This window comes from Kitasatospora sp. NPDC057518 (assembly GCF_042802075.1).
GTDB lineage: Bacteria > Actinomycetota > Actinomycetes > Streptomycetales > Streptomycetaceae > Kitasatospora.
In genome coordinates this window covers 1-49,820 of the sequence record NZ_JBHVEU010000009.1, presented here as the reverse complement: position 1 = coordinate 49,820, position 49,820 = coordinate 1, and the positions used below count along the sequence as shown (strand labels likewise).

Genomic DNA, 49,820 nt, shown 5'->3' with positions numbered 1-49,820 from the left:
GGAACGGACGCCGTTGTCCGTTCCCGCCCGGCCGTGTCACGTACGCCGGTTCTCCTGCGCCGAGCTCCGGTGTACGCCCTCCCGACGGGAGGGGAAGCGGTCAGTCGTGCCCGCGCGTGAGGTGGGGATGCCTACCCTCCTCAGCGCGAGTCGCTGCCCGCCGTCTCGATGGCGGCGCGGCCTGCCTCCAGGCGCGCCACCGGGATCCGGAAGGGGGAGCAGGAGACGTAGTCCAGCCCCACCTCGTGGAAGAAGTGGACCGAGTCCGGGTCGCCGCCGTGCTCGCCGCAGACGCCGAGCTTGAGGTCGGGGCGGGTGGCCCGGCCGGCCTCGACGGCGTGCTTGACCAGCGAGCCGACGCCGTCGCGGTCGATGGTCTCGAACGGGGAGACCCCGAAGATGCCCTTCTCCAGGTAGGCGGTGAAGAACGAGGCTTCCACGTCGTCCCGGGAGAAGCCCCAGACCGTCTGGGTCAGGTCATTGGTGCCGAAGGAGAAGAACTCGGCGGCCTCGGCGATCTGCCCGGCGGTCACCGCGGCGCGCGGCAGCTCGATCATGGTGCCGAGCTTGATGTCCAGCTTGACGCCGGTGGTCCGGGCGACCTCGGCGAGCACCCGCTCGCACTCGTCGCGGACCAGCTCCAGCTCCTGGACGGTGCCGACCAGCGGGATCATCACCTCGGGGCGCGGGTCCCCGCCGGCCAGCCGGCGCTCGGCGGCGGCCTCGGCGATGGCCCGGACCTGCATGCCGAACAGGCCAGGGATGACCAGGCCGAGGCGGACGCCGCGCAGGCCGAGCATCGGGTTCTGCTCGTGCAGCTTGTGCACCGCCTGGAGCAGGCGCAGGTCGTTCTCGTTCGGGTCCTTGCGGGCCTCGGCGAGGGCGACGCGCACCGACAGCTCGGTGATGTCCGGCAGGAACTCGTGCAGCGGCGGGTCGAGCAGCCGGACGGTGACCGGCAGGCCGTCCATCGCCTGGAAGAGCTCCAGGAAGTCGCCCTTCTGCAGCGGCAGCAGGGTGGAGAGGGCGAGCTCGCGGTCCTTGTCGTTGTCCGCCAGGATCAGGTGCTCGACCTCCTTGCGGCGCTCCTCGCCGAGGAACATGTGCTCGGTGCGGCACAGGCCGATGCCCTGGGCGCCGTAGCGGCGGGCGCGCCCGCCGTCCTCGGCGTTGTCGGCGTTGGCGCGCACCGCGAGGCGGCGGCGGCCGTCGGCGTGCGACATCAGCCGGTGCACGGCCTGGACGAGGCCGCCCTGGACGTCGGCGCCGGCGTGCAGGGTGCCCTCGAAGTACTCCACCACCGCGGAGGGGAGCACGGGCACCTCGCCGAGGTAGACCTTGCCGGTCGCGCCGTCGATCGAGACGACGTCGCCCTCCTCCAGCACCAGGCCGTCGGCGGTGGTCATCCGGCGGCGCTTGGTGTCGACCTCCAGCTCCTCGGCGCCGCAGACGCAGGTCTTGCCCATGCCGCGGGCGACGACGGCGGCGTGCGAGGTCTTGCCGCCGCGCGAGGTGAGGATGCCCTCGGCGGCGATCATGCCGTCCAGGTCGTCCGGGTTGGTCTCGCGGCGGACCAGGATGACCTTCTCGCCGGAGCGCGACCACTTCACCGCGGTGTAGGAGTCGAAGACGATCTTGCCGATCGCGGCGCCGGGCGAGGCCGCGAGGCCCCTGGCGATCTGCTTCGACTCGGAGTCGGGGGCGAAGCGCGGGAACATCAGCTGCGAGAGCTGGCCGCCGGTGACCCGCATCAGGGCCTCGTCCAGGTCGATCAGGCCCTGGTCGACCAGCTGGACGGCGATCCGGAAGGCGGCCGCGGCGGTGCGCTTGCCGACCCGGGTCTGGAGCATCCAGAGCTTGCCGCGCTCGATGGTGAACTCGATGTCGCAGAGGTCGCGGTAGTGGTTCTCGAGCGTCTGCATGATCGCCATCAGCTCGTCGTACGACTTCTTGTCGAGCTTCTCCAGCTCGGACAGCTGCAGCGTGTTGCGGATGCCGGCGACGACGTCCTCGCCCTGGGCGTTGGACAGGTAGTCGCCGTAGACGCCCTGGGTGCCGGTGGAGGGGTCGCGGGTGAAGGCGACGCCGGTGCCGGAGTCCTCGCCGAGGTTGCCGAAGACCATGCTGCAGACGTTGACCGCGGTGCCCAGGTCGTTCGGGATGCGCTCCTGGCGGCGGTACAGCCGGGCGCGGTCGCCGTTCCAGGAGTGGAAGACGGCGTGGATCGCGAGGTCCATCTGCTCGCGCGGGTCCTGCGGGAAGGCCCGGCCGGTCTCGCGCTCGACGATGCCCTTGAACACCTCGACCAGCGTCTTGAGGTCGGCGGCGTCCAGGTCCAGGTCGTTGACGGTGCCCTTGGCGTGCTTGGCCTCGTCCAGGGCCTCCTCGAACAGCTCGCCGTCGACGCCCAGCACGGTCTTGCCGAACATCTGGACCAGGCGGCGGTAGGAGTCCCAGGCGAAGCGCTCGTTGCCGGACTGGGCGACGAGGCCGGCCACCGAGGCGTCGGAGAGACCGATGTTGAGGACGGTGTCCATCATGCCGGGCATGGAGAACTTCGCGCCGGAGCGGACCGAGACCAGGAGGGGGTTGTCGGCCTGGCCGAGCTTCTTGCCCATCTCCTGCTCGAGGGCGTCCAGGTGGGCGCTGATCTCCTCGTGCAGGGAGGACGGCTCGCTGCCGGTCTCCAGGAAGACCTTGCAGGCCTCGGTGGTGATGGTGAACCCCGGAGGGACGGGGAGGCCCAGGTTGGTCATCTCGGCCAGGTTCGCGCCCTTGCCGCCAAGAAGATCCTTGAGGTCCTTGTTTCCTTCGGTGAAGGAGTAAACAAACTTCTGCTGGGACGGCACGGGTCGGTCTCCTCGTACGCGGTTGCCCTGACGCCGGAGAACATACCCATTTCGAAGGCACTTCTCTGCCCTGAATAGGCCACCCGAGGCTGGTACCCAGCGGTAACCCGCTAGATCGAAAGCACATAAAGGCGTTCACCTCTGTTGGTGAAATCGTCCGCCTGACGCGAGCAAGCATTCAACTCTTGAAGGCATGCACACGCGAAGATCGTGCGATCCGGACGCACCGTAGCGACCGCGGGTCCATGGCGTTGCCCCGGCTTGATTTCCTGCACCCGGATCGCCCGATCACCGGTCGACCGACTTCGGGAAGCGATTCACAGCCGACCTGTCCATTTCGTCCACTGACCGGCCGTCAGCCCCCGCCACGTGTGGCAAGCGTCACCAGAGCGTCTCACCGGTCGAACGTAGAGCGCCTGCGCCGATCGTCGCACTGCGTCCAGAAACGTGCCCGCTCCGTGATGATCGGACGCCGAAAAGGAGCCCTCTTGTCCAGGATGGACAAGAGGGCTGGGACCAGGTGGCCATCGACCCGAACGGGTCATTTTCGCCAGGTCGTACAGATCATCCGCCGGAGGTGTCCGATTCGGCGTCAGCACCCGGGCGGGCGCAGTCGTACGGATCGTCCAACCAGCCCTCCGGCAGGACCACCCGGTTGTTGCCGCTGGTCCGACCGCGCGGGCCGTCCGCACCGTCCGGCCAGCCCTGGGACTGCTCCACCTGGGCGAGGGTTTCGGCCAGTTCGGCCAGCGAGGAGGAGCCGGCCAGCCGCACCCGCAGCTCGGAGCCGACCGAGAAGCCCTTGGTGTACCAGGCGACGTGCTTGCGGAAGTCGATCACGCCGCGCGCCTCGTCGCCCAGCCACTCGCCGAGCAGCTGCGCGTGCCGCACCATCGCCGCGGCCACGTAGCCGAAGTCGGGGCGGGCGTAGTCCACGTCGCCCTCGAAGATCGCGACCAGGTCCTTGAACAGCCACGGCCGGCCCAGGCAGCCGCGGCCCACCACCACGCCGTCGCAGCCGGTCTCGCGCATCATCCGCAGCGCGTCGTCGGCCGACCAGATGTCCCCGTTGCCCAGCACCGGGATGTGCGCCGGGACGGACTCGCGCAGCCGGGCGATCGCCGACCAGTCGGCCGTGCCGCCGTAGTGCTGGGCGGCGGTGCGCCCGTGCAGGGCGATCGCGGCCACCCCCTCCTCGGCGCCGATCCGGCCGGCGTCCAGGTAGGTGAGGTGGTCGTCGTCGATGCCCTTGCGCATCTTCATGGTCACCGGCAGGTCGCCCGCGTTGGCGACGGCCTCGCGCAGGATCTCGCGCAGCAGGTTGCGCTTGTACGGCAGCGCCGAGCCGCCGCCCTTGCGGGTGACCTTGGGGACGGGGCAGCCGAAGTTGAGGTCGATGTGGTCGGCCAGGCCCTCCTCGGAGATCATCCGGGCGGCCTTGCCGACGGTCACCGGGTCCACCCCGTACAGCTGGATGGAGCGCGGCTTCTCGCTCGGGTCGAACTTGATCAGCTGCATGGTCTTGGCGTTGCGCTCGACCAGCGCCCGGGTGGTGATCATCTCCGAGACGTACAGCCCCTTGCCGCCGCTCTGCTCGCGGCACAGGGTGCGGAACGGCGCGTTGGTGATGCCGGCCATCGGCGCCAGCACGACGGGCGGCCACACCTGGATCGGGCCGATGTCGAGCGGCGCGAACTCGGTGCCGGACGCGGTGCCGGACGCGGTGGGTGCGGGCGTGACTGTCATGCGCGGCTGACCTCGGGTGGTGGGGACGGGACTCTCCATTGTCCCCCACCCGGGTGAGCGGCCTCCGCCCGCGCCGGGGCTCCCCCGCTACGGGGCGCCTCGGCCACCGGCCGCCTCCCCTTACCGGCTACCTCCGCTACCGGCCACCTCCTCTGCCGGCCACCTCCGCTACCGGACGCCTCCGGAACGGGCCGCCTCCGCTACGGGGCCGGCGAGGCCGACGGAGCCGCCGGGGCGGTGGGCGCCGACGAGGCCGGCGCCGGAGCGATGGAGATCGACCCGGAGGTGACCGCGGCGTGCACCCGGTTCGGGCTCGCCGAGTCCGCCAGCCCCGGGTCGATCCGGCCGTTGCCGCTGCCGACCTCGCTGGAGACGGCGTACCGGCTGTCCTTCGGCAGGCTCATCTCCACCGAGCCGGAGGTGGCCGTGGCGTCCACCTCGCGCGGAGCCCTCGCGAAGCTCAGCTGCACCGAGCCAGAGGTGAGCTGCGCCGTCAACCGCGGGGCGCTCAGGTTGGTGCCCTGCACCAGACCGGAGGTGGCGTGCACCGTCACGTTCCCGGAGGTGTCGGACAGCAGCAGCTGGCCGGAGGTCAGGTCCAGCCTCACGTCCCCGCTCAGGCCCTCCACCTGGACGGAGCCGGAGGTCACCGAGCCGGACACCTCGGTCGCGGCCGGCACCTCCAGCTCGATCTCGGCACCGCAGCCGAGGTCCACGAACGGCAGGATCAGCCGGCAGTGCATCCCGACCGTGAGCACGCCCTTGTCGAAGACGGCGGACACCACCGGCTTGCGCACCAGCCAGTCCAGGCTCTGCCGGACCACCACGTGGCCCTCCCGTCCGGCCCGCACCCGGACCGACGCGGGGCCGGTCTCCAGCTGGACCCGGTGGATCTCCTCGTCGTACGGCCGACTGCTGCTGGTGCGCTGCTGCACCGCCATCGACCAGGTCTGCAGTCCGGCACCGATCATGACCAGGACGATCACGAGCGTCCCGGTGGCCCGCCAGCCCTTCACCCCCTTCACCGCTACCCGACCTCCAGGAAGCGCAGCACCGCCATCACCCGGCGGTGGCTGTCCTCGGCCTGCGGCAGTTCGAGCTTGGTGAAGATCGAGTTGATGTGCTTGGCCACCGCGCTGTCGCTGACCACCAGCGAGCCGGCGATCGCCGCGTTGGAGCGGCCCTCCGCCATCAGGGCGAGCACGTCGCGCTCGCGCGGGGTCAGCTTCTCCACCGGGTCCCGGTGCCGGCGGCGCACCAGCAGCTGGGCGACCACCTCCGGGTCCAGCGCGGTGCCGCCCTCGGCGACCCGCTGGAGCGCGTCCACGAAGTCGTCGACGTTGGCGACCCGCTGCTTGAGCAGGTAGCCGACGCCGCTGGTGTTGGTCGCCAGCAGGTCCGCGGCGTAGCGCTCCTCCACGTACTGGGAGAGCAGCAGGACGGCGGTGTCCGGCCACTGCCGGCGGATCACCATCGCCGCCTTCACCCCCTCGTCGCTGAAGCCCGGGGGCATCCGGACGTCGGCCACCACCACCTTCGGGCGGTGCTCCTCGACGGCGGCCAGCAGTTCGGTGGCGTCCCCGACGGCGGCCACGACCTCGAAGCCCACCGCCTCCAGGACCTTGACCAGGCCGACCCTCAGCAGGACCGAGTCCTCGGCGATCACAGCGCGCACGGCAACTCCACGGTGATGGTGGTGGGGCCCCCGAGGGGGCTGAGAACGGACATCGTGCCGTCGACCGAGGCGGCGCGCTTGCGCAGACCGGTGAGCCCGGTGCCGCGCGAGGCGTCCGCGCCGCCCACGCCGTCGTCGCTGATGACCAGGCGCAGCCGGCCGCCGGTCGTCCGCACCGAGAGGTCGACCCGGCGGGCCCTGGCGTGCTTGGCCACGTTGGTGAGCGCCTCGGAGACGGTGAAGTAGGCGACCGCCTCGACGGTCGGGGCGATCTGCTCGGAGAGGTCGACGTCCAGGTGCACCGGCAACGGGGCCCGGGCGGCGATGCCGGACAGCGCCGCGTCCAGGCCGCGGTCCTCCAGGACGGCGGGGTGCAGGCCGCGGACCAGGTCGCGCAGCTCGTCGATGGCCGCCTGGGCCTCCTCGTGCGCGTCGATGATCACCTGCATCACCTCGGGCGGCACGTCCTTGAGGGTGCGCCGGGCCAGGCCCAGGTTCATCGCGAGGGAGGTGAGCCGCTGCTGGGCGCCGTCGTGCAGGTCGCGCTCGATCCGGCGGCGCTCGGCGTCCACCGCGTCGACCAGGCCGGCCCGGCTCTCGGCGATCTCCTCGACCCGCCGCTCCAGCGCCTCCGCCCGGTCCGGGCCGAGCAGCCGCCGGGCCACCCACACCTCCAGCCGGGCCAGCTGGGTGCCCGACAGCGGGAGCACCGCCAGCAGCAGCACCCCGCCGAGGGTGAGCAGGACGTCCTCCCCGGCCAGGCCGGTGCGCAGCGCGGTGCCCGCGGGCAGCAGCCAGATCCAGCCGTACACGGTGGCCAGCACCACGGCGGCCGCCCAGGCGTACAGCACCACCAGGGCGCCCGCCGCCAGCAGCGGGCCGGCCACCAGGTGGTGGAGGACCTGGCGCCAGGTCACCCCGAGCAGCCAGACCCGGCGCCCCGTCGGCGGGCGCAGCGGCGGCACCTCCACCCCGTACAGGGCGCGCAGCCGGCCGCGTTGGACGGCGGTCAGCGGGTGGGTGCAGAGCAGGACGGCGGCGAGCACCGGGAAGAGCAGCTTCGACTCGGTGACGGCCAGCCAGACCGGCAGCGCCACGGGTATCCCGGCGGCGGTGAAGCGGACGTCCCGCCAGACCTCGGGCGACCACGGGGGGCGCCGGAGGCTCCTGACGAACGCTCGGCGCAACGTGGTGGAGGGCATGGCCGACAGCGTAGGGCCCGGTGATCACGAGCCGCCATGAAGGGGGGTTCCCGATGGGGGTGTAGCTAGCTACACCCCCGATTCGGTGTGGAGCACCACCGACAGGAGGGGGGTCCGGGCGGAAGGCTTGAGGGCATGACGAGCACTGCATCGCACTCCGCCACTCCGCCGCACGGGCGGCCCGGCCCCGGGAGTGCCGCCGGAGCGGCGGCGGCCCAGGAGGCGCTGCCGGAGCGGGCGCTGCCGGCAGGAGCCCTGCCGGAGGAGACGCTGCAGGAAGGGGAGCTGCCGGAGGGCGCGCTGCCCGCCGGGGCCGGCCCCTGGTCGGTCCGCTGCGTCGCGTCCGGCCGCGGCCGCGCCGCACTGGAGCTGTACCAGTACGGGGAGTTGGCCGACGTCCTGGTCGCCGCCCGGCTCACCCCGCACCTGCTGCGCGGGGCCCGGCACTGCCCCTCCGCCGGGCGGAGCCGGCACGTGCTGGCCTGGGGCCGGCTGGCGGCCGACGGCACGGCGCCCGCGGTGGTGTTCACCGGGCGGCGGCCGTTCCGCCGGGTGTGCTCGACGGCCGAGGCGGTCACGGTGGCCGACCGGTTCTGGGTCGCCTGGGCCGAGGGGCCGTTCGACGCGGTGCGGGTCGAGCACACGGCGGGCGGGGCCGCCGAGCGGCTGCCGCTGGAGCGGGTCCGGGAGCGCGGCCGGGGTGCGGCGTGAGCGGCACCTTCGCCCTTGCCCTCGGCCCCGCCCGTTCGTCCGTCCTGCCCGCGCGCTTCGCCCAGGTCCCGGTCCTGGCCGCGGTCGCGCTGCTGCCCTGGCTGGCGGTCCTCGCCGTCTGCCACGAGACCCCGTGGGTCGTGCTCGACCTCACCGAGTTCGCCGCCCTGCTCTCGCTGGACGCGCTGCTGCGCCGCCGCAGCCCCGCCGCGCTGTGGGCGGGCGCGGCGGTGGCCCTGCTGCTCACCGGGGACGCGCTGGCCGACATCGCCTGCGCCGGGCCGGGCCACGCGGTGCTCGCCGCGCTGGTCATGGCCTCCTGCATAGAACTGCCGCTCGCCGTGGTGTGCCTGCGGCTCGGGCGGGACGCGGCGGTGCGGGGCTGAGGCACGTCGACGCCGCCCGTCCGACGCGAGCCCGAGGAACTCCCTAGGCCCCGGTGGGCAGGCGGTCCATCAACGCGCGGGTCTCGTCGTCCAGCGGGGTGTACGTGATCATCCGTGTCCCCAGCTGCGGGCTGAGCCAGAAGTTGGTGTACTCGCAGCGCAGCAGCCCGACGTCCGGCACCTGGAAGCGCTTGATCCCGTTGCCCGGCCGCATCACGTCGTGCCGCTGCCAGACCTCCGCGAAGTCCGGCGAGGCCTTGAGCAGCCGGGCCAGCAGCGCCTTCCAGGCCGGCTCCGAGCTGTGGTCGGCCATCGCCGAACGGAACCGGGCCACCATGCCGAGGCGCTCGGTGCGGTAGTCGATCAGCACCTCGCGGAACTGCGAGGGCGTGAACGCCATCCACATCAGGTTCCGGTCCTCGGGAGCCATCCGGTCGAGGTCGCCGACGACCGCGGTGTACTGGGCGTTGTACGCCAGCACCTGGTAGCGGGAGTTGAGCACCACGGCGGGGTACGGCGCCAGCCGCTCCAGCAGCAGCCGCACGCTCGGGGTCACCGAGGGGCACTCCTTCACCGGCGCCGGGTCGTCCGTGCCGGCCAGGGTGAACAGGTGGGCGCGCTCGCTCGGGTCCAGCAGCAGCGCCCGGGCCACCGCGTCCAGCACCTGGGCGGACACCTGGATGTCCCGCGCCTGCTCCAGCCACGTGTACCAGGTCACCCCGACCGCGGCGAGCTGGGCGACCTCCTCCCGGCGCAGCCCCGGTGTCCGGCGGCGGCCGGTCATCGGCAGGCCCACCTGCTCGGGCCCGAGGCGCTCGCGGCGGCTGCGCAGGAACGCGGCCAGCTCGTGCCGACGGGCTTCGCCGGGGGCGCTCCGGCGCTGTGCGGCGCTGTGCGCGGCGTCTTGCGCGGCGGGGGTCATCAGGCTCATGCTCCCCAGCATGCGCCAGCCGTAAGCCTGTTGCCAGGTACTTCTTATACCTGGATAACCACACTCTGGTACCAGGGTACGGCGCGGCGGATCGTAGGACCCGTGACCCAACCACTCACCGTCGCCCCCGCATCGAGCCGCGCCGCCACCACCCCGGGCAGCGCGGCCGCCCGTACCTCCGGCACCGGGCCGGCCGGCTCCACCGGTCCTACCGGTCCCGCCGGTCCCGCCACCGGCTCCACCGGTCCCGCCGCCACCCTCGGCACCGCCGGACTGGTCACCGTCCTGCTCGGCGCCTTCCTGCCGATGCTCGACTTCTTCATCGTCAACGTCGCCCTGCCCACCATCGACCACGACCTGGCCGCCGGACCCGCCGTCCTGGAACTGGTCGCCGCCGGCTACGGCATCGCCTTCGCCGTCCTGCTCGTCCTCGGCGGACGCCTCGGCGACAGCTACGGCCGCCGCCGGCTCTTCGTCATCGGCGCCGTCGCCTTCGCCCTCACCTCGCTGGCCTGCGGCCTCGCCCCCGGCGCGTGGTCCCTGGTCGCCGCCCGGGCCGCCCAGGGCGCCTCGGCCGCACTGCTGATCCCGCAGGTGCTCGGCACCATCACCGCCGCCACCGAGGGCGCCCGGCGCGGCCGCGCGCTCAGCGTCTACGGCGCCGTCGGCGGGATCTCGGTGGTGATCGGGCAGGTGCTCGGCGGGATGCTGGTCGCCGCCGACCTGTTCGGCACCGGCTGGCGCTCGGTGTTCCTGCTGAACGTGCCGTTCGCGCTGCTCGCCGTGGTGCTCGCGGTCCGCTACGTCCCGGAGAGCCGGTCCACCACGGCCGCCCGGGTCGACGTCCCCGGCACCGTCCTGCTCACCGCCACGCTGCTCTCCCTGCTCGTCCCGCTGATGGAGGGCCGGGCCGCCGGCTGGCCGCTCTGGTCCTGGGTGCTGCTGGCGCTGTTCCCCGTCTTCGCCGTCGCCTTCGGTGTCGTCGAGCGGCGCGCCGAGCGGCGCGGGGACACCCCGCTGGTGCCGCCGTCCCTGCTGCGCATCCCGGAGATGCGGCGCGGCCTCGGCATCGCGCTCCCCTACTTCGCGGGCTTCGGCGGCTTCATGTTCGTCATCGCGGTCGCCCTCCAGCAGGGCCTCAGGCTCGGCCCGGTCGCGGCCGGCTGGGCGCTCGTCCCGATGGCCGTCGGCTACTTCTCCGCCTCGCTCGCCGGCCCGCGGCTGATCGGCCGCTGGGGCAGCCGGGTGCTCAGCGCGGGCGCCGTCGTCCAGGCCGCCGGCCTCGCCACCCTCGCCCTGACCGTCCTGGCCGACTGGTCGCACTTCTCCCCGCTGCGGATGGCCCCGGGCGTCGCCCTCGCCGGCATCGGGCAGGGCCTGATCGGCACCCCGCTGTTCCGGGTCGTCCTCGCCAAGGTGCCCGCCGCCCGGGCCGGCGTCGGCAGCGGCGTCCTCGCCACCGGCCAGCAGTCCAGCCTCGCGCTCGGCGTCGCCACCCTCGGCACCCTCTACCTCTCCCTCTCCCCCGTCCTCGGCATGGACCGCGCGCTCGCCCTCTGCCTGGGCATCCAGCTCCTCGGGTCCTTCACCATCCTGTACCTGACCACCCGCCTGCCCCGCTCCATCGGCTGAGCCGTGGCTCCGGGGGCTCCGGGGGCCGGTTCACGGGTTCCGAGCTCCGGACTCCTGCGGCGGTGGACGGCCTCGCGACCGGTACGACCGGTCGCGGGGCCGTCGGTGTTCCCGGGGCCGGCCCTCAGCGCGGGAGCGCGTCGAGCCAGCGGCCGACCAGGGCGCGGACGGTGTCGGCGGCCTCGACCTGGGGGTTGTGGCCGACCCCGTCGAGGACGGCGGCGGCCATCCGGGGGTAGTGGTCGAGCAGGGCGAGCTGGTCGCGCCAGCCGACCAGGGCGTCCTGCCGGGTGGTGACCAGCAGGTGGCGGCCACGGTGCCGCGCGGCCCGGTGCTCGGGCCAGTGCGGCAGCAGGAAGTCGGCTTCGAGCTCGGCGGCGGCCGCCCGGTCGTGCGCCTCCCAGCCGGGCCGGACGTACCGCTGGAACAGCTCCCAACTCGGGCCGGTGTGGCGGGCCATGACGTACCGGAACAGGTCGCGGTCGGCCGCCGGGAGCCGGGCGAGGAGGTCCTCGTCGCGTTCGACCACAGACTCCTCCGGCAGGTCGCGGTCGGCACCCCAGCGCACCACCGGCACCAGCAGCGCCGAGCCCAGCACCTGCTCGCCGAAGCGCGCGGTCACCGCCCGGGCCAGCTGGCCGCCGAAGGACTGCCCGACCACGGCGAAGGGCCGCCCGCCGACCTGGGCCTCGATCCACTCGGAGAGCACCTCGGCCAGGGCGGCCGCCGAGGTCGGACCCGGCAGCCGGGGGCTGGCGCCGTGGCCGGGGAGGTCGACGTAGAGGCGCCGCCAGCCGGGGCGGTCGGCGAAGGCGGGTTCGAGCGGGAGCAGGACGCGGTGGTCGACGGTGTAGCCGTGGATCAGGACGATCGGGGTGCCGTCGCCGAAGGCGGTGTGGTGGATCGCGGGGGCGGTCGTGTCGGTCATGACGGCAGCGTCCAACCCTGACACCCGTGGCAAGGTCAAGCCGTCGAGTTCGGGTGGTGGATCAGGAGAGGCCCTTGACCACGTCCAGGTACTCCCGGATGGCGTCCCGGTTGCGCGTCAGGCACAGGATCCGGCGGGTCATCCGGTCCGTCTCGGACTCCAGGGTGGCGAGCATCTCCGGTGTGGCGTCGGCGAAGTGGATCGTCCGCGGGGCGTCCAGGGTGTCCAGGCAGGGCAGGATCTGCTTGATGATCCGGGTCGGCAGCCCCGCGTCCAGCAGCCCGCGGATCTGCAGCACCCGGTCCACGAGGTACTCGTCGTACGCGCGGTAGCCGTTCGCCTCACGGCGCGGTGTGATCAGCCCCTGCTGCTCGTAGTAGCGCAGCAGGCGCGGAGTGGTCTCCGCCCGCCGGGCGAGCTCGCCGATGCGCATGTGTGACCACCCTCACCCCGGGCCGGCGCCATCCCGGCTGGACCTTGACACGAATGTCAACGATAGACGATCGGGCCCATGCCCACTCCCGAACTCCGCGCCCCCGCACAGCCGGTGGCCCCCGCACCGAGGCCGCCCTGGCCCGCACTGCTGGCCATGAGCACCGCCGGATTCGTCACGATCATGACCGAGGCCCTGCCCGCCGGAGTACTGCCCGCGATGAGCGCCGACCTCGGCGTCGGCCAGTCCGCCGCCGGGCAGTCCGTCACCCTCTACGCCGTCGGCTCGATCGCGGCCGCCATCCCGCTGACCGCCGTCACCGGCCGCCTGCCGCGCAAGCGCCTGCTGCTGGTCGCCGTCGGCGGCTTCGCCGCGGCCAACGCCGTCACCGCCGTCTCACCCGACTACCCGCTCACCATGGCCGCCCGGTTCGCGGCCGGCCTGGTCGCGGGACTGCTCTGGGCACTACTGGCCGGGTACGCCCGGGGCATCGTCACGCCGGAACAGCGCGGACGGGCGATGGCCGTCGCCATGGCCGGCTCGACCGTCGCCCTGTCGGTGGGCGTACCCGCCGGCACCCTGCTCGCCGGCCTGGTGGGCTGGCGGGTCACCTTCGGGCTGATGTGCGTGATCGCCGTGGCACTGACCGGCTGGATGCTGCTCGCGCTCCCGCCACTGCCCGGCCGCGCCGACCAGGCCCGCGTCCCCATCCGACGGGTGCTGCGGACACCGGGCGTGGCCACCGTCCTGGCCGTCACCGCGACCTTCGTGCTCGCCCACAACGTCCTCTACACGTACGTCGCCGCCCTGCTCGCGCCGCTGGGGCTCGACGGCCGGACGGACACCGTCCTGCTCGTCATCGGACTGTCCTCGCTGGTGAGCATCCTCGGCACCGGCGCCCTGATCGACCGGTACCTGCGCCCCCTGACCATCGCCGCCTCCGTCCTCCTCGCGGCCGCGGCCCTGCTCCTCGCCGCCGCCCTGCTCGGCTCGACCGGCCGGCCCGCCTACGCCGCCGCCGCGCTCTGGGGCCTCGGCTTCGGCGGCGCCGCCACCCTCCTCCAGACCGCCGTCGCCGACGCGGCCGGCCCGGCCGGGGACATCGCCCAGTCGCTGCTCGTCACCTGCTGGAACCTCGGCATCGCCGTCGGCGGCCTGGCCGGCGGCCTCCTCCTCGACCACGCCGGGCCGGCCGCCCTGCCCTGGTCCGCCCTCGTCCTGCTGGCCGCCGCCCTCGCCACCACCATCGGCGGGCGCCGGCACGGGTTCCCGGGGCATGGCGGCACTCGTTCGTGTGAAATCGACGCACATTCCTCGTGATCGCCGCACGCTTGGCTCTACCGTGAGTCGTATGGCAGCCAGAGTCCCCATCCGACAGCTCCAGCAGCACGCCAGCGAGTTGATCGACCGGGTCGCGGCCGGCGAACGCGTGGAGATCACCCGCAACGGGCGGCTGATCGCCGTCCTCGCGCCGCCCGACCCGGAACAGCGGGTGCTGGAGGACCTCGTTCGAGACGGCACGATCACCCCCGAGAACGCCGCCACCGCGCGTGGCCTGGCCGAGTGGACGTTGCCCGAATCCGGCGCCGGGCTCGCGTCGGCCGCCGACGCCCTGCACGCCATGCGGGAGGAGGAAGGCCATTGATCTACCTCGACTCATGCGCGATCCTCAAACTTCTGGTACCTGACGACGAATCCACCGCACTGCGCACGTTCCTCTCCTCGCACGGCTCCGAGGGCCACGCGACCAGCGCGCTGGCCCAGGTCGAGGTGCCGCGCGCGCTGATCCGGGTCGGCGCACCACAGGAGTTGCTGGACGCGTCGGTGGACCTGCTCGACCGGCTTCTCCGCGTCCGGCTCTCCGAACCCGTCCTCAGGGCCGCCTGCCAGTTCCCCACCCGACACCTCCGCACCCTCGACGCCATCCACCTCGCCACCGCCGAGCACCTCGAGCACGCGCTCACCGCCTTCGTCACCTACGACAAGCGCCTGGCCGACGCAGCCGAGGAGCGAGACCTGCCAGTGGTCGCGCCCGGACGGCCGACCGACTCCCGGCAAGCGGGCATCCGGGCGCCCTTGGCCACGTCGGCGCCGGACGGTGGCACCGGCGGGCGATGACCGGCTCGCTGCCGGGCTTCCACGAAACCAGGCAGTGATACCTGTCGACGTCGTAGCCGCGGTCGGGGAACAATCGCCGCGGATGCGCGGAATCGCGTGCGGCAGCGGCAGCAGCAGCCGGGTGACGTCGTGGCGGTGGCCGACGGTGTGCCCCGGCCGGCAGTGACCACGTGATGCTTCAAGCGGCCGGGCACGGCCACTCCCTGGCCTGGTGCCGGTCCCCGCGGTCGGCGCCGGCAGGTCATGCCCGAGCCGAAGCCGGGCTCCCGCGGCAGCCGATCCCCTTGGATCCCGGTATGCGACACGAACAGGCTCCCCTGCGGACAGCCCCGGTCGCCCGGCGGCCGACAGCCGAACCCGCGGAGCCGGTGCGTCCACACCGGCGGAAGCGGCTCGGCCCGGCTCCGGAGGTCGTCCGGCACCGGCCACGGCGGTCTCCTCCCCGCAGGGCTTCCGTCCCTACGCCCCCGTCGCCAGGGAGGCGACGAAGCGGTCCAGGCGGGAGGTGACCTGCCGCAGGAGGTCGATCGAGCCCAGGGGGTCGTCCGGCAGCTCCAAGCCGTGGTCGGCGGCGGGTACTTCCAGGACCTCGTGTCCGGTCGATTCGGCGGTCCGGCGGTCCCACAGCTTGTCGGCGCCGCCGCCGACGAGGAGGGTCGGGGCTTCGGCGCGGGCGAGGGCGCGGGCGACCGGCTCGGAGGTCAGGACGGGGGTCAGCCAGGCTGCGGCGAGGCCGCGGTCGGCGGCGACGCCGCAGGCGAAGGAGGCCAGGGACTTTCCGACGAGCAGGCGGCAGGCGCCGCGCTCGGCGTCGACGGCCTCGGCGACCTGCCGCTCGACCCAGGCGGTCCGGTCCTCCGGCTCGAACGCCCGGAACTCGTCCGGGAGTTGCCACCACAGCTCCTGGACCGTCCAGCCGTACCGGAGGAGCACCGAGCGGGCGAAGTGGAGGAGGGGCCTGGCGGGCGTGTACCCGACGCCCGGGACGACGAGCGCGACACGGTCGGGGGCTCCGTCGAAGCGGGTGGGGACGGCGAGCGGGGAGGGATCCGGCATGGGCGCAGGGTACGTGGCCGGTTGCTGTGACGTGATGTCAACCCTGACCATCGTCAGGGGCATTGCTTGACTTTCGGGTCGGGTGCCAAGGGGGTCTCGGCCTCTACCGTCCGGACCATGACGTACACGGACAGGAATTCGAGGCAGACCGGCGCCGCCAGGGCCACCGCCAGGCCCAGGGCCAAACCCGGGGTGAGGCCCAGGCCCGTCCTCGCTACGGCCCTGCTCTGCGCGGGGGCCGGGGTGGTGGCGTGGCTGGCGCCGGAGCGGGGTGGCGGGGCGGGGCCGGTGCGGGTGTCGGCCGGGTGGTCGGCCGGCGGCTACCGGCGGGTGGCGGAGGCCGTCGGCGAGGCCCCGCACGCGGTGGCCTCGCTGCTGGAGCCGGCTACCGAGGTCGGGCTGCTGGTGCTGGGTCTCCTGCTGGCGTTCTGCTGGTGGACGGCCCGGGCCCGGCGGGCCGCCGGGGTGGTCGCGGGGGTGGCGCTGGTCGGGCTGGGCACGGTGCTGGCCTACGGGGCGAGCGAGGTGCTGAAGGTGGTCCTCGACGAGGAGCGGCCCTGCCGGGCGCTCACCGGGCTGCCGGGCACGGCGGTCACCGCGTGTCCGCCGCCGGGCGACTGGTCCTTCCCCAGCAACCACGCCACCCTGGCGGTCGCGCTGGCCACGGGGCTGGTGCTGCTGCGCCCGCGCTGGGCGCTGCTGGTCATACCCGTCGGCGGCGCCACGGCCGCGCTGCGGGTGGCGGCCGGGGTGCACTACCCGCACGACGTGATCGCCGGTGCCGCGCTCGGCGGCACGGTCACGGCGGCGGCGGTCCTCGCCCTGCGGCCGGCGGCCACCACTGCCGTGACGGCGCTGGCCGGGGTGCCGGTCCTCGGGCGGCTGCTGTCGGCACCGCCGATACCGTCGGCCCCGGGCGCGGGCTCGGGCTCCAGCTCAGGCGCGGGTTCCGGCTCCGACTCCGGCACCGCCCCGGGCGCGGCGGCCTCAGTCCCGTGGACCGCCCGCGCAGGTCGCGCCGAGGGTCAGTCCGGCCTCGTGCGCGAGGACGGCGGCGGCCGCCCGGTTGGCCACACCCAACCGGGCCAGGATGGAGCTCACATGGGCCTTCACGGTGCCTTCCACCACCCCCAGCCGACGGGCGATCTGACCGTTGGACAGCCCGGCGGCGATCAGCGTCAGCACGTCCCGTTCCCGGGTGGTCAGGGCGGCCACCTGCTCCCGGGCGCCGGCACGCCGGTCGGCGGGGCTGCCGGCCCCGGTGGCGGCCAGGTGGGCGACCACCCGGGCGGCCACTTTGGGTGACAGGTAGGCAGCCCCTCCGGCCACCGCGTGCACCCCGGCGAGCAGTTCCTCGGGCTCACCGGACTTGATCAGGAAGCCGTTCGCGCCGCCGCTGAGCGCGCGCAGGATGTAGTCGTCCTCACCGAAGGTGGTCAGCATGAGTACTCCGGTGGCCAGGCCGTTCCGGCGGATCTCGGCGGCGGCCGTGATGCCGTCCGTCCCGGGCATCCGGATGTCCAGTACGGCGACGTCCGGCCGGTGGCGCCGGACCAGTTCGACGGCCTCCCGGCCGTCCCCGGTCTCGGCGACGATCTCGATGCCCGGGTCGGTGGCGAGCACCGCGCGCAGTCCCGCGCGGATCATGGGCTCGTCGTCGGCGAGCAGCACCCGGATCGGTGCGGTGGTCATCGGCGGCTCCTGTCGGTCGCTCGGTACGGAGGTAGTGGGGAAAGGGAGTTGCGGCGGGAACGCGGGACGTGGAAGGCCGGAAGACAGGGCTTCAGGAGACGAGCACGTCCCGCGAGACCAGCCGGGAGTCCTGGAAGCAGAGCCGGTAGGCATCGCCGGCCCGGTCCACGAACAGCTGGGCGGTGATGGCGTAGTACGCGCACGAGACCCCTTCCCCCGGCGGCGGCGCGGGCGTCGCCGGCCCGCTCGGCGGGCGGTACGGCAGCCGGTGGCCCGGCAGCAGACGCTCGACGGAGGCCTGGTCCTGCCCCATCTGGAGGGCGGCGTAGACCTCCGGGTCCAGCACCGACAGGCTGACCACGTAGAGCGTCCATACTCGCAGCGCCACGGTCAGCAGTACGGCCGTCCCCAGCGGGACGAGCACCACGGCGGCCAGCGTACGGCCCACCCTGCGCCGCGCCCGTCGCAGCTCGCGCACCGGCGACGACGGGGCGGCGGGCGGCAGCGGGACGGGCCCGACAGCGCGGCGCGGCAGAGTGGCCGCGACCTCGAACCCGCCGTCCGGGCGGGCCCCGTGGGCGAAGGTGCCGCCCGCGAGCCGGACCCGCTCGGCCAGCCCGACCAGGCCGCGGCCACCGGTGGGCGGCACGGCAGGCGTCGAGGCGGACCTTCCCGCGGGTGCGGCGGACGTGCCGACGAACGCTCCGGTGAACGTTCCGGTGGGCGTTGCGCCGCGCGGGGTTGACGCAGGTGCCGAGCCCGTCGCCCGGGCGACGGTGAGCGCGGGCGCAGATGCAGGCATGGGCGCGGGCACAGGCCCGGGGCCGTTGGCCACCCGGAGGCAGGCGCCGTCGGCCGAGTACGCCACCTCCACGGTGACGGCCGCTCGCGGTGCGTGCTTGGCGGCGTTGGTCAGCGCCTCCTGCACCACCCGGTACGCGGCGTGCTCGGTGGCGCGCGGGAGCCCGTCCGGCTCACCGGTGATCTCCGAGCGGACGTCCAGGCCGGCGGCGGCCGCCTCGGCGACCAGGTGCGGGATGTCCGAGTCGGCCGGTCCGTGGGCCGCGCGGGCGGCGGCGCCGCTCTCGTCCCCGTCGCGCAGGATGCCGATCACCTCGCCGAGCCGGTCGACGGCGGCGGCCGCGCCCGCCCGGATCTCCTGGACGGCCTCCCGGTGGGGCGGGGCCAGGTCGGGGGCGAGCTTGAGGGCCCCCGCGCGCAGGGCGATCAGGCTGAGGTCGTGGCCGAGGGCGTCGTGCATATCCTGGGCGATCCGGGCCCGTTCGCGCAGTCGGGCCTGCTCGGCGACGAGTTGCTGCTCGCGCTCCAGCCGCTCGGCCCGCTCCCACCCGGCGCGCACGAGTTCCTGCGACTGCCGCCAGAACCGGCCCAGCAGCCAGGGGCCCATCCCGGTGCTCACGGCGAGCGCGACGAACCGCAGCCCCAGGACGATCCAGGAGGGCACCGCCCCGACCACCAGTACCCCGGCCGCGACCAGCACGGCGAACACCACCGCCGCCGGCCGCACCCGTTCCATCCGCAGCCCGGCCAGGAAGGAGAACCCGATCGCCGGCAGCGCCCACCAGAGGCTCGTGACACCGAGCCCGATACACACCGACGCCACCACGGGCAGCGCCGCCCCACTCATCCGCATGCCCACGACCCTACGAGGGCCGCCGCCGCACCGGATCTGTCGAAAGTCATGCCCGAGGCGCTCCGCCCGGCGCCCCGAGCCCCATTCCCCGGCCCCGAAAAATAGTAGCCATGGACATAGTAGCTATGTACTGTATTCGCCGTGAGTTCAACAGCTGAGGGCGCCACCGCAGGATTCCTGGTCTGGCGCCTGTCGATGAAGTGGCGGGTGGCGGTCGACCGGGCGGTCGCGCCGCTGGGTCTGACGCACGCCCAGTACGCGGTGCTGGCCTCCCTGTACGGCATGTCGCGCTCCGGGCTGCGCCCCAGCCAGCGCCGCCTCGCCGACCACACGGGTCTCGAAGCGCTCTACGTCTCCAAGCTCGCCCGCGCCCTGGAGGCCGCCGGGCTGGTGGCCCGCACCCGGGACCCGGACGACCCGCGCGCCATGCAGCTGTCGCTCACCGAGCAGGGCGGCGACGTCACCCGCCGCGCGATCACGGTGGTCCAGGGCCTCCTGGACCAGCTGCTGGCGCCACTCGGCGGCCAGGACAGCCCCCGCGCCCGGGAGTTCACCCGCGAACTGGCCGCCCTGCTCGACGCACCTCTGGATCCGCCGCACGCCGAGACCGTCGAGAACGCCGAGGAGCCGTCATGACCACCGCCACCGCGCCCGACACCGCCACCAACACCGCCACCACGGCCAACGCCGCACCGGCCACGGCCCCCACGGCCCCCACGGCCCCCACAGCCCCCACCGCCGTCAACGGCCGGGTCATCGCCCTGGCCCACTACGCGGCGCGCGCCCTCCTGGAGGGCGTGCTGGACCGCCACGGAGCCACCTTCCACCAGAGCGTGACGCTCCGGGTCGTCGCGGTCGCGGGCGGCTCCATCGCCCGGGACGCGCTCGTCCGCGACGTCACCGGGTCGCTGAAGGCCGAGGAGTCGGTCGTCCACGGCGTGATCGGGGAACTGACCTCCGCCGGGCTGCTCTCGCAGGACCCGGCGGAGGCGTCCCGGCTGCACCTCACGGCGGCCGGCCGCGAACTGTACGAGCGCACCACCACCGAGGCCGCCGGGATCACCGCCCGCCTGTACGCCGGCATCCCGGCCGAGGACCTCGCCGTCGCGGGCCGCGTCCTGGCGCTGGTCACGGAGCGCGCGAACGCCGAACAGGCCCGCCCCTGACGCCCCGTACGGTCGCCGGAACAGTCGGCCGTCGCGACGGTCCGCCGTCCCGACCGCCCGACTGCTCCGGCTGTTCCGACGACTCGGGTGAGACCGCCCTACGCCCGTGAGATAAAGGTTGGACGCATTCGAACGGGGGGAAGGTGACGGCATGGTCTTCGTCACGGTGTTCCTGGTCGCGCTCGTCGGCGCCATCGTCGGTGCCACGGCCTTCCTGGTACTCCGGGAACGCGCGCGGCGGCACCAGTCCGACAACGCCGAGGGAATGCTGATCGAACAGCACCGGACGGCTCACGCCACGCGTATGCGGGCGACGTACTCCAGCGTGTCCGTCCACCACGGGAACGGTGTGATCGGCGACGAGGGGAACCACCACCGCTCCTGACCGCTCACGGCCCGGCTACCAGCTCAGCGGCACAGGGCGACTATCACCTCAGCGGCACAGGGCGGCGTCGACGACGCCTTCGAGGTGCCGGGTGACGGCGTAGTCGGCCGGGATGGTGGTCATCGCGATGTTCACGGCACGGCCGTCGTCGGTGGCGCCGCCCCGGGTCTCGTAGCCCGGGATGTCGCCGCCGTGCCCCCAGTAGACCCCGCCGCAGGTGAGCGTCCGGCTGAAGATGCCCAGTCCGGCGGCCATGCCGTCGCCGACCGGGACGGTGGTGCGCATCTGGGCGAGTTGGGCCGCGGGCAGCAGGCGGTCCGGGACCAGCAGTTCGGTGAAGAAGCGGTTGAGGTCCGAGTTGGTGGAGATCATCTGCCCGGCTGCCCAGGCCGCCGACGGGTCCAGCTCCGTGAAGTCGGCCAGCGGCGCGTCGGCGGAATCCCTGCGGTAGCCCTTGGGGTGGGCCTCCCGGATCGTCCGGTCGCCCACGGCCGGGAAGTAGGTGTGCCGCAGCCCGATGCGCCGGATGATCCGCCGGTCGATCTCCTCGGCGATCGGCCGGCCGGTCACCCGCTGGACGATCAGGCCGGCCAGCACGTAGTTGGTGCTGCTGTAGCCGAACTTCTCCCCGGGCGCGAAGGCGGGCTTCTGGCCAAGGGCCATGTCCAGCAGCTCCCGGGGCTCGAAGTACCGGGTCCGCAGGGCGGTTTCCTCCAGCAGCCCCTCGTAGTCGGGCAGTCCGCTGGTGTGCTGGAGCAGCTGCCGGACGGTGATGCCGTGCCCGTCGATGCCCTCGCCGCGAACCAGGCCGGGGAGGTAGGTGTCGACGGAGGCGTCGAGGTCGACCTTCCCCTCCCCGACCAGCTGGAGCACGACGACGGCGGTGAAGGTCTTGGTGTTGCTGCCGATCCGCACCTGCCCGTCGACGGGGACCTTGGCGCCGGTGGCCAGGTCCCCCACCCCCGCGGTGTAGTCGCGGGTCCGGCCGCGCCCGTCCCGGACGGTCGCGAGCGCGGCGGGTATCCCGTCCGTCCGCACCAGCGCGTTCAGTCCCTGCTGCACGGCGTCCGAGGAGGCCGCGGCCGACGTGGCCGTCGGGGCCGCCGGTGCCGCCATGGCGGACGGTGCCGACGCCCCGACGGCCGCGACGGCCCCGACGGTCGAGAGCGTGAGGGCGAGTGCCATGTGGCGGATGCGCGAACGACGCACGGGTCAGCTCCTGTGGAATCGTGGGGGGTAGGAAACCCCCGGTCACGATCGCCAGTCTGTCCGCGCGACGGCCGACCGACCTCCCCCGATCGAGGGAGCACCTTTCCCTCCCGACTCCCCTCCGACGACTCCCCTCCGACGCCCCTCCGACATCAGGGCCGAGCGGGCCCGCGCAGCGGCAGCGTCCGGCTGTAGACGACGCTCGTGGTGGTGCTGCCGAAGCCGGCCAGCTCGTCCACCAGGGTCTCCAGGTGCTCCATGGAGGTCGCCGCCACCTTGAGGGCGTAGCAGTCGTCGCCGGTGGTCCGCAGGCACTCCAGGACCTCCCGCCGCTCGGCGAGCAGTCGCCGCAGCGGCTCGTGCCGGTTGCCCGGGTACTTCAGCCGGACGACGGCGAGCACCGGGTAGCCGACCTTCGCCAGGTCCACCGTCGCGTGGTAGCCGGTGATGACGCCCAGCGACTCCAGGTTCCGCACCCGTTCCGTGGTCGCCGACGGGCTGAGGGACACCCGCCGCCCCAGCTCGCTGAGCGAGACGCGGGCCTCCTGTTGCAGCTGTTCGATGATCGCCCAGTCGGTGTCGTCAAGATTCGCGGCCATGGCGCGAATCTACCGGGAAATCCCCGGCGATCCGCAGGTGACAGAGGGAGGATGCCGTTCCGTCCGCCATGATCACGGGGATAGCCTCGATCCATGCAACTTGGCCTCAACGTACCGAACTTCGGCCCCGGGACCGACCCCGGCGTGCTGCGCGAGTGGGCCCGGACCGCGGAGGGCCTCGGCTTCGACCTCCTCATGGTGTCGGACCACGTCGCGGTGACCCCGGACGTGGCCGAGCGGTACCCGGAGCCGTTCTACGAGCCGTTCACCACGCTGTCCTGGCTCGCCGGGACCGCCCCCGGCCTGCGGCTGGGCACGACCGTCCTCGTCCTGCCCTACCGGCACCCGCTGCTGGTGGCGCGGACGGCGAGCACGCTCGACCAGCTCAGCGGCGGCCGGTTCGTCCTGGGCGTGGGGATCGGCTGGGCGCGCCGGGAGTTCGAGGCCCTCGGCGTGCCGTTCGGCGCCCGCGGCAGACTGACCGACGAGTGCCTGGCCACGCTGCGGGACACCTGGGCGGGCGATTCGGGCCACCGGCCGGTACCGGTGTGGGTCGGCGGCCACAGCGAGGCGGCGCTGCGCCGGGCGGTCCGGTTCGGCGACGCCTGGCACCCGCTGCGGCTCCCCGTCGCCCGGATGCGGTCGGTCCTGGCCGAGCACCCGCTGCCGGGGTTCGCCCCCCGCATCGCCCTGCGGCTGACCACCGCGCCGGTCGACGACCCCGAACGGCCCGCCGGCGTCGGCACCCTCGACCAGGTCCTCGACGACCTGCGCCAGTTGCGCGACCTCGGGGCCGAGACCGTCGTGTTCGACCCCTACCACGGCGATCCGGAGGACACCCGTCGTCCGCGGCAGGCCTGGCGGACCCTCACCACCGTCGCCACCCACTGGAGGACCGCGTGATCACCGAAGCCGACGAGGCCCTGCTGCGCCGCGCCATCGCCCTCGCCGCCCACGCGGTCGCCCTGGGCGACGCCCCGTACGGCTCGCTGCTGGCCGGCCCGGACGGCGAGGTCCTCGCCGAGGCCCACAACACCGTCCGGCGCGACGACGACATCACGGCCCACCCCGAACTGAAGCTCGCCCGCTGGGCCGCCCGCGAACTCACCCCGGACACCGCCGCGCGCACCACGATGTACACCAGCTGCCAGCCCTGCGGCATGTGCGAAGGGGGCATCCTCCGCTCCGGCATCGGCCGGGTCGTGTACGCGCTCGCCACCGAGCAACTCGTCGAGCTCAACCCCGACTCGGGCGCCTGGCCGACGGTGCCGACGGACGGCCCCGCCCTGCCCGAGGAGGCCCGGGCCCCGGTGGCGGCCTACTACCGGCGCACCTGACCACCGGCCCCGCACCGAATCCGCTCCCGGCCGCCCGCACTCCGGCGAGGAATGTCAGTGGCACCGGGGACACTCGGTGGCCCGCGCCGTCGAGCAGGAGAGCCCGCACATGCCGATCCACATCGCCGGCCGTCGCCGTACGGCGGCCGCACTGACCGCCGCGTTCCCCGGCGCGGAGATCATCGACGTCACCTCCAGGGCGCCGGACCCGTGGGTGCGGCTGAGCCCGTTCTACCCGCACGGCGGCATCCCGGTCCCCTACGGCGACGGCGCGACCAGCCAGTCCGTGGAGGGGATCTGGCAGGCCCTCAAGGTCTTCCGGGACGCCGATGTCGACCCCGCCAAGCTGCGCGTCACCTCGATGAAGGGCCTCAAGCGGACGGTGCGCCGCTTCGGCCCCGTCCAGGGCCACCGGACCGGCCTGCACGGCGACCGGCTCCTGGACTACGAGACGGCCCGCCGCCGGATCTACCTGCCGGCCTACCGGTGGGTCCTCGAACACCGCGCCGCCGACCTGGTCGAGCGGCTCCGGGAGAAGGGCGAGGTCGTGCTCCTGGACTACACCACCAACGGCGACGTCGCCGACCCCAGCAGCCCGCTCTCCCACGCCGCGCTCGTCCGGCTGTACGCGGAGGGCCGCTGGCCCGCCGAGGACGGCACGGACCCGCACCCCGGGTAACCCCGGGGTGGGCGGTGGAGCACCGAAGCCGTGCCGCCGGAGGGTGGGCTGATGATCATTCACTGAGTAGGGTGAATCACCGGACCGTGGGCAGCCGTTCGCACGCCGCCCTCGCGCGTCCGCAGGTGACCGCCGGCGCCTGCCACGCACGAAGCAGTCCCCGCGGCCGGCCAGTGCGGCGCAGGGGACCGGAAAGTGAGCAGTAGACAGATGCAACCCACCTTCGTCCTGGTCCACGGGGCTTTCGCGAACTCCTTCTCCTTCGCGCCGCTCCAGGCCGAACTCGGCCTCCTCGGACACCGTTCCGTCGCCGTCGACCTCCCGGGGCACGGCTTCGCCGCGACGTACCCCCGGGCCTACCAGGCGCCGCAGGACCTCGAAGGGCTCGCCACCGCGCCCGGCGCCATCAAGGGCGTCACGCTCGCCGACAACGTCGCGCACCTCATCGGGATACTGGAGCGGGCCAAGCGGAACGGGCCCGTCGTCCTCGTCTCCCACAGCCGCGGCGGCCTGACGGCCACCGCCGCGGCCAACCAGCGGCCCGACCTGGTCGACCGCATCGTCTACGTCTCCGCCTGGTGCCTCGTCGACCTCGACATCAACGCCTACTACGCCGAGCCCGAGATGGCCACGGCCGACGCCGCGGGGCTGATGGCGGCGCTGGTCGGGAACCCGGCCGAACTCGGTCTGCTGCGCATCAACTTCCGCACCGCCGACCCCGGCGTCCTCGCCTCCTTCAAGGCGTCCTTCCTCGCCGACGGCACGGACGACGAGTTCATGCTCTTCCTCAACACCTTCCAGCCCGACGAGAACCTCGACACCGGCACCCCCGACGACCGGGCCCGGCCCGACACCTGGGGGCGGATCCCCAGGTCGTACGTCCGGCTGGCCGAGGACGCCGGCATTCCGCTCGCCATGCAGGACCGCATGATCCGCGAGGGCGACGCGCTGACCCCGGAGAACCCCTTCGACGTCCACACGCTCCCCGGCAGCCACCTGAAGTGGCTGGTCGACCCGGCGCCGGCGGCCCGGCTCCTGGGGGACATCGCCGCGCTGCTGCCCGCCGCGTCCTGACCGGAGCCGGAGGCCGTCCGCCGCGTCGATCCCGGCGTGGGCGGACGGCCTCGCGGCCCCGACCCGCTCCGGCCCCACCCCGAGGAGGACGATGAACCCCGACGGCCCGCGGAACATCCTGGAGGTCGGCTCCCCCACCTCCGCCGCCCACCCGCCGTACGACGGGGTCCGCGCCACCGACCCGGTCCGCCTGATCCCCTACGGCTGGGTACGGCAGACCAGGCCCGGCGGCACCGTCTCTGCCGTCCTCGGCACCTGGCAGGAGGGCGCCGGCCGGGTCGAGCTCACCGTGCTCCCCGACGGCACCGCCGAGGGCCGGATCACCGGCCGGGCCGCCGTCCCGCGCCCGTCCCGCCCGCCGTTCCTGCCCGGCTGGTCCGGCGCCGACGACACCGGGCGTCCGACCGACACCTCCCCCACCCTCCTCAACGACCCGACACCCGCCTTCCTCGTCCAACTCGCCTTCCCCGAGGCGTGGTTCTGGGTCACCACGGGCGAGGACCTGGAGTCGGTCTACTGCCTCTCCGTCCCCGGCGCCTCCGCCCAGATCCAGGACGACACCTACGGCTGGACGGTCCACCAGGGCGGCCGGCCCGCCCTCTGGGACGAGATCGAGCGGCTCCTCGCCGCCTGGCAGGAGGCCGGGCGCCCCGACCTCACCGCCGTCCGGCTCCGCGTCACGGCGGACACCCAGACGGCGTGGGTACCCGGACACCCCGCCCTGCGGTGGGAAAAGCGGTTGGTCTGACCGCGCCACCGGGCTGACAATCGCCGGATGACCGACGACCAGAGTGAGTTCCGCCGGCGCCGCGCGGCCCGCATGACCTGCGAGCGCTTCCTCTCCACCGACCGCGTCCTCAGCATCCGCGAACGCCTCGCCCAACTCGCCGCCCTGGACGATCTGGACGTCCTGCCCGACTTCTACGGCATCGACGGGCCCGTGCGGCAGCTGGAGGAACGGACCGCCGCACTGCTCGGAAAAGAGGACGCGGTCTTCTTCCCCACCGGGACGATGGCCCAGCAGGTCGCCCTCCGCCACCACGCCGAACGCACCGGCAACCCGGCCGTGGCGCTGCACCCGCTCAGCCACATCGAGCGGCACGAGCGGCACGCCTACACCCAGCTCACCGGCCTGCGCGGCCTCTGGCCCACCACCGAACAGCGCCAGCCGACCCCCGGGGAACTCCACGCGGTCGGCGAGCCCTTCGGCACCCTGGTCGTCGAACTCCCGCTGCGCGACCCCGGCTACCTCCTCCCCACCTGGGACGAGCTGACCGCCCTCGTCGCCGCGGCCCGCGAGACCGGCGCCCGGGTGCACTTCGACGGCGCCCGGCTCTGGAACACCACGGTCCACTTCGACAAGCGGCTCGACGAGATCGCCGCCCTCGCCGACAGCGTCTACGTGTCCTACTACAAGGACCTCGGCGGCATCAGCGGCGCCGCCCTCGCCGGCGACAAGGCCCTCACCGCCTACGCCCGCACCTGGCGCCACCGCTACGGCGGCCAGCTCTCCCAGCAGTGGCCGGCCGCCCTCGCCGCCCTCCACGGCCTGGACACCGCCCTCCCCCGCATCCCCGCCCACATCCACCACGCCGCCACCGCCCTGACCCCGGCTCTGGCCGCCCTCCCCGGCGCCCGCCTCTACCCCGAGGTGCCACCCACCCACGAGTACCAACTCTGGCTCCCCCACCCGGCCGAGGCCCTCAACGCCGCCCACCTGGCACTGGCGGAGGAGGAGGGCATCTGGTTCGTCTCCCACTGGGAGGACGCCGCCCCCGGCCTCGCCATGGCCGAAGTCAGCCTCGGCGAACCGGCCCTGGGATGGACGGCGGACGAGGTGACGGAGGTCGGCCTGCGCTTCCTGGACATGGCCGCCAAGGCCTGACCGGGGAAGACTCGCCGGGTCACCACCCCGAGGGTGATTCACCGCGAAACGGTTCGCGGCACCCACCCCTTCATGTCAGACTGACGATATGAGCGAGATGCACGTGGGGGACCTGTCCACCGTCCGCAGCCGCGAGGAGTTGGCCGTGGCGATGGCCGACGGGGTGCGGCCGAAGTGGGTGATGTTCTGGGGGCACACCGAGCGCAAGGGCGGCGGGACCCGGCAGGAGTGCCTGAGCCAGTGGTGGCCCGGCGAGTTCACCGTCGACGGGGTCGCGTACGCCTCCGCCGAGCACTGGATGATGGCCGGCAAGGCCCGGATGTTCGGTGACGAGGAGATCGTGCGGCAGGTGCTGGCGGCCCGCACGCCCGCCGAGGCGAAGAAGCTGGGGCGGCTGGTCAAGGACTTCGACGAGAAGGCCTGGGTGGACGGCCGGTTCGAGCTGGTGGTGGCGGGCAACGTCGCGAAGTTCGGGCAGGACGAGGCGCTGCGCAGCTACCTGCTGGGCACGGGTGACCGGGTGCTGGTCGAGGCCAGCCCGGTGGACCGGATCTGGGGCATCGGGCTCGCCGCCGACGACATCCGGGCCCAACAGCCCGCCGAGTGGCGCGGGTTGAACCTGCTCGGCTTCGCCCTGATGGAGGCGCGGGCGCGACTGACCGCATGAGCGGGATCGCTCCACTGCTGGACGGGACGGTCGTGGCCTCGGCCGCCGCCGCCCTGTTCCTGGCGCCGAGGGTGCTGCGGCGGGAGGCCGGGCCCGCGCTGCGCGGGCGCTCGTACGGGCCGGAGCCGGTGCTGGCGGCCGTCGTCGCGCTGATCTACCTCAACCAGGTGCTCGTCGCGGTCTACGTGAACCGCGTCCACCACGGCGACGTCTCCTTCATCACCCGCTACCTCCAGCCCGGCTGGTTCGACGTGCCCCGCCTCGACGCCCTCGCCGCCCGCTTCCCCGCCCCGGAACTCCTCGCCCCGTCCGTCCTGCGGGTCCAGGCGTTCCTCGAACTGCCGCTGGTACTGCTGGCGTTCGTCGCCGTCGTCCGACGGCTGGACCGCGCGCTGTACGTCCGGCTGGCCCGCTCGCCGCTGGTCCCGCTGGCCGCCGCCTCGTACACGGTGGCGTTCTGCGCGGTGGAGTGGGACCTGCGGAACCCGTACACCGTGGACGACCTCGTCCTGCGTACGCTCGCGGCCTGCCTCACCCCTCCCCTGATCGCCTGGCTGGCCCGACGCGAAACCGGAGCCGAACCCGGAGCCGGAGCCGAGCCCGGCGCCGAGGCCAAGCCCGTACCCGAACCCGAACCCGCCCGCGGCCTGTTCCGCTTCGCCCTCGACCTGTGGGCGTACGGCCAGCTGATGCTGGTGCTGTACGACACCGCGCTGCTCTACAACCTCGCCCGGATCGGCGACCATCTCCCGTCCGCCGCGGCCGCGTTGGCGGTGCTCGTCGCCACCCGCACCGTCCCGCCCCGAGGCCCGCACCAGCAACCCGGCCCGTACACCGCCACCCTCGCGGGGGCGATCGGTCGGGCGCTCGCACTGTTCCTCGTCCCCGCCCTGTCGATCCGCTACGCGGAGTCCTTCGGCACTCCCGAACTCGCCGCCCTGGCAGGGCTCCTGATGATCGGCGCGGCGGCCCGCCGGGACGCGCCGCGGCTCCTGCTGCCCGCCCTGGCGGGCGCGGTGGTCGGATACGCCGTCGCAACCCTCGCGCCCGGCCCGTACTACGAGGCGACCCTCCTGCGGAGCGCGACCGGCGCACTTCTCGCAACGACCGCCCTCTGCGCGCTCCTTGACACCACTCGGGCACGACTGGTCGTGCGCTCGTAACTCCCCAGCCACATACTGTCGCCAAGATGTCACGCAGTCAGGGTCCGGATGGACAGGTTGGGGCGATCATGCGCATGCGGCCGACGGAACAACCCGCGGGCGGGCAGCCGGAGGGCGAGCTGCAGGCCGCCGAACTCCGCGCGGAGCTGGACGAATTACTCCGCGCGAGCCGCTACGCGAGCCAACGCGAACGGCGCCTGAACGAGGCGATCCGGGCCACCCCGGGCCGTCAGCGGCCGGACGGGGAGCTGCTGCGCCAGCTCGCCCAGGCCCGGACCCTGCGCGAGGGCCTGGGCGCCCGCTGCCTCCAACTCAGCGACCAGCTGGAGGCGTTGGAGAGCCGGATCCGCCACCAGCACCAGCCACCACCGCCACAGCAGCAGCACCAGCACCCCCAGCAGCAACAGCAACAACAGCCGGCCCCGCAGGCCCCGCAACCGCCGCGACAGCACCACCAGCCACCCCGGCACCAGGCCCCGCCGCCGCCCGTCCGCCCCGACCTCGGCGCCCTCACCGAGCGGATCACCGCCCTCCACCGGGCCGGCTCCCTCGCCGAGGCCACCGAGGTGATCGACACGGCCGCCGCCCGCCTCACCTCCGCCGACGCGGCGCTGCTGGTCGGCATGCTGGCCCGGTACGGCCCGACCGGCGGCTCGCTCCACCTCGCCCGCAGCATCGCCCGGACCGCGCCCGACCACTCCGTCGCCGTGCTCGCCGAGCTGCGCGAACTGGGCCTGGCCGAGGAGGCGGCCGAGGTGTTCCACGCCTTCTGGGGCTACCCGGCCGCCTCCGTGCCCGGCCTGCTCTCCGCGCTGGACCAGGCCGGACTGGCCGCCGACAGCGCGACCCTGCTCTGGGAGTGGGGGTCGGCGCCGATGCCCGAGCTGACCTCCCTGGCCGCCTGCCTCCAGCAGCACGGCCGCGCCGACGACGTCCGGACGCTGCTGCGCCAGGCCGCCGGCCGCTCCACCGCCGACCTCGCCGCCCTCGCGACCGGACTGCCGCCCGCACTCGCCACCCTCCTGCTGGGCGAACTGGCCGTCCTGCGCCCGCCCGCCGAGGTGGTCGGGCTGGCCACCGCCCTGGACGGCGCGGGCAACTCCGAGCTGTACGCGCAGCTGCTGGCCGCGCTGCTCGCCGACGAGGCCCGCCACCGCACCACCCTCGCCGCCCTGCGCACCGCCGGCCTGCCGACCCGCCCGCCCGCGGCCCCGCGCTCCCGCTGGGGACGCCGGTAGCGGCAGCACCGGCAGGCGGCCCGAGGACAGGACCGAGGGCGGGGCCGAGGACAGGGCCGAGGGCAGGACTGCGGGCAAGCGCAGGAGGCGCGCCAAGGGACCCGCGAAGCCCCCGGAACAGCAAGGAGCCCCCGCCCGCCCCACCAGGGCGGACGAGGGCTCCCCGAGCGAAGCTCGGCCACCCGCTGCTAGCAGCCGATCAGCCGCGCGCCCAGGTACGCCTTGACCTGGTCCAGCGACACGCGCTCCTGCGACATGGTGTCGCGGTCGCGGACGGTCACCGCGTTGTCCTCGAGGGTGTCGAAGTCGACCGTGACGCAGAACGGCGTGCCGATCTCGTCCTGGCGGCGGTAGCGCTTGCCGATGGCGCCGGCGTCGTCGAACTCGACGTTCCACGCGGTGCGCAGGTCGGCGGCGAGGCCGCGGGCCTTCGGGGACAGGTCGGCGTTGCGCGACAGCGGCAGGACGGCGACCTTGACCGGGGCCAGACGCGGGTCGAGCCGCATGCCGACGCGCTTCTCCATGACGCCCTTGGCGTTCGGCGCCTCGTCCTCGAAGTAGGCGTCGATCAGGAAGGCCAGCATGGCGCGGTTGAGGCCCGCCGCCGGCTCGATGACGTACGGGAAGTACCGCTCGCCGGACTCCTGGTCGAAGTACTTCAGGTCCTGGCCGGAGGCCTCGCTGTGCACCCGGAGGTCGTAGTCGGTGCGGTTGGCGACGCCCTCCAGCTCGGAGAACTCGCTACCGCCGAAGTTGAAGCGGTACTCGATGTCCACCGTGCGCTTGGCGTAGTGGGAGAGCTTCTCCTTCGGGTGCTCGAAGAAGCGCATGTTCTCGGTGCGCAGGCCGAGGCCGACGTACCAGTCCCAGCGCTGCTGGAGCCAGTACTCGTGCCACTGCTCGTCCTCGCCCGGCTTGACGAAGAACTCCATCTCCATCTGCTCGAACTCGCGGGTCCGGAAGATGAAGTTGCCGGGGGTGATCTCGTTGCGGAAGCTCTTGCCGGTCTGGGCGATGCCGAACGGCGGCTTCTTGCGCGAAGTGGTCTGGACGGCCTTGAAGTTGGTGAAGATGCCCTGGGCGGTCTCGGGGCGCAGGAACGCCAGGCCGCTCGCCTCCTCGGTGACGCCGAGGTGGGTCTTCAGCATGCCCGAGAAGTCCTTGGGCTCGGTGAACTGGCCCTTGGTGCCGCAGTCGGGGCAGTTGACGTCCTTGAGGCCGTTCGGCGGCGGGAAGCCGTGCTTGGCCTCGTACTTCTCCTCCAGGTGGTCGGCCCGGTGGCGCTTGTGGCAGGAGAGGCACTCGGTCAGCGGGTCGTTGAAGGTGGCGACGTGGCCGGAGGCCTCCCAGACCTCGCGGGCGAGGATCACCGACGAGTCGAGTCCGACGACGTCCTCGCGGGCCTGCACCATCGCGCGCCACCACTGGCGCTTGATGTTCTCCTTGAGCTCGACGCCCAGCGGCCCGTAGTCCCAGGCGGCACGCGTGCCGCCGTAGATCTCGCTGCAGGGGTAGACGAAGCCACGGCGCTTGCTCAGGCTGACGATCGTGTCGATCTTGTCGGCGGCCACAGTGCTCTCTTCAGTACGTACGGCACGGTCAGGGCACGGCTGGTTGCGCGTACCCGAATACCTCAGGTTACCGGCCATACGGGTACGTGATTCAAATCGGTATCGTCCGGCCGCTCCCACCCTCCGTCACCTCTCGTTCACCCGTCCGAGTGATTTGACAATCATTTCCATGTGAGATGAGAATGATTGTCATGATGATCGGACTGCCTCGACTCGGACTCTCCCGCCGCACCCGCCGCTCCATAGCCCTCGGCACCACCGCGCTCGCCGCCTCCCTCGCCCTCACCGCCTGCGGAGGCAGCAGCAGCGCCGACAGCGGCGGCGGCCGGCTGAAGGTCGTCGCGTCCTTCTACCCGATGGAGTTCCTGGCCCAGCAGATCGGCAAGGAGCACGTCGCGGTCACCGACCTGACGGCCGCCGGCGTCGAGCCGCACGACCTGGAGCTCACCGCCAAGCAGGTCGGCACGGTCCAGAAGGCCGACGCGATCATCTACCTCAAGGGCCTCCAGCCCACCGTCGACCAGGCCGTCGCGCAGTCGTCCAGCAAGCACAAGATCGACGCCACCGCCGCCAGCCCGCTGGTCGACCACCACCTCGACGAGGACACCGAGGCCGGGGGCGCGGCCGACGGGGCCCACGGGGCCGACGGCCACAAGCACGAGGACGCGGCCGGCGACCCGCACATCTGGCTCGACCCGACCCGCTACGCGGCGATCGCCAAGAGCGTCGGCGACGAGTTCGCCAAGGCCGACCCGGCGCACGCCGAGGACTACCGGAAGAACACCGACGAGCTGGTCGGCAAGCTCACCGCGCTCGACCAGGAGTTCCGGGACGGGCTGAAGGACGCCGGGACCCGGACCTTCGTCACCAGCCACGCCGCCTTCGGCTACCTCGCCGAGCACTACGGCCTCACCCAGGTCGCCATCAACGGCGTCGACCCGGAGTCCGAGCCCACCCCGGCCCGCCTCGCCGCGGTGCAGAAGGCCGCCAGGGACAACGGCGTCACCACCGTCTTCTTCGAGACCCTGGTCAGCCCCAAGCTCGCCGACACCGTCGCCAAGGACCTCGGCCTCAAGACCGCCGTCCTGGACCCGCTGGAGGGCGTCAAGGACCCCGCCAAGGACGACTACCTGACCGTCATGAAGCAGAACCTGGCCAACCTCCAGGCCGCCCTCGGCGCCCCGGCCGGAACCGCCGGAGCTGCTGGCACCGCCGGCACCACCGGCACCGCCCCGACCGCGCCCGCCACGGCCGACGCCACCACCCCCGCCCCCGCGAACTGACGGGACCGAGCACCATGACCGACCCGATACCCCCGGCCGTCCGCCTCCGTGACGCCGTCGCCTCGCGCGGCGGCCGGCCGGTGCTGCGCGGCGTCGACCTCACCGTCCGCCCCGGCGAGGTCGTCGCCCTGCTGGGCGCCAACGGCTCCGGCAAGTCGACCACCGTCAAGGCCGTGATCGGCTCCGTCCCGCTGGAGCGGGGCACCCTGGAGCTGTTCGGCACCCCGTACGGCTCCTTCCGCGCCTGGCACCGGATCGGGTACGTCCCGCAGCGCACCACCGCCGCCTCCGGCGTCCCCGCCACCGTCCGCGAGGTGGTCTCCACCGGACGGCTGCCGCAGCACCGGCTGCTGCCCTTCCGCCGCCGGGACCGCGAGGCGGTGGACCGCGCGCTGGCCGCCGTCGGCATGCTGGAGCGCGCCGGGGACGGCGTGGCCGACCTGTCCGGCGGCCAGCAGCAGCGGGTGCTGATCGCCCGCGCCCTGGTCGGCACCCCCGACCTGCTGATCATGGACGAGCCGATGGCCGGCGTGGACGCCACCAGCCAGCAGGTGCTCGCGGACACCCTGCGCGCCGAGGTCGGCCGCGGCGCCTCCGTCCTCCTCGTGCTGCACGAACTCGGGCCGCTGGAGCCGCTGATCGACCGCGCCGTGGTGCTGCGGGACGGCTGCGTCGCCCACGACGGCCCGCCCGTGCCCAACACCGGGCTGCACGCGCTGCCCGGCCACGACCACGTCCACCCGCACGCCGACCTGACCCCGCCGAGGCTGCTGGCATGACCGAGATGCTCTCCTACGACTTCATGCAGCGGGCCCTGCTCGCCGCCGTCCTGGTCGGGATCACCGCCCCGGCCGTCGGCATCTACCTGGTGCAGCGCCGCCAAGCGCTGATGGGCGACGGCATGGGCCACGTCGCGATGACCGGCGTCGGCCTCGGCTTCATCTTCCAGACCAGCCCGGTCTGGATGGCCGTGCTGGTCTGCGTGCTCGGTGCCGTCACCATGGAGCTGGTCCGCTCGCGCGGCAACCAGCGCGGCGACATCGCCCTCGCGATGCTCTTCTACGGCGGCATGGCCTGCGGCAAGCTGCTGGTCTCGATGTCCGCCCAGGCCGGGGCCGGCTCGCTGGAGAGCTACCTGTGGGGCTCGATCCTCACCGTCGCCCCCGCCGACCTGGCCACCATCGCGGTGCTCGGCGCGGTGGTCGTCGCGGTCACCGTGGGCCTGCGCCGCCAGCTCTTCGCGATCTGCCAGGACGAGGACTTCGCCCGGGTCACCGGTGTGCCGGTGCGCACCCTCAACCTGCTGCTCGCGGTGATGGCCGCGGTCACCGTCACGGTCGCCATGCGCGTCGTCGGGCTGCTGCTGGTCAGCGCGCTGATGGTGGTCCCGGTGGTCGCCGCCCAGCAGCTCACCCGGTCCTTCGCCGCCACCCAGGCCGCCTCGATCGCGCTCGGCGTGGTCGTCTCGCTGGCCGGCGTCACCGGCTCCTACCACCTGGACGTGCCCTCCGGCCCGGCCATCGTGCTGCTCGCCATCGCGGTCTTCGCGGTGTTCAGCCTGCTCGCCGCGCCGCTCGCCCGGCGGCGCCACCGCGGCACCGGCGAACACGGGCCGAAGGTGTGCGACGTCGAACTGCCGGAACAGGCCTCCGGCGAACCGTCCGGCACGACCACACCTGAGGGGCGGGCGGGGCTGGCACAATGATGTGCGAGACGCCCACGACCCCAGGAGGACCCACGGTGACCACCGCAGGCCCGTCGCCGCGCGCCCGCTCGACCCGGCAGCGAGCCGCCGTCTCGGCGGCCCTGGACGAGATCGCGGACTTCCGCAGCGCGCAGGAGCTCCACGACCTGCTCAAGCACCGCGGGGACTCCGTCGGTCTGACCACGGTCTACCGCACGCTCCAGTCGCTCGCGGACGCCGGCGAGGTGGACGTGCTGCGCACCGCCGACGGCGAGGCGGTCTACCGCCGCTGCAGCAGCGGGCACCACCACCACCTGGTCTGCCGGCACTGCGGCGCGACCGTCGAGGTGGAGGGTCCCGCGGTGGAGCGCTGGGCCAACTCGGTCGCCGCCGAGCACGGCTTCAGCGACATCGCGCACACCCTGGAGATCTTCGGGACCTGCGCGGAGTGCGCCAAGAAGGTCTGAGGCTCGTCCGCGCGCGCGTACGGCGAAGGGGACCCACCGGGCAGATCCCGGTAGGTCCCCTCCGTCGTACGCACCCGTCAGCGCGGGGACGGCACCGGCGCGCCGACCTCGTTCGGGATCGCCCCGCCGAAGCGCCGGTCGCGCATCGCGTACTGCTCGCAGGCGCGCCACAGGTCGCGGCGGTCGAAGTCCGGCCAGAGCACGTCCTGGAACACGAACTCGGCGTAAGCCGACTGCCAGAGCAGGAAGTTGGAGGTGCGCTGCTCCCCGCTGGGGCGCAGGAACAGGTCCACGTCCGGCATGTCCGGGTGGTACATGTACTTGGCGAGGGTCTTCTCGCTGACCTTCTTCGGGTCGAGCTTCCCGGCCGCGACGTCCAGGGCGAGCGCCTGCGCCGCGTCGGCGAGTTCGGCCCGGCCGCCGTAGTTGACGCACATGTAGAGCGTGACGGCGTCGTTGTCCTTGGTCTGCTCCTCGGCGACCTGGAGCTCCTGGACGACGCTCTTCCACAGCTTGGGCATCCGGCCGGCCCAGCGGATCCGCACGCCCATCGCGTCCATCTCGTCGCGGCGGCGGCGGATGACGTCCCGGTTGAAGTTCATCAGGAACTTCACCTCGTCGGGCGAGCGCTTCCAGTTCTCGGTGGAGAACGCGTACAGCGAGATGTTCCTGACCCCGAGCTCGATCGCGCCCTTGAGGACGTCCAGCACCACGGACTCGCCGACCTTGTGGCCCTCGGTGCGGGGCAGTCCGCGCTCCTTGGCCCAACGGCCGTTGCCGTCCATCACGATGGCGACGTGGTCGGGGACCAGCTCGCCGGGGATCTTCGGGGGCTGTGCGCCGCTGGGGTGGGGGGTCGGGGGGACGTACGTCCTCTGCTTGCCGCCGCCGAAGAGCCGTCGCGCTGCCATGTGCTCACTTCTCCACGTATCTCATCGAGCGGATGCCCCGCTCCAGGTGCCACTGCAGATAGGCCGCGACCAGGCCGCTGCCCTCCCGCCAGTACCGCGGCTCGCAGGCGTCGGCCGTCTGCCAGTCCCCTGACAGCAGCGCCCCGAGCAGTACCAGTGTCTCAGGGGAGGGTACGGCACATCCGGGCACTCGGCAGTCGCCGCAGAGCACCCCGCCCGCGGGGAGGGAGAAGAAACGGTTCGGCCCCTCCAGGCCGCATTTGGCGCAGTCGGTGAAGCTCGCGCCGTACCCGTTCACCGCGAGCGAGCGCAGCAGGAAGGCGTCCAGCACCAGGTGCGACTCGTGCACCCCGGCCGCCAGCGTGCGCAGCCCGCCGACCAGCAGCAGGTACTGCTGGACGGCCGGTTCGCCCTCGTTCTCGGCGAACCGCTCGGCCGTCTCCAGCATCGCGGTGCCGGCCGTGTAGCGGCCGTAGTCGGTGACGATCGAGCCGCCGTACGGGGCGATCGTCTCCACCTGGGTGCAGAGCGGCAATCCGCGGCCGAACAGCTCACTCCCCCGGCTGAAGAACTGCACGTCCACGTGCGAGAACGGCTCCAGCCGGGCGCCGAACTTGGACTTGGTCTTCCGCACCCCGCGCGCGACCGCCCGCACCTTGCCGTGCTGGCGGGTCAGCAGGGTGATGATCCGATCGGCCTCGCCGAGCTTCTGCGCCCGCAGCACGACGCCGTCGTCCCGGAAAAGACTCATGGGGACCATTCTCCCCCACCCGCCCCCGGCTCCGGACGGCCCCGCCCGCCCGCACCGGGCTCCGGACAGCCGTGTTGCCCGCACCGGCGGTCGTGGGGGAGACCACGGCGGTGCGGGTCACGGCGGGCCCGGGGTGGGGAGGCCAGGCCCGTTGTGGGGGATTCCGAGGTGGTCTGAGGTGGTCCGCGGATCTTCGGAGGTGGACGGTACGGAGAGGCGGTCGCTACTGGTACGGCGTCCTGGTCGCCGCCTCCAGCAGCGCCCCGACCCGGGACCGCGGCAGGTCCAGGCAGCGCCCGACCGCGGCCAGCGCCTCGCGCTCCTGCGGCAGGTAGCGGCCGTCCGCCAGCGCGATCGCCGCGCCCTGCAGCAGCAGCCGCTCGCGGCCGGAGTGGGCCAGGTGCGGGGTGAGCGGTTCGACCACGGCGTGCAGTTCGACGGCCAGGCCGCCGGCCTCCGCCAGCCCCCGGCCGGGCGGCGCCTCCAGGTCGTGGGCGTGGTAGAGCTCGCCGCCGAGCCCGGAGAGCGCGGCGAGCGCGGCCAGCACCTGGGCCTCGCCGCAGTCCTCGAACCCGGCCTCGCGGACCGCCGCGCAGGCCGCCTCGCGGGCCGCCCGGTGGGCGGTGCCGCCGGCCGCGAGCATGGCCAGCGCGATGGTGTACTGGGCGTCCCGCAGCATCGCGCCGAGGCGCACGCAGGTGGGCTGCTCCAGGCTCTCGACGCCGTACCGGCCGTGGCAGCTGGTGCACTGCACGCTGCCGAGCACCGGCCCGAGCGGGACCACCGGGGTCCCCAGCAACCGCAGCCACCGCCGGCCGTGCTGCCGGCGGTAGTTGCGGTCCCCGCCGCAGCCCGGGCAGAAGAAGTCACCGAGAACGTCAGTCCGCCACCGCGGGCGAACACCCCACAACCTGGTCACGGCGCCACTCCCCAGACATGGCAGGCGGCCTGCTCGACTATGGGCAGGTCACGCGACCGGACACCGAGGCCGTCCCACCGACCCGGCTTTCCGGTGGATCGATGTTGCCACGGTTACCGGCACGTGTCAGTACCTCGAACGGCTTCCGATTCGAAAAAATGTGGCGCAGGCCACAATCCGGGGCGGGGACGACGAAGGGCCGCCCCATGGGACGGCCCTTCGCATACCACCCGTTCGAATTAGCCGCGCTGCGAGCGGTTGACGGCGCTGATCATGGCCTTCAGCGAGGCCAGCACGGTGTTGCCGTCGATGCCCACACCCCACAGCACCTTGCCGTCCACCGCGCACTCCACGTACGCGGCGGCCTGGGCGTCGCCGCCCTCGCTCAGCGCGTGCTCGGCGTAGTCCAGGACGCGTACGTCCACGCCGATCCGGGCCAGCGCGTCGGCGAAGGCCGAGACCGGGCCGTTGCCGGTACCGGTCAGGGTCACCGGGACGCCGTCCACCCGGGCCTCGGCGGTCAGCGCGTCCCGGCCGTCCTCGGTGGTCAGGGTGCGCGAACCGCTCAGCGAGATCCGGCCCCACGGGTTGCCGGTGGTCGGCAGGTACTCGTCCTCGAAGACCCGCCAGATCTCGGCCGGGCTGACCTCGCCGCCCTCGGCGTCGGTCTTGGCCTGGATGATCCGGGAGAACTCGATCTGCATCCGGCGCGGCAGGTCCAGCTTGTGGTCGTTCTTCAGCACGTACGCCACGCCGCCCTTGCCGGACTGGCTGTTGACCCGGATGACCGCCTCGTAGGTGCGGCCGACGTCCTTCGGGTCGATCGGCAGGTACGGCACGCCCCAGGTGTGCTCCTCCAGCGGCACCCCGGCCGCCTTCGCGTCCGCCTCCAGGGCGTCGAAGCCCTTCTTGATGGCGTCCTGGTGGGAGCCCGAGAAGGAGGTGTACACCAGGTCGCCGGCGTACGGGTGGCGCGGGTGCACCTCCATCTGGTTGCAGTACTCGGCGGTGCGGCGCACCTCGTCGATGTCGGAGAAGTCGATCTGCGGGTCGATGCCCTGCGAGAACAGGTTCATCCCCAGCGTCACCAGGTCGACGTTGCCGGTCCGCTCGCCCTGCCCGAACAGGCAGCCCTCGATCCGGTCCGCGCCCGCCATGTAGGCCAGCTCGGCGGAGGCGACGGCGGTGCCGCGGTCGTTGTGCGGGTGCACCGACAGGCAGACGAACTCGCGGCGGGACAGGTGGCGCGACATCCACTCGAACTGGTCGGCCTGGACGTTCGGGGTGGCCCGCTCGACGGTGGCGGGCAGGTTCAGGATGATCTCGCGGCCCTCGCCCGGCTGCCAGACGTCCATGACGCCCTCGCAGACCTCCAGCGCGAAGTCCAGCTCGGTGTCGACGAAGATCTCCGGCGAGTACTGGTAGCCGAAGACGGTGTCGTCGCCCAGCAGCTTCTCCGCGTACTCCATCACCAGCCGGGTGCCCTCGGTGGCGATCGCCTTGGTGGCCGCCCGGTCGTTGCGGAACACCACCCGGCGGAACAGCGGCGCGGTCGCGGCGTACAGGTGGACGGTCGCCCGCGGGGCGCCGACCAGCGCCTCCACCGTCTTCTCGATCAGGTCCTCGCGGGCCTGGGTCAGCACCGAGACGGTGACGTCCTCGGGGATCGCCCCCTCCTCGATCAGCGACCGTACGAAGGCGTGGTCGGTGGCCCCGGAGGCGGGGAAGCCGACCTCGATCTCCTTGTAGCCCATGGCCACCAGCAGGTCGAACATCTTGCGCTTGCGGGCCGGCGACATCGGGTCGATCAGCGCCTGGTTGCCGTCCCGCAGGTCGGTGGACAGCCAGCGCGGCGCCTTGGTGATCACCTTCTCCGGCCAGGTGCGGTCCGGCAGGTCGACGGTGCCGAACGGCAGGTAGCGCCCGTGCCGCATGCCCGAGGGCTGCTGGCGCACCGAGGCGGCGGTGATCGGGGTGGGGCGGTCGACGAAGGGGCGGCCGGCGGGGACGGACGCGGCGGAGTTCTGCTCGGTCATGGAGGTGACTCGGCTTCCTGTGATGCGTGGTGCGGGCGGGTCGGGGGTGGTCAACACCTGGTCAACACCGACTGGCCGGCCTCTGCTGCCGCTCGCGATACACCCTTGGATCGCCGATTGCGCGCACAGCACGTTCCCCGCGGCGAGGGTGCCGGCCCCAGTGGACTACAGGCCCTCGACGCGGCAGCTAAGAAGAAGCAGCCCGTTGCGCATGATGGGCCCAGCGTAACCCAGCACCGCGCGCCCCCGAAGTGATCCGGGCCACCGTTCCACTCCTTGAGACGCCGACCGGTCGTGCCGGGGGTGGTGACAACCGGTCATCGAAGCCTCACCCTGGGCAACATGACCGCAGCAGCACCGTTCTGCACGATCGTCCCGCCGTTCGTCCTGGACCGCCTCGCCGAGGCCGGCCACGAACCCGCCGTCCACTCCCTGGCCCTCGACGCGGCGCACCGCGCGGCCCGCCTCTCCCCGGCCCCGCCCGTCGCCGCCCCCGGTCTCAACCGGGTCGTCTACGACGCCGGCCACGGCCAGCGGCTGCCCGGCCGCTCCGTGCGCACCGAGGGCCGCGCGGCCTCCTCCGACAGCTCCGTCAACCACGCCTACGACGGCCTCGGCGCCACCTTCGCGCTCTACGCCGACGTCTTCGGCCGGCACTCGATCGACGACCGCGACCTGCGGCTGGACGCCAGCGTCCACTACGGCCGCGACTACGACAACGCCTTCTGGAACGGCCACCAGATGGTGTTCGGCGACGGCGACAACGTGGTGTTCGGCGATTTCACCGCCTGCGTCGACGTCATCGGCCACGAACTCACCCACGGCGTCACCCAGTTCACCGCCGGACTGGACTACCAGGACCAGCCCGGCGCGCTCAACGAGTCGGTCTCCGACGTCTTCGGCTCGCTGGTCAAGCAGTACGCGCTGCGCCAAGCCGCCGCCGACGCCGACTGGCTGATCGGCGCCGGACTGCTCGCCCCGGGCGTCCAGGGCGTGGCGCTGCGCTCGATGAAGGCGCCCGGAACCGCCTACGACGACCCGCGGCTCGGCAAGGACCCGCAGCCCGCGCACATGCGGGACTACGTGGACACCGCCCAGGACAACGGCGGGGTGCACATCAACTCCGGCATCCCCAACCACGCGTTCTACCTGCTGGCCACCGCGCTCGGCGGCTCGGCCTGGGAGCGCGCGGGCCGGATCTGGTACGACGCCCTGACCGGGCGCACGCTGCCCGCCGACGCCGACTTCACCGCCTTCGCCCGGGCCACCGTGGCCGCCGCCAGGGCCCGCTACCCCGACGACCGGTCGGTCGTGGACACCGTCACGGCCTCCTGGGCGCAGGTCGGGGTCAGCCCGGGGTGAGCGGGGCCGCGGACGGCCCCGGGAGTACGCCTGAAGGGTGGTTGAGACCGGGTTGAGGCGGGCTTAAGGTCACGGTCCGGGAAAAGCCCGGCAAACCCCCTCCCCGGGTAGCACCATGGACACCATGCGTATCCAGGTGACCCGGACCGGCGGCTTCGCGGGGATCGTCCGCCAGGCGGAGATCGACACCGCCGACCGCACGGACGCCCCGCACGTGCACGCACTCGCCCGCGAGGCCGTCGCGGGCGGGCTGCGCGCGCCCTCGTACGGGGTGCCGGACGGCTTCCACTACGAGATCACCGTCGACGGCCGGTCGGTGTACTGCGCCGACCCGAAGCTCACCGACTCGCAGCGCGAGCTGGTCTCCCTGGTGCTGCGCGAGGGCGCGTAGCACCAGGGAGCCCACGGTCAGAGCCAGCCGTCGAGCGCCGCCAGGAAGCCGGCCGGGTCGTCCCGGTGGACGGTGTGGCCCGTGCCGGGGACGGTGCGCACCTCGAAGCCGCGGGCAGTGAGCTCCTCGGCGCTCGCCGCGTCCACCAGCATGCTGCCGTCGGCCAGGACCACCAGCGAGGGCACCGCCGGCCCGGCCGGCAGGTCCGAGCGCTGGTCGGCCAGGGCCAGCGCCGAGTCCTCGTCCCAGGCGGCCGCGGCGGCGATCTCGTCGTCCACGTCGGCCGGTTCCCAGGTCGGGCTGAGCGCCACGACCTGCTCCCGGGTGAGGTGCCGAAGCTGCGCCATCACCCGCGGGTCCATCCCGGTCTGGACGAACCGCCAGGCCGGGTCGACGTACACCGCGCGGGCCGGCTTCAGCCGCTCGACCGCGTCCGCCAGGACGATCCCGCCCAGCGAGTGGCCGATCGCGAGCTCGACGCCGGCCGGCAGGCTCTCCAGCAGGTCCTCGGCGTACGCCGCCAGGGGGTAGCGCTCCAGCGCGGTGGCGCCGGTGCCGCGCGGGCTGGCGCCGTGCCCGCGCAGGTCCACGGCGAGCACCCGGTAGCCCCTCCCCGCCAGGGCCGGGCCGACCAGCCGCCAGGTGCGGTGGTCGGACATGATGCCGTGCACCAGCACGGCCAGCCGGTCCCCGCTGCCCCACTCCCGGGTGTGCAACTCCATCGCGGTGTAACCCTTCTGACGTCGCGTACGGCCGGACCACGGCGAAGGCCCGCCCGGACGCACAACGTCCGAACGGGCCCCAGGCCTCCCGGCGGCCCGAACTCCCTCGTCGGGAGCCCGGGTTCAGAAGCCGAGCTTGCGCAGCTGCTTGGGGTCGCGCTGCCAGTCCTTGGCGACCTTGACGTGCAGGTCCAGGTAGACCGGCGTGCCGAGCAGCGCCTCGATGTGCTTGCGGGCGGTGGTGCCGACGTGCTTGAGCCGCGCGCCCTTGGCGCCGATCACGATCGCCTTCTGGCTCTGCCGCTCGATGTAGACGTTGGCGTGGATGTCCAGCAGCGGGCGGTCCGCCGGGCGGCCCTCGCGCGGGAGCATCTCCTCGACCACCACGGCCAGCGAGTGCGGCAGTTCGTCGCGCACGCCCTCCAGCGCGGCCTCGCGGATCAGCTCGGCGACCATGATCTGCTCGGGCTCGTCGGTGAGGTCGCCCGCCGGGTAGAGCTGGTCGCCCTCCGGCAGCAGCTTGGTGAGCAGGTCGGCGACCAGCTCGACCTGCTTGTCGCCGACGGCGGAGACCGGGATGATCTCGGCCCACTCGAAGCCCAGCTCGATGCCGAGCTGGTGGATGGCGATGAGCTGCTCGGCCAGGCGCTTGGAGTCGACCAGGTCGGTCTTGGTGACGATGGCGACCTTCGGGGTCTTCTTGATCCCGGCGATCTCCTTGGCGATGAACTTGTCGCCGGGGCCGATCTTCTGGTCGGCGGGCAGGCAGAAGCCGATCACGTCGACCTCGGCCCAGGTGGTGCGGACCAGGTCGTTGAGGCGCTCGCCGAGCAGGGTGCGCGGCTTGTGCAGACCGGGGGTGTCGACCAGCACGAGCTGGGCGTCCGGGCGGTGCACGATGCCGCGCACGGTGTGCCGGGTGGTCTGCGGGCGATCGGAGGTGATCGCGACCTTCGTCCCCACCAGGGCGTTGGTCAGGGTCGACTTGCCCGCGTTGGGCCGGCCGACGAAGCACGCGAACCCGGAGCGGTACGAGGAGGAAGGGGCATTCATGGGCTCCATTCTCCCTGATCACCGGAGCCCCGCCGTCCGGGCCCACCCCGCGGGGGTGTCCGGGGCGCGCTCAGCCCTTCTTCCCGGCCTTCCCGCCCTTGCCGGAGGTGGGGATCAGCGAGACCACCACCAGCACCAGCAGGAAGCCGAGCGAGCCGTACAGCCAGAGCTCGGACCCGGTCTCCTGCCACTTGCCCAGCCCCATCACGAACAGCACCAGCCCGGCGAAGAACGCCACCGCCCCCATGCCCCAGTCCCCTCACCGAGTCCACTCCCCCGGTGAGATTATCTGCAAGGCCTGGGCTTCAAGACCATGCCGTCCGACAGCGCCGTACGGGGCACGCGGCGGGGCCGCCGAAGGCCCGCCAACGGCCCCCGGCGGCCCCGTACGGGCCCCTCGACGGGCCTCAGCGCGCCTCGGCGGACACCCGCAGCGTCCCGTCCGGCCCGGCCAGCAGCACGGGCGTCCCGGCCCCGCCCAGGTCCCGTACGGCCGCCAGGTCCGTCTCGGCCGGCTGCTCCGCCTCGCTCACCACGGCCGCCGCCTCCAGCGACCGGGCGCCGCTGGCCACCGCCATCGCCACCGCCGTCTGCAGGGCGCTCAGCCGCAGCGACTCCAGGGCGACCGTCCCGGCCACGTAGGTGCGCCCGGTCTCGTCACGCACCGCGGCCCCCTCGGCCACGCCGTTGCGGGCGCGGACCGAGCGGGCCAGGGTGATGATCTTCTTGTCTTCGGGGTCGAGCTCGACGATGTCACTCATGCCGCCGAGCATAGGCACCCGGCGCCGTTCAGTGGCCGACCGGGTGGGTGGGCCCCGGGTTCGGCTTGAGGACCTTGACGAAGGTCTTCGCGGCCCCGCTCGGCCGAGCCTCCTCGCGCTCGATCCGCTGCCGCCAGTACGGGTTGTCGTGCGGCAGGTGGCCGCTCACCCGGCCGTACATGCCGAAGGTCGTCAGGACGATGCCGAAGATGAACGCGAACAGCACGTTCGACATCCGGAAGTTGAGGATGTTGGCGTCCGGCCGCCCGAGCACCGTCAGGCCGTAGAAGCCCGACAGGACGAACAGCACGCCCACCGCCATGTTGAGGTTGGACGCGAAGTTCCCGCCGACCACCGCCCCCAGCACCAGGACCGCGCCCGCCACGATGGACAGGATGCTCAGCGCCCCGTTGGTCGACAGCCCGGCGATCCGGTCGCCGTGGGTGGCCAGGAAGCCCGGCTCGCCGGCCAGCCCCAGACACCCGAACACGATCAGGAAGACCCCCCCGAGCCCCGCCCCGACCCGCCACACCATGGCGAGCCGGCGGTCGACGGTGGGCAGTTCGTCTTGCAGCTTCATGGCGACCTCCAGAGCTCGGCCATGGTCCAGCCGGGTGCCTAGCTGTAGGGGTGGCTCCCCTGCATGTGCGGCACCTCGTGCATGTAGAGCGAGCCGCACTGCTGGCAGCAGCGCAACCCGGTGCCCCACTCCTCCTCGGGCCGCGTCTCGGCGTCGTCGGACATGGTCCGGCCGCAGAGCGCCACCGACAGGTCCTCGTCCCGCACCACGTGCCAGGACTTGACTCCGCCGGCCGCCCCCTGCGGGCCGTACTCCGCGCGAAGTTTGTGCGTCATGCCCTCCATGGTCGCTCGGCGACCGCCCACCCGCTACTCGCCCGCCGGCTCCTCGGCGTCCTCGGTGCGGCGGACGGGGGCGGCGACCATCGAGCCGATCCGGTTGCGGCGGCCCGCCGAGGACTCGGCGGTCAGCAGGATGCCGGACAGGCCGCCCTCCACCGGGTCGGGCAGCGGGATCTCGCAGGAGGAGCCGGGGATCGGCACCCGGCCCAGGTGCTTGGCCAGCAGGCCGCCGACGGTCTCGACGTCCTCGTCCTCCAGCTCGATGCCGAACAGCTCGCCCAGGTCCTCCACCAGCAGCCGGGCGGTGATCCGGTACGAGCCGTCCCCGAGGTCCTCCACCGGGGCGATCTCCCGGTCGTACTCGTCGGTGATCTCGCCGACGATCTCCTCCAGGACGTCCTCGATGGTGACCAGGCCGGCCGTGCCGCCGTACTCGTCGATCACGATCGCCACGTGCGAACGGCGCTGCTGCATCTCGCGCAGCAGGTCGCCGGCCGGCTTGGAGTCCGGGACGAAGACGGCCGGCCGTATCACCGCGCCGACCTCCTCGGACTCCGCCTCCCGGTTGATGTGGGTGCGCCGCACCAGGTCCTTGAGGTAGACGATGCCGACCACGTCGTCCTCGTTGTCGCCGACCACCGGGATCCGCGAGAAGCCCGAGCGCAGCGCCAGGGTCAGCGCCTGCCGGACGGTCTTGTGCCGCTCGATCATCACCAGGTCGGTGCGCGGCACCATCACCTCGCGCACGATGGTGTCGCCCAGCTCGAAGACCGAGTGCACCATCCGGCGCTCCTCGTCCTCGATCAGGTCGTCCTTCTCGGCGAGGTCCACCAGGGCCCGCAGCTCCGCCTCCGAGGCGAACGGACCCTCCCGGTAGCCCTTGCCCGGGGTCAGCGCGTTGCCGAGCAGGATCAGCAGCCGCGGGATCGGGCCCAGCACCGCGGCCAGCGGCAGCAGCACGAAGGAGGCCGCCGTCGCGGTGGTGAGCGGGTGCTGGCGCCCGATCGTGCGCGGCGAGACCCCCACCGCGACGAAGGACACCAGCACCATCACGCCGAACGCCAGCAGGACGGCCTGCCAGGTGGGCGTCACGTTGCGCACGCACACCACGGTGACCAGGACGGCCGCCGCCATCTCGCTGGCCACCCGGATCAGGGTGGCCAGGTTGAGGTAGCGGATCGGGTCGGAGGCGACGGTCAGCAGCCGCGCGGAGCCGCGCCGACCGCTGCGCACCGCCTCCTCCGCCCGGAACCGGGAGACCCGGGAGATGCCCGCCTCGGCGCACGCGGCCAGCCAGCCGAGCACGACCAGCAGCACGGCACCGAGGATGAAGCTCGTACTCTCACCACTCACAGGGGTTCGGGCTCCGCGCTCAGTGGGTGGTGGGGGCCGGGGAGATGCCGCCGAGGCCCCGGCCCGTCCGCCAGTCGTCCAGGATGCGCTTCTGGAGGGCGAACATCTCCTCCTCTTCCTCCGGCTCCTCGTGGTCGTAGCCGAGGACGTGCAGCACGCCGTGCACGGTGAGCAGTTGCAGCTCCTCGTCCATCGAGTGCTTGGAGGGGGCCGCCAGGCCCTGCTGCTCGGCGACCTCGGGGCAGAGCACGATGTCGCCGAGCAGGCCCTGCGGCAGCTCGTCGCCCTCCTTGCCGGGACGCAGCTCGTCCATCGGGAACGACATCACGTCGGTCGGGCCGGGCAGGTCCATCCACTGGATGTGCAGCTCCTCCATCGCCGCACTGTCCACCAGGATCACGGACAGTTCGGACTGCGGGTGGATCCGCATCTTGTCCAGTGCGAAGCGGGCGACGTCGAGGATGGCTTCCTCGTCGGCCTCCCAACCGGACTCGTTGGCGATGTCGATCGACATGACGGGCTGTGTGCTCAGCTTTCGGTGCGATGGGACTGGCGGGGTGCGCGGGGCGCCGTGGCCTTGCCGGGGCGCCGCTGGGCGGGCTTGCGGTCCGCCGGGGCGGCCTCCTCCGCCTCCTGGCGGGCGTCCCAGCGCTCGTAGGCGTCCACGATCCGGCCGACCAGCTTGTGGCGGACCACGTCGGTGCTGGTGAGGACGGAGAAGTGGATGTCGGGCACGTCGGCCAGGATGTCCTGGACGACCTTGAGACCGCTGCGGGTGCCGCCCGGGAGGTCGATCTGGCTGGTGTCGCCGGTGACCACCACCCGGGAGTTGAACCCGAGGCGGGTGAGGAACATCTTCATCTGCTCGGGCGAGGTGTTCTGGGCCTCGTCGAGGATGATGAAGGCGTCGTTGAGGGTGCGGCCGCGCATGTACGCGAGCGGGGCGACCTCGATGGTGCCGGCCGCCATCAGGCGCGGGATGGAGTCCGGGTCCATCATGTCGTGCAGCGCGTCGTACAGCGGGCGCAGGTACGGGTCGATCTTCTCGTAGAGGGTGCCGGGCAGGAAGCCCAGCCGCTCCCCCGCCTCGACCGCCGGGCGGGTCAGGATGATCCGGTTGACCTCCTTGGCCTGGAGGGCCTGGACGGCCTTGGCCATCGCCAGGTAGGTCTTGCCGGTGCCCGCCGGGCCGAGGCCGAAGACGATCGTGTGCTTGTCGATCGCGTCGACGTAGCGCTGCTGGTTGAGGGTCTTCGGGCGGATCGTCCGGCCCCGGTTGGACAGGATGTTCGCGGTGAACACCTGCGACGGCGCCGGGCTGTCCGGGTCCTGGCTGCGGATCATGGCGATGGAGCGCTCCACGGAGTCCTCCGTCAGCGGCTGGCCGGTGCGCAGCACCAGCATCATCTCGGTGAAGAGCCGTTGCACGAGGGCGACCTCGGCCCGGTCCCCGGTGGCGGTCACCTCGTTGCCGCGGACGTGGATGTCCGCGGCGGGGAAGCCCTGCTCGATCACGCGCAGCAGCGAGTCCGCGGTGCCGAGCAGGGTGACCATCGGGTGCTTCTCGGGGATCACGATCCGGGCGCTCACACGGCCGTCGTCGGTCGTTTCGGGGCGCGACTGTCCGTTGGTACGGGTCTGCGATGTGTCACTCATAGGTCGGCGCTGGGGCCTGCCTCATCCCATCCGTGGTCTCGGGTGCCGCTGGGTGTCTCCGGGGCACCAGGGTACGCCGCGAGCGTGATCGCCGTGGCGGGCGGCGGGGCCGCACCCGACGATGCTCCGGCAGATCGCAGGCCGGCGCGAGCCCATTTTTTTCACCGGGGACACTGCCGGGACTCTCCCGTGCCGCTCCGGTTCCCCGGGCCGGTCACGACGGGCGGCGGGCCGGCACCGGCACCCGGTCGAGGTCGGCGGCCAGCACCAGCTCCCCGTCGAAGTGCTTGCGGGCGTCGGCCAGGTGCTGGCCGAGGTCCGGGTAGCGCTGCGAGAAGTGGGTCAGCACCAGGGTGCGCACCCCGGCCTCGGCGGCGGCCTTGGCGGCCTGCCCGGCGGTGAGGTGGCCGTGCTCCTCGGCGAGCCGGGCGTCGGCGTCGGTGAAGGTCGCCTCGACGACCAGCAGGTCGGCGCCCTCGGCGAGCGCGTACACGCCGTCGCACAGCCGGGTGTCCATCACGAAGGCGAACTTCTGGCCCGGCCGCGGCTCGCTGACCTCGGCCAGGGTGACGGTGCGGCCGTCCACCTCGATCGCGCCCTCGTGCTGGAGCCGGCCCACCGCCGGGCCGCGCACGCCGAGGGCGGCCAGCCGCTCCGGCACCAGCCGCCGGCCGTCCGGCTCGGAGAGCCGGTAGCCGAAGGACTCCACCGGGTGGTCCAGCCGGACGGCGTCCAGCGCGAAGCGGGCGCCGGGCGCGGGCAGCGGCCCGGGTTCGTCGATCGGCCGGGGCCGCAGCACGGCCGTCTCGTGGTAGGCGGTGGAGTGCCGCAGCCGCTCGAAGTAGACCTCGCCCGAGGCCGGGAAGTAGACGTCGACCGGGTGCGGGACCCGGTCGAGGTTGATCCGCTGGATCACCCCGGCGAGGCCCAGGCAGTGGTCCCCGTGGAAGTGGGTGACCGCGATCCTGGTGATCTGGGTGGCCGTCACCCCGGCGTGCAGCATCTGGCGCTGGGTGCCCTCGCCGGGGTCGAACAGCAGGCCCTCGCCGTCCCAGCGCAGCAGGTAGCCGTTGTGGTTGCGGTGCCGGGTGGGCACCTGGCTGGCGGTGCCGAGGACGACGAGTTCGCGCTGGGACACCTGCGGTCAGACCATGCGCTCGGTCATCGACATGCCGCCGAGCACGTGGACGTGCGCGTGGAAGACGGTCTGCCCCGCGCCGGCACCGGTGTTGAAGATCAGCCGGTAGTCCTCGATGCCCTCGTCCGCGGCCACCGCGCCCGCCTCGGCGAGCAGTTCGCCGGCGGTCTCCGGCTCGGCGGCGGCCAGCGCGGCCGCGTTCGGGTAGTGCGCGTGCGGGATCACCAGCACGTGCACGGGAGCCTTGGGGGCGATGTCGCGGAAGGCGAGGGTGCGCTCGGTCTTGCGCACCACGGTCGCCGGGATCTCGCCCGCCACGATCTTGCAGAACAGGCAGTCGGGCTGCGGCTCGCCGGCCATGGCTCTCTCCTCGGGATCGGTGTGTCGGGTGGTGGGGCCGTACGGGCGCAGCCTAGCCGAGCCGGGCGACGGCCTGCTGGCGCTTCCGGCGCCCCGGGGCCGCACCCGCGGGGCGGGACGCCGGAC

General features: G+C 73.1%; 54 protein-coding genes and 1 pseudogene. 25 read left to right on the top strand and 30 right to left on the bottom strand.

Annotated elements, in window-relative coordinates:
* Positions 1-140: 140 nt before the first annotated feature.
* From ppdK to ACFU7Z_RS02065, 5 genes are all read right to left on the bottom strand, one after another.
* Positions 141-2,849: a pyruvate, phosphate dikinase gene (gene ppdK, locus ACFU7Z_RS02085; protein ID WP_074000751.1), complete on the bottom strand. Its 2,709-nt coding sequence runs from the start codon at positions 2,847-2,849 to the stop codon at positions 141-143.
* Between the two features lie 564 nt (positions 2,850-3,413).
* A complete protein-coding gene (gene dusB / locus ACFU7Z_RS02080) occupies positions 3,414-4,595 on the bottom strand; it encodes a tRNA dihydrouridine synthase DusB (RefSeq protein ID WP_049650222.1) in 1,182 nt (393 codons plus the stop codon).
* Between the two features lie 200 nt (positions 4,596-4,795).
* Positions 4,796-5,620, bottom strand: a complete 825-nt coding sequence (locus ACFU7Z_RS02075) for a DUF4097 family beta strand repeat-containing protein (protein ID WP_074000750.1) — start codon at positions 5,618-5,620, stop codon at positions 4,796-4,798.
* A gap of 2 nt (positions 5,621-5,622) precedes the next feature.
* Positions 5,623-6,270, bottom strand: coding sequence for a response regulator transcription factor (locus ACFU7Z_RS02070; protein WP_074000749.1), 648 nt, complete (start codon positions 6,268-6,270; stop codon positions 5,623-5,625).
* Positions 6,258-7,472 carry a sensor histidine kinase gene (locus ACFU7Z_RS02065; protein WP_117487700.1) on the bottom strand — a complete coding sequence of 405 codons (1,215 nt, stop codon included), beginning with the start codon at positions 7,470-7,472 and terminating at the stop codon, positions 6,258-6,260. Before ACFU7Z_RS02065 ends, ACFU7Z_RS02070 begins: the two co-directional genes overlap by 13 nt.
* A gap of 135 nt (positions 7,473-7,607) precedes the next feature.
* Here ACFU7Z_RS02065 and ACFU7Z_RS02060 point away from each other — a divergent pair, with 135 nt between their 5' ends.
* The gene (locus ACFU7Z_RS02060; RefSeq protein WP_117487701.1) at positions 7,608-8,183 is read left to right on the top strand and encodes a hypothetical protein; all 576 of its coding nucleotides are present in this window, start codon (positions 7,608-7,610) and stop codon (positions 8,181-8,183) included.
* Positions 8,180-8,569 carry a hypothetical protein gene (locus ACFU7Z_RS02055; RefSeq protein ID WP_049657058.1) on the top strand — a complete coding sequence of 130 codons (390 nt, stop codon included), beginning with the start codon at positions 8,180-8,182 and terminating at the stop codon, positions 8,567-8,569. The genes ACFU7Z_RS02060 and ACFU7Z_RS02055 overlap by 4 nt, the downstream gene beginning before the upstream one ends.
* Before the next feature lie 43 nt (positions 8,570-8,612).
* Here the strand turns inward: ACFU7Z_RS02055 and ACFU7Z_RS02050 are convergent, their stop codons facing one another.
* The gene (locus ACFU7Z_RS02050; RefSeq protein WP_074000746.1) at positions 8,613-9,491 is read right to left on the bottom strand and encodes a helix-turn-helix transcriptional regulator; all 879 of its coding nucleotides are present in this window, start codon (positions 9,489-9,491) and stop codon (positions 8,613-8,615) included.
* 111 nt (positions 9,492-9,602) lie between these two features.
* Between ACFU7Z_RS02050 and ACFU7Z_RS02045 the strand changes: the two genes are divergently transcribed.
* Entirely contained in the window at positions 9,603-11,132 is a 1,530-nt protein-coding gene (locus ACFU7Z_RS02045; RefSeq protein ID WP_380775335.1) for an MFS transporter, read from the top strand.
* A gap of 124 nt (positions 11,133-11,256) precedes the next feature.
* Here ACFU7Z_RS02045 and ACFU7Z_RS02040 read toward each other — a convergent pair whose 3' ends face one another.
* Together ACFU7Z_RS02040 and ACFU7Z_RS02035 are read right to left on the bottom strand one after the other, a co-directional pair.
* Positions 11,257-12,060: an alpha/beta fold hydrolase gene (locus ACFU7Z_RS02040; protein WP_380775333.1), complete on the bottom strand. Its 804-nt coding sequence runs from the start codon at positions 12,058-12,060 to the stop codon at positions 11,257-11,259.
* Positions 12,061-12,121: 61 nt separating this feature from the next.
* Complete coding sequence (locus ACFU7Z_RS02035; protein WP_117487704.1) at positions 12,122-12,493, bottom strand: MerR family transcriptional regulator; 372 nt, start codon at positions 12,491-12,493, stop codon at positions 12,122-12,124.
* Between the two features lie 78 nt (positions 12,494-12,571).
* On the opposite strand from ACFU7Z_RS02035, the gene ACFU7Z_RS02030 reads away from it, so the two are divergent.
* From ACFU7Z_RS02030 to ACFU7Z_RS02020, 3 genes are read left to right on the top strand one after another with little or no spacing between them, the layout of a single operon-like run.
* Positions 12,572-13,813, top strand: coding sequence for an MFS transporter (locus tag ACFU7Z_RS02030; RefSeq protein WP_380775331.1), 1,242 nt, complete (start codon positions 12,572-12,574; stop codon positions 13,811-13,813).
* A 31-nt stretch (positions 13,814-13,844) separates the two neighbouring features.
* Positions 13,845-14,138: a type II toxin-antitoxin system Phd/YefM family antitoxin gene (locus ACFU7Z_RS02025; RefSeq protein WP_375876411.1), complete on the top strand. Its 294-nt coding sequence runs from the start codon at positions 13,845-13,847 to the stop codon at positions 14,136-14,138.
* Positions 14,135-14,611 (top strand): type II toxin-antitoxin system VapC family toxin, encoded by a 477-nt coding sequence (locus tag ACFU7Z_RS02020; RefSeq protein WP_380775329.1) that lies wholly within the window; start codon positions 14,135-14,137, stop codon positions 14,609-14,611. The genes ACFU7Z_RS02025 and ACFU7Z_RS02020 overlap by 4 nt, the downstream gene beginning before the upstream one ends.
* A gap of 459 nt (positions 14,612-15,070) precedes the next feature.
* Here the strand turns inward: ACFU7Z_RS02020 and ACFU7Z_RS02015 are convergent, their stop codons facing one another.
* Together ACFU7Z_RS02015 and ACFU7Z_RS02010 are read right to left on the bottom strand one after the other, a co-directional pair.
* A complete protein-coding gene (locus ACFU7Z_RS02015; protein WP_380775327.1) occupies positions 15,071-15,667 on the bottom strand; it encodes an alpha/beta hydrolase in 597 nt (198 codons plus the stop codon).
* 320 nt (positions 15,668-15,987) lie between these two features.
* Complete coding sequence (locus ACFU7Z_RS02010; protein ID WP_259316949.1) at positions 15,988-16,167, bottom strand: hypothetical protein; 180 nt, start codon at positions 16,165-16,167, stop codon at positions 15,988-15,990.
* On the opposite strand from ACFU7Z_RS02010, the pseudogene ACFU7Z_RS02005 reads away from it, so the two are divergent.
* Positions 16,133-16,426, top strand: a pseudogene (locus ACFU7Z_RS02005) (phosphatase PAP2 family protein); the annotation flags it as partial. The gene ACFU7Z_RS02010 and the pseudogene ACFU7Z_RS02005 sit on opposite strands and share 35 nt — an antisense overlap.
* Positions 16,427-16,654: 228 nt before the next feature.
* Here ACFU7Z_RS02005 and ACFU7Z_RS02000 read toward each other — a convergent pair.
* The gene (locus ACFU7Z_RS02000) at positions 16,655-17,359 is read right to left on the bottom strand and encodes a response regulator (protein ID WP_380775325.1); all 705 of its coding nucleotides are present in this window, start codon (positions 17,357-17,359) and stop codon (positions 16,655-16,657) included.
* Between the two features lie 91 nt (positions 17,360-17,450).
* A complete protein-coding gene (locus tag ACFU7Z_RS01995) occupies positions 17,451-19,013 on the bottom strand; it encodes a sensor histidine kinase (RefSeq protein ID WP_380775323.1) in 1,563 nt (520 codons plus the stop codon).
* A 141-nt stretch (positions 19,014-19,154) separates the two neighbouring features.
* Between ACFU7Z_RS01995 and ACFU7Z_RS01990 the strand changes: the two genes are divergently transcribed.
* The 3 genes from ACFU7Z_RS01990 (at position 19,155) to ACFU7Z_RS01980 (ending at position 20,564) form a co-directional block, all read left to right on the top strand.
* Complete coding sequence (locus ACFU7Z_RS01990; RefSeq protein WP_074000738.1) at positions 19,155-19,649, top strand: MarR family winged helix-turn-helix transcriptional regulator; 495 nt, start codon at positions 19,155-19,157, stop codon at positions 19,647-19,649.
* Complete coding sequence (locus ACFU7Z_RS01985) at positions 19,646-20,179, top strand: MarR family transcriptional regulator (protein WP_380775321.1); 534 nt, start codon at positions 19,646-19,648, stop codon at positions 20,177-20,179. Before ACFU7Z_RS01990 ends, ACFU7Z_RS01985 begins: the two co-directional genes overlap by 4 nt.
* 151 nt (positions 20,180-20,330) lie before the next feature.
* Positions 20,331-20,564, top strand: a complete 234-nt coding sequence (locus ACFU7Z_RS01980) for a hypothetical protein (RefSeq protein ID WP_049656043.1) — start codon at positions 20,331-20,333, stop codon at positions 20,562-20,564.
* 48 nt (positions 20,565-20,612) lie between these two features.
* On the opposite strand, the gene ACFU7Z_RS01975 is transcribed toward ACFU7Z_RS01980, so the two are convergent.
* Positions 20,613-21,749, bottom strand: coding sequence for a serine hydrolase domain-containing protein (locus ACFU7Z_RS01975; RefSeq protein ID WP_380775338.1), 1,137 nt, complete (start codon positions 21,747-21,749; stop codon positions 20,613-20,615).
* A 176-nt stretch (positions 21,750-21,925) separates the two neighbouring features.
* The gene (locus tag ACFU7Z_RS01970) at positions 21,926-22,372 is read right to left on the bottom strand and encodes an Lrp/AsnC family transcriptional regulator (RefSeq protein WP_380775319.1); all 447 of its coding nucleotides are present in this window, start codon (positions 22,370-22,372) and stop codon (positions 21,926-21,928) included.
* A 93-nt stretch (positions 22,373-22,465) separates the two neighbouring features.
* On the opposite strand from ACFU7Z_RS01970, the gene ACFU7Z_RS01965 reads away from it, so the two are divergent.
* From ACFU7Z_RS01965 to ACFU7Z_RS01925, 9 genes are all read left to right on the top strand, one after another.
* Positions 22,466-23,275: an LLM class flavin-dependent oxidoreductase gene (locus ACFU7Z_RS01965; protein WP_380775317.1), complete on the top strand. Its 810-nt coding sequence runs from the start codon at positions 22,466-22,468 to the stop codon at positions 23,273-23,275.
* Entirely contained in the window at positions 23,272-23,709 is a 438-nt protein-coding gene (locus ACFU7Z_RS01960) for a nucleoside deaminase (RefSeq protein ID WP_117487713.1), read from the top strand. The genes ACFU7Z_RS01965 and ACFU7Z_RS01960 overlap by 4 nt, the downstream gene beginning before the upstream one ends.
* A gap of 109 nt (positions 23,710-23,818) precedes the next feature.
* Positions 23,819-24,388, top strand: coding sequence for a DUF6939 family protein (locus tag ACFU7Z_RS01955; RefSeq protein ID WP_380775315.1), 570 nt, complete (start codon positions 23,819-23,821; stop codon positions 24,386-24,388).
* Between the two features lie 210 nt (positions 24,389-24,598).
* Entirely contained in the window at positions 24,599-25,462 is an 864-nt protein-coding gene (locus tag ACFU7Z_RS01950) for an alpha/beta fold hydrolase (protein WP_380775313.1), read from the top strand.
* A gap of 91 nt (positions 25,463-25,553) precedes the next feature.
* Positions 25,554-26,210 (top strand): hypothetical protein, encoded by a 657-nt coding sequence (locus tag ACFU7Z_RS01945; protein WP_380775310.1) that lies wholly within the window; start codon positions 25,554-25,556, stop codon positions 26,208-26,210.
* 27 nt (positions 26,211-26,237) lie between these two features.
* On the top strand, positions 26,238-27,347 hold the full coding sequence (locus tag ACFU7Z_RS01940; protein ID WP_380775308.1) for a threonine aldolase family protein: 1,110 nt from the start codon (positions 26,238-26,240) through the stop codon (positions 27,345-27,347).
* 88 nt (positions 27,348-27,435) lie between these two features.
* On the top strand, positions 27,436-28,014 hold the full coding sequence (locus ACFU7Z_RS01935; protein WP_117487717.1) for an NADAR family protein: 579 nt from the start codon (positions 27,436-27,438) through the stop codon (positions 28,012-28,014).
* Entirely contained in the window at positions 28,011-29,177 is a 1,167-nt protein-coding gene (locus tag ACFU7Z_RS01930) for a hypothetical protein (RefSeq protein WP_380775306.1), read from the top strand. The genes ACFU7Z_RS01935 and ACFU7Z_RS01930 overlap by 4 nt, the downstream gene beginning before the upstream one ends.
* Positions 29,178-29,245: 68 nt before the next feature.
* On the top strand, positions 29,246-30,415 hold the full coding sequence (locus ACFU7Z_RS01925) for a hypothetical protein (RefSeq protein ID WP_380775304.1): 1,170 nt from the start codon (positions 29,246-29,248) through the stop codon (positions 30,413-30,415).
* Positions 30,416-30,603: 188 nt separating this feature from the next.
* Here ACFU7Z_RS01925 and ACFU7Z_RS01920 read toward each other — a convergent pair whose 3' ends face one another.
* Positions 30,604-31,986, bottom strand: coding sequence for a glycine--tRNA ligase (locus ACFU7Z_RS01920; protein WP_030233601.1), 1,383 nt, complete (start codon positions 31,984-31,986; stop codon positions 30,604-30,606).
* A gap of 191 nt (positions 31,987-32,177) precedes the next feature.
* On the opposite strand from ACFU7Z_RS01920, the gene ACFU7Z_RS01915 reads away from it, so the two are divergent.
* Genes ACFU7Z_RS01915 through ACFU7Z_RS01900 form a run of 4 tightly spaced genes read left to right on the top strand, consistent with a single transcriptional unit; the run spans position 32,178 to position 35,420 of the window.
* Complete coding sequence (locus tag ACFU7Z_RS01915; protein WP_380775303.1) at positions 32,178-33,269, top strand: metal ABC transporter substrate-binding protein; 1,092 nt, start codon at positions 32,178-32,180, stop codon at positions 33,267-33,269.
* A 14-nt stretch (positions 33,270-33,283) separates the two neighbouring features.
* Positions 33,284-34,048, top strand: coding sequence for a metal ABC transporter ATP-binding protein (locus tag ACFU7Z_RS01910; RefSeq protein WP_380775301.1), 765 nt, complete (start codon positions 33,284-33,286; stop codon positions 34,046-34,048).
* The gene (locus ACFU7Z_RS01905; RefSeq protein ID WP_049651098.1) at positions 34,045-34,974 is read left to right on the top strand and encodes a metal ABC transporter permease; all 930 of its coding nucleotides are present in this window, start codon (positions 34,045-34,047) and stop codon (positions 34,972-34,974) included. Before ACFU7Z_RS01910 ends, ACFU7Z_RS01905 begins: the two co-directional genes overlap by 4 nt.
* Positions 34,975-35,009: 35 nt before the next feature.
* Positions 35,010-35,420, top strand: a complete 411-nt coding sequence (locus tag ACFU7Z_RS01900) for a Fur family transcriptional regulator (protein ID WP_049651097.1) — start codon at positions 35,010-35,012, stop codon at positions 35,418-35,420.
* Between the two features lie 77 nt (positions 35,421-35,497).
* Here the strand turns inward: ACFU7Z_RS01900 and ACFU7Z_RS01895 are convergent, their stop codons facing one another.
* From ACFU7Z_RS01895 to leuA, 4 genes are all read right to left on the bottom strand, one after another.
* Entirely contained in the window at positions 35,498-36,331 is an 834-nt protein-coding gene (locus ACFU7Z_RS01895; protein WP_049651096.1) for an isoprenyl transferase, read from the bottom strand.
* A 4-nt stretch (positions 36,332-36,335) separates the two neighbouring features.
* Positions 36,336-37,082: a DNA repair protein RecO gene (recO, locus tag ACFU7Z_RS01890; RefSeq protein WP_049651095.1), complete on the bottom strand. Its 747-nt coding sequence runs from the start codon at positions 37,080-37,082 to the stop codon at positions 36,336-36,338.
* Positions 37,083-37,305: 223 nt separating this feature from the next.
* On the bottom strand, positions 37,306-37,881 hold the full coding sequence (locus ACFU7Z_RS01885; RefSeq protein WP_380740156.1) for a TerB family tellurite resistance protein: 576 nt from the start codon (positions 37,879-37,881) through the stop codon (positions 37,306-37,308).
* Between the two features lie 359 nt (positions 37,882-38,240).
* On the bottom strand, positions 38,241-40,037 hold the full coding sequence (leuA, locus tag ACFU7Z_RS01880; RefSeq protein WP_375876395.1) for a 2-isopropylmalate synthase: 1,797 nt from the start codon (positions 40,035-40,037) through the stop codon (positions 38,241-38,243).
* A 342-nt stretch (positions 40,038-40,379) separates the two neighbouring features.
* Between leuA and ACFU7Z_RS01875 the strand changes: the two genes are divergently transcribed.
* Both ACFU7Z_RS01875 and ACFU7Z_RS01870 read left to right on the top strand, forming a co-directional pair.
* Entirely contained in the window at positions 40,380-41,399 is a 1,020-nt protein-coding gene (locus ACFU7Z_RS01875; protein WP_380775299.1) for a M4 family metallopeptidase, read from the top strand.
* A 124-nt stretch (positions 41,400-41,523) separates the two neighbouring features.
* Complete coding sequence (locus ACFU7Z_RS01870; RefSeq protein ID WP_049651101.1) at positions 41,524-41,790, top strand: protealysin inhibitor emfourin; 267 nt, start codon at positions 41,524-41,526, stop codon at positions 41,788-41,790.
* A 17-nt stretch (positions 41,791-41,807) separates the two neighbouring features.
* Here the strand turns inward: ACFU7Z_RS01870 and ACFU7Z_RS01865 are convergent, their stop codons facing one another.
* From ACFU7Z_RS01865 to ACFU7Z_RS01815, 11 genes are all read right to left on the bottom strand, one after another.
* On the bottom strand, positions 41,808-42,512 hold the full coding sequence (locus tag ACFU7Z_RS01865) for an alpha/beta fold hydrolase (protein ID WP_074000727.1): 705 nt from the start codon (positions 42,510-42,512) through the stop codon (positions 41,808-41,810).
* Between the two features lie 123 nt (positions 42,513-42,635).
* Positions 42,636-43,565 carry a GTPase Era gene (era, locus tag ACFU7Z_RS01860; protein WP_049651090.1) on the bottom strand — a complete coding sequence of 310 codons (930 nt, stop codon included), beginning with the start codon at positions 43,563-43,565 and terminating at the stop codon, positions 42,636-42,638.
* Positions 43,566-43,635: 70 nt separating this feature from the next.
* Complete coding sequence (locus ACFU7Z_RS01855; RefSeq protein WP_158077653.1) at positions 43,636-43,812, bottom strand: hypothetical protein; 177 nt, start codon at positions 43,810-43,812, stop codon at positions 43,636-43,638.
* A 160-nt stretch (positions 43,813-43,972) separates the two neighbouring features.
* The gene (locus ACFU7Z_RS01850) at positions 43,973-44,326 is read right to left on the bottom strand and encodes a cytidine deaminase (RefSeq protein ID WP_049651100.1); all 354 of its coding nucleotides are present in this window, start codon (positions 44,324-44,326) and stop codon (positions 43,973-43,975) included.
* A gap of 28 nt (positions 44,327-44,354) precedes the next feature.
* Entirely contained in the window at positions 44,355-44,906 is a 552-nt protein-coding gene (locus tag ACFU7Z_RS01845) for a DUF4383 domain-containing protein (protein WP_049651089.1), read from the bottom strand.
* Between the two features lie 38 nt (positions 44,907-44,944).
* Positions 44,945-45,181, bottom strand: a complete 237-nt coding sequence (locus tag ACFU7Z_RS01840) for a hypothetical protein (protein WP_063780135.1) — start codon at positions 45,179-45,181, stop codon at positions 44,945-44,947.
* 33 nt (positions 45,182-45,214) lie between these two features.
* The gene (locus tag ACFU7Z_RS01835) at positions 45,215-46,540 is read right to left on the bottom strand and encodes a hemolysin family protein (protein WP_049651087.1); all 1,326 of its coding nucleotides are present in this window, start codon (positions 46,538-46,540) and stop codon (positions 45,215-45,217) included.
* A 19-nt stretch (positions 46,541-46,559) separates the two neighbouring features.
* The gene (gene ybeY, locus ACFU7Z_RS01830; protein WP_049651086.1) at positions 46,560-47,054 is read right to left on the bottom strand and encodes an rRNA maturation RNase YbeY; all 495 of its coding nucleotides are present in this window, start codon (positions 47,052-47,054) and stop codon (positions 46,560-46,562) included.
* 14 nt (positions 47,055-47,068) lie between these two features.
* Complete coding sequence (locus ACFU7Z_RS01825) at positions 47,069-48,094, bottom strand: PhoH family protein (protein ID WP_380775337.1); 1,026 nt, start codon at positions 48,092-48,094, stop codon at positions 47,069-47,071.
* Between the two features lie 316 nt (positions 48,095-48,410).
* Positions 48,411-49,334 carry a ribonuclease Z gene (locus ACFU7Z_RS01820; protein ID WP_117487723.1) on the bottom strand — a complete coding sequence of 308 codons (924 nt, stop codon included), beginning with the start codon at positions 49,332-49,334 and terminating at the stop codon, positions 48,411-48,413.
* 6 nt (positions 49,335-49,340) lie between these two features.
* On the bottom strand, positions 49,341-49,694 hold the full coding sequence (locus ACFU7Z_RS01815) for a histidine triad nucleotide-binding protein (RefSeq protein ID WP_049651083.1): 354 nt from the start codon (positions 49,692-49,694) through the stop codon (positions 49,341-49,343).
* Positions 49,695-49,820 lie beyond the last annotated feature (126 nt).

Excerpts from the sequence above, each read along its gene's own strand:
- dusB (WP_049650222.1), bottom strand. The coding sequence starts at position 4,595 with ATGACAGTCACGCCCGCACCCACCGCGTCCGGCACCGCGTCCGGCACC.
- ACFU7Z_RS02065 (WP_117487700.1), bottom strand. The coding sequence starts at position 7,472 with ATGCCCTCCACCACGTTGCGCCGAGCGTTCGTCAGGAGCCTCCGGCGC.
- ACFU7Z_RS02060 (WP_117487701.1), top strand. The coding sequence starts at position 7,608 with ATGACGAGCACTGCATCGCACTCCGCCACTCCGCCGCACGGGCGGCCC.
- ACFU7Z_RS02050 (WP_074000746.1), bottom strand. The coding sequence starts at position 9,491 with ATGACCCCCGCCGCGCAAGACGCCGCGCACAGCGCCGCACAGCGCCGG.
- ACFU7Z_RS02040 (WP_380775333.1), bottom strand. The coding sequence starts at position 12,060 with ATGACCGACACGACCGCCCCCGCGATCCACCACACCGCCTTCGGCGAC.
- ACFU7Z_RS02035 (WP_117487704.1), bottom strand. The coding sequence starts at position 12,493 with ATGCGCATCGGCGAGCTCGCCCGGCGGGCGGAGACCACTCCGCGCCTG.
- ACFU7Z_RS02030 (WP_380775331.1), top strand. The coding sequence starts at position 12,572 with ATGCCCACTCCCGAACTCCGCGCCCCCGCACAGCCGGTGGCCCCCGCA.
- ACFU7Z_RS02025 (WP_375876411.1), top strand. The coding sequence starts at position 13,845 with ATGGCAGCCAGAGTCCCCATCCGACAGCTCCAGCAGCACGCCAGCGAG.
- ACFU7Z_RS02015 (WP_380775327.1), bottom strand. The coding sequence starts at position 15,667 with ATGCCGGATCCCTCCCCGCTCGCCGTCCCCACCCGCTTCGACGGAGCC.
- ACFU7Z_RS02000 (WP_380775325.1), bottom strand. The coding sequence starts at position 17,359 with ATGACCACCGCACCGATCCGGGTGCTGCTCGCCGACGACGAGCCCATG.
- ACFU7Z_RS01995 (WP_380775323.1), bottom strand. The coding sequence starts at position 19,013 with ATGCGGATGAGTGGGGCGGCGCTGCCCGTGGTGGCGTCGGTGTGTATC.
- ACFU7Z_RS01985 (WP_380775321.1), top strand. The coding sequence starts at position 19,646 with ATGACCACCGCCACCGCGCCCGACACCGCCACCAACACCGCCACCACG.
- ACFU7Z_RS01980 (WP_049656043.1), top strand. The coding sequence starts at position 20,331 with ATGGTCTTCGTCACGGTGTTCCTGGTCGCGCTCGTCGGCGCCATCGTC.
- ACFU7Z_RS01975 (WP_380775338.1), bottom strand. The coding sequence starts at position 21,749 with ATGGCACTCGCCCTCACGCTCTCGACCGTCGGGGCCGTCGCGGCCGTC.
- ACFU7Z_RS01970 (WP_380775319.1), bottom strand. The coding sequence starts at position 22,372 with ATGGCCGCGAATCTTGACGACACCGACTGGGCGATCATCGAACAGCTG.
- ACFU7Z_RS01965 (WP_380775317.1), top strand. The coding sequence starts at position 22,466 with ATGCAACTTGGCCTCAACGTACCGAACTTCGGCCCCGGGACCGACCCC.
- ACFU7Z_RS01955 (WP_380775315.1), top strand. The coding sequence starts at position 23,819 with ATGCCGATCCACATCGCCGGCCGTCGCCGTACGGCGGCCGCACTGACC.
- ACFU7Z_RS01950 (WP_380775313.1), top strand. The coding sequence starts at position 24,599 with ATGCAACCCACCTTCGTCCTGGTCCACGGGGCTTTCGCGAACTCCTTC.
- ACFU7Z_RS01945 (WP_380775310.1), top strand. The coding sequence starts at position 25,554 with ATGAACCCCGACGGCCCGCGGAACATCCTGGAGGTCGGCTCCCCCACC.
- ACFU7Z_RS01940 (WP_380775308.1), top strand. The coding sequence starts at position 26,238 with ATGACCGACGACCAGAGTGAGTTCCGCCGGCGCCGCGCGGCCCGCATG.
- ACFU7Z_RS01935 (WP_117487717.1), top strand. The coding sequence starts at position 27,436 with ATGAGCGAGATGCACGTGGGGGACCTGTCCACCGTCCGCAGCCGCGAG.
- ACFU7Z_RS01930 (WP_380775306.1), top strand. The coding sequence starts at position 28,011 with ATGAGCGGGATCGCTCCACTGCTGGACGGGACGGTCGTGGCCTCGGCC.
- ACFU7Z_RS01925 (WP_380775304.1), top strand. The coding sequence starts at position 29,246 with ATGCGCATGCGGCCGACGGAACAACCCGCGGGCGGGCAGCCGGAGGGC.
- ACFU7Z_RS01915 (WP_380775303.1), top strand. The coding sequence starts at position 32,178 with ATGATGATCGGACTGCCTCGACTCGGACTCTCCCGCCGCACCCGCCGC.
- ACFU7Z_RS01910 (WP_380775301.1), top strand. The coding sequence starts at position 33,284 with ATGACCGACCCGATACCCCCGGCCGTCCGCCTCCGTGACGCCGTCGCC.
- ACFU7Z_RS01905 (WP_049651098.1), top strand. The coding sequence starts at position 34,045 with ATGACCGAGATGCTCTCCTACGACTTCATGCAGCGGGCCCTGCTCGCC.
- ACFU7Z_RS01895 (WP_049651096.1), bottom strand. The coding sequence starts at position 36,331 with ATGGCAGCGCGACGGCTCTTCGGCGGCGGCAAGCAGAGGACGTACGTC.
- recO (WP_049651095.1), bottom strand. The coding sequence starts at position 37,082 with ATGAGTCTTTTCCGGGACGACGGCGTCGTGCTGCGGGCGCAGAAGCTC.
- leuA (WP_375876395.1), bottom strand. The coding sequence starts at position 40,037 with ATGACCGAGCAGAACTCCGCCGCGTCCGTCCCCGCCGGCCGCCCCTTC.
- ACFU7Z_RS01875 (WP_380775299.1), top strand. The coding sequence starts at position 40,380 with ATGACCGCAGCAGCACCGTTCTGCACGATCGTCCCGCCGTTCGTCCTG.
- ACFU7Z_RS01870 (WP_049651101.1), top strand. The coding sequence starts at position 41,524 with ATGCGTATCCAGGTGACCCGGACCGGCGGCTTCGCGGGGATCGTCCGC.
- ACFU7Z_RS01865 (WP_074000727.1), bottom strand. The coding sequence starts at position 42,512 with ATGGAGTTGCACACCCGGGAGTGGGGCAGCGGGGACCGGCTGGCCGTG.
- era (WP_049651090.1), bottom strand. The coding sequence starts at position 43,565 with ATGAATGCCCCTTCCTCCTCGTACCGCTCCGGGTTCGCGTGCTTCGTC.
- ACFU7Z_RS01855 (WP_158077653.1), bottom strand. The coding sequence starts at position 43,812 with ATGGGGGCGGTGGCGTTCTTCGCCGGGCTGGTGCTGTTCGTGATGGGG.
- ACFU7Z_RS01850 (WP_049651100.1), bottom strand. The coding sequence starts at position 44,326 with ATGAGTGACATCGTCGAGCTCGACCCCGAAGACAAGAAGATCATCACC.
- ACFU7Z_RS01845 (WP_049651089.1), bottom strand. The coding sequence starts at position 44,906 with ATGAAGCTGCAAGACGAACTGCCCACCGTCGACCGCCGGCTCGCCATG.
- ACFU7Z_RS01840 (WP_063780135.1), bottom strand. The coding sequence starts at position 45,181 with ATGACGCACAAACTTCGCGCGGAGTACGGCCCGCAGGGGGCGGCCGGC.
- ybeY (WP_049651086.1), bottom strand. The coding sequence starts at position 47,054 with ATGTCGATCGACATCGCCAACGAGTCCGGTTGGGAGGCCGACGAGGAA.
- ACFU7Z_RS01825 (WP_380775337.1), bottom strand. The coding sequence starts at position 48,094 with ATGGTCACCCTGCTCGGCACCGCGGACTCGCTGCTGCGCGTGATCGAG.
- ACFU7Z_RS01815 (WP_049651083.1), bottom strand. The coding sequence starts at position 49,694 with ATGGCCGGCGAGCCGCAGCCCGACTGCCTGTTCTGCAAGATCGTGGCG.